We start from the raw sequence: 56605 nt of genomic DNA on the forward strand, positions 1-56605 counted from the left end.
ACCTTCGGCGACGCCTCCGTCTTCAGCCTCTCCAAGCATGTGGGCGCCAAGGCCGGCGGGTTCCTGGCCGTCGCGGACCCGGGCCTGCGCGAGGCTCTGGCGAAGGCGCGCGACGACCTTCTCGATCCGCCGCGGCTCTCCGCCGAACTCGCCTACGCGCTACGGCCGTACGCCGAGGCCACCGTCCGGGGGCTGCGGCTGACCACGGCGGCGCGCGCCACCATGCAGCTGCTGGGCATGCAGGAGCGCGACGGGATACGGATGGAGCTGCGGCCGGACGAGCTGGAGCGGGCGCTCACCGCCGCCCCCGCGCTCGACGCGTTCCACTCCTGGGTACGCGTCGACATGCACGACTACCGGACCGGCGCCGGCCGCCCGCGGCTGCGCCGCATCGAGCGGCTGCTGGGCCGGCTCGACGGCCGGCTGGCCGCCCACCGGGCGGGCACCGGGAAACTCCTCGCCACCGAGTGGGCCCTGCCGTCGCCCGGTCCCGTGCAGCCGCTGTTCCGGGTGCCGCTGCTGGTCGCGGACCGGGACGCGGCCGTCGCGCGGCTCGCCCGGCACCGGATCACCGTGGGCTACCTCTACGACCCGCCGCTGGACGCGTACGCGGGGGCCGCGTTCACCGACCCGTCACCCTCCCCCGCCGAGGCCGCCTGGTTCGCGCGGCACGCCCTGCCCGTCGACCCGCTCCGCGCCGACGAGGTGATCCGGATCCTCGCCGGGACGGACCGCGCGCCCGGGGGGCCCGGCGGTGGGTGACATCCGGACCCGTGAGCCGTCCGGCTCCGGCTCCGGATCCGAGCACCCCCGCCCCGACCCCGGCTCGGCCCCGCCCGAGGACACGCACGCGGACGTGGACGCCGCGGACCCCGGCGGTGCGGAGGACACCGCGCCGGGCGGCGGTGACTCCATGTTCCGCAACGCCTACGCGCTGATGTTGTCCACCGGCGTCTCCGCCGCGCTGGGCCTCGGCTTCTGGCTGGTCGCCGCGCGGTACTACAGCAAGGAGGCGGTGGGCGTCGGCTCCGCCGCCATCGCCGCTCAGCGGCTGCTGGCCTCCCTGACCGCCACCACCATGATCGGCGCGGTGGTGCGCTATGTGCCGCGGGCCGGCCGGGCGACCGGACCGCTGGTGCTGCGTACGTACCTCGTCAGCTCGGTCGTGGTGGCCCTGGCCTGCGGGGTCTTCCTGCTCACCCTGGACCTGTGGGGCCCCACCTACGCGCCGCTGGGCGGCCTCGGGGCCGGGCTTTTCTTCACCGCCTCCTGCGTCGCGTGGGCCGTCCTGACCCTCCAGGACGGGGTGCTGACCGGCCTGCGCCGGGCGGTCTGGGTGCCCGTCGGCAACGCCGGCTTCTCCCTCGGCAAGCTGGTACTGCTCGCGCTCTTCGCGACCGGCATGCCCGTCCTCGGCGTCTTCGTCTCCTGGTCGGTGGCGATCGCGCTGTCCGTCCTCCCGCTGGGCTGGCTGGTCTTCCGCAGGCTCATCCCGCAGCAGGCGGCCGCCGACCGCGACCGGGAGCCGCCCGCGCTGCGCGAGATCGGGCGGTTCCTGGCCGGCGACTCGGTCGGTGCGCTGTTCAGCCTCGCGATGATCAACCTGCTGCCGGTGATGGTGGCGGTCCGCTTCGACGCCGCGCACAACGGCTTCTTCTACATCGCGTACACCGTCGGCGGGACCATGGAGTTCATGGCCATCAACATGGCCTCCTCCCTCACCGCGCACGCCTCCCACAGCCCGGACCGGCTCGCCGACGGGGTGCGCGGCGCGCTGCGCCGGATGGCCGTCCTGCTGGTGCCCGTCGTCCTGGTGCTGGTCGTCTTCGCCCCGCAGATCCTGGCCCCGTTCGGCGCCTCGTACGCCGAGCACGGCACGACCGTACTGCGGCTGCTGGCCGCCGCCGCGCTGCCGCGGGTCGTCGTGGAGCTGTACATCGGCGTGCTGCGGGTGCAGGGGCGTACCGGCATGCTGGCCGCGCTCCAGGGGGCCATGTGCGTGCTGGTGCTGGGCAGTGCCGCGCTGCTGCTGGGCCCGGTGGGGATCTCCGGGGCCGGGCTGGCGATGCTGCTGAGCATGACCGTGATGGCGCTGGTGGCGGCGCCGGGGCTGCGCGCGGCGCTGAGCGGCCGCCCGCCCCGGTGGAGCGCGCGCGGCAGGTGGTGGCCGCGCCGCAAGGGTGACGCGGAGGAGTACGGGACGAACTGGGCGCGCCGGGCGGCGGAGCTGCGCGCGCAGGCGGCGGGGTCGTACGACGGCCGCTGGGCGCAGGACACCGCGTATCTGCGGGGCGCGCACGACAGCGTGACACCCGCGCTCGGCATCCCGGTGCTGTCCGGGTCCGCCCGCACCCGCCGCACGGCCGGCCACCGCACGTCCGTCGACCGTACGGCCGATGCCCCGGACGGCGAGGAGAGCCGGCTGACCGAGGCACTGTGGCTGCTGCTGGGGCTGGCGGCGGGCCTGTTCTGGGTGCCGCTGGTACGGGTGGCCCAGGACGGGCGGGCCTGGCTGCCGGGGGCCGGGCTGACCGACATGCTGCCGCCGGTCAGTGTCACCGCCGGCGTACTGCTGGTGGTGGTCTACAGCGCGGCCGTCTCACTGAACCGGCCCCGCCCGGTCCTGCTGGGGGCCGCGGTGCTGGTCACCACGGCCGCCCTGCACACCGCGCCGCTGTTCCTCGGGGTGCTGCCGGACCGCGTCGCGGGCCCCGGGCACGAGGCGCTCGCCGGGTTCCTGGACGCGGTGGCCGGGGTCGCCGGGGCGGGCGGGCCGCCCGGTGCCGCCGTGGTGGAGCGGGCCCTGCCGGTCGTCCTGCAGCTGCTCTGCCTCGCGCTGGCCGCCCGGACCCTGCGGACGGCGGGCGCGCACTGGCGGATCACTGCGGGGCTGGTGTGGGTGCTGGCCGTGGCCGGCTGGGCGGCGCAGCAGGCGTTCGCCGCGGCGGCGCTGCCCGTCCTCCTCGGCTTCCTCGGGATGTACGCGGCCACGGCGGCGGGCCGGACCGTACGGCGACGGGTCAGCGGGGCGGGACCCGCTGCTTGAACCACTTGTCCTGGCCCGCCTCCCGGTATCCCTCCAGGGCGGAACCGGAGTTGACCGTCAGGTCGCAGTTCTCCCCCGGAACGGCCCGGTTCCACTGCACCAGCGCCTTCACCTTCGGCATGGTCCGTACGGCCTCGGGGACGGCGGCGTACCACTCGCGCTGCCGGTCCGGGTCGGCCGGATCGGGCGCGGTGCCGTACTCGGCGAGCATGACGGGCTTGCTGTCGGAGATGTTCGCGCGCAGCCAGTCGTACGACGGCCGCTGGCTCTTGTCGAAGTCCAGCCAGTTCGGGGACTTGTGGCAGAGGAAGTAGTTGTACTGGTCCATGGCGATCCAGTCGACGTACGCGTCTCCCGGATAGAGCTGCTTCATCAGCCCGGCGTGCTCGAGATACCCGGAGACCGTCCACACCCACACCACGTTGTCCACGCCGAGCTTCTCGAACCGGTCGTGCAGGTGCCGGTAGGCGGCGACGTACTCTGCGGGCGTGCCGGCGTCCTTGACGCGGAAGTCGGCCTCCTGGTCGAAGGAGAAGAAGATCCGCTTGCCGTACGCCTTGATGCGGCGGGCCTGCGGGTCGATGATCTCCTCGTCGTACTTCCCGGAGGCGATGTTCTTCCAGCCCAGCTGGTCCTCGGTCCAGTTGGCGTGGTGGGGCTCCTTCCACACCGTCGACTCCCAGGCCAGCATCAGCAGCCGGTCTTTGCCGAGCTCCTGCTCGTCGGGCGTGAGCAGTTCGCCGTCGAGCTTCCCCCGCGACATGTCGTGGTAGTTGTAGACGAGGTCGAGTCTGCGGCCGATCTTCTTCTCGAAGTCGTACACGGCGTCCTTGAGCGAGCCGTTCGCGGCGTACGGCACATAGGCCCCCCACCACGCCCCGCAGGACGGCTCCAGCTCGGCGTCCGGCGCGCACGGTCCCTCGGACCGGTCCCCGGAGGCCGGGCCCAGTCCGGTGAGCAGTGCCGCCACGGCGGCCAGCACCAGCGTGACGTACGCGATGCCCCGCCGGGAGCCGCCCGCGTGCCGGCCGGTCATCGGCCCCGCCCGGCTTCGGGTGTGGGGCGCTCGGCAGCGCCGCGGGTGGCGGCGGGCAGCGGCAGGCCGGGCAGGGCCGCCGCGAGGGTCGTGAACGCGGCGAGGGAGATCAGGAACGCCTCGGCGGAGAATCCCTCCACCAGGAAGAGCGAGGTCGCCACCAGGGTGGCCAGCGACAGGCTGATCGGCGCGGCGAGCGCGAGGGCCTCCAGCCGGGCCCCGGGGCGCAGCCGGTCGGGCTGCGGGAGGAGCAGGGCGAGGCCCGGCCCGAAAGTGACGAAGAGCAGCACCGGGAGCCAGCGCATCGGTGTTCCGCCCGGCAGCGCGGTCGCAGCGAGCGCCGGCCATCCGGAGAGGGCCAGGGCCGCTCTGAGCTGTGACTGCTTCACGAGTGGTGCTCCCCCTGTCGAGTACGGGACGGGTGCGGGACGGGTACGGCCTTCAGCCGCGCGGCCGGTACTCCAGCACCAGCCCGTGGCGTGACTCCTCGACGATCCGGAACAGCGGTGACCGTTTCAGGTCGTCGCGCAGCTTCGCGAAGCCCCCGGCCGGCAGCAGCCCCTCGCCGATGACCGCGCGCTCCTGGGTGGGCGTGAGGATGACGTACGTCGGACGCCCCGCCGGGATGCCGTCCGTGAGGTAACCGGCGGGGTCCTTCAGCATCCTGAGGTTCTCGGACACTTCCTGTTCGGTGAAGAACCAGCGCTCGTAACGGTCGTAGCGGTGGTACGCGCCGGGGAACGAGCCGGTGGCCGCGAGCACGAGCGCGCCCGCGGGGGCCCGCTCGTAGGCCCGCTCGACGAGCGCGACCTCGGCGGGGGGTGTGTAGTGCATGCCCTCCTTGCCGTAGTACGAGGGCAGGAACCCGGCCAGCAGCACGACCAGGACGACCGGCAGCGCGGCCTTCGAGGCGCGCCGGACCAGCCGTCTGCGCCGGTCCGTGCCGCCGCCGCCCATGGCCGGGATCAGCGCGGCCGCCGCGAAGAAGGCCGTACCGGGCAGGCCGAAGAGGTAAACCCGGAACAGCATCTCGCCGCCGTAGTCGTTGACGGCGAACAGCGGTACGGGGGCCGCGGCCGCCAGCAGCAGGGGCAGCGCGCTGCGCGTGAGCCTGCGGCGGAGCAGGACCGCCGCGCCGGCCAGCAGGCCGAGGGTGACCACCATGAGGATGTTGGCGGTGCCGACCAGTTCGGGTCCCGGGCCGGTCGGCTCACCGGCGTATCCGGCCCGGGAGTTGTTCAGGAGGTCACCCGCGGAGTCGCGGAGGGTGCCGAGCGTCTCCAGGAAGAGCACGCGGCCCATCGTGAGGTCCCAGACCAGCATGATGAGCCCGGCGACGATCAGCAGCCCGGCGTTGCGGTAGCGGCGGGTGAGACTGAGCGCGAACAGGGTGACGCACAGCATCACCGGGGTGAGCTGATGCGAGGCGTTGATGGCGGCGACGAGCGGGGCGATGATCACCACCGCGATCGCGCGCTGCCGGGTGCCGGTGGGCGGTGGGACCATGGCGGCGGCCGGGTCGAGACGGTCCCGCGAGCGCAGCGGGCCGGCCGAGCCCGGCCGCACGAAGTGCCGTACGACCACGGCGAAGACGGTGAGGTAGAGCAGGTACGAGAAGCCCTGCGGGGACAGGTAGTCCTGGCCGACCCAGTTGGCGAGCTGGAAGATCCACACGGCGGTCCACACCAGCCGCCAGTCCTCGCTGAATGTGCGGTAGATCAGGACCAGGACCGGCATGGTCAGCAGGCCGAGGGCGATGGGCGCCCAGTTGATGAAGGACGCGGCGCTCTCGACGCCGAAGGCGCGGACGAGTGCGGCGTCGAGTGAGAAGAAGCCGGGCCACTGGTCGTACGCCGACATGCCGCCGGACAGCTTCTGTTCGGGGTGGACGGTTCCCTCGGTGAGCAGCCGCGCGATGACGGCGTCGTGCTTGGAGGCCCAGGCGTAGCGCACCGAGTCGTACAGCAGGGCGGGGGGCGCCTTGAGCGCGCAGAGCATCGCGACGCTGTAGGCGGCGGGCCACCAGGGGGCGGTCCCGGCGCGGCGCAGGCTGAGCAGGAAGCCGGCGGTCAGGACGAGGAGGGAGAGGTAGAACGCGACGGGGAAGCGGTCGAGGAGGCCGTAGTCACCGATGTCGCGGAAGCCGATCCGGGGCAGTGCGTACGCCCACAGGGCGCCGGCGACCACCAACGGCGACCACGCCAGGGGGCTCTGACCGCGCATCAGTCGACGCGGCAGCGACGCCGGGGCGGGCGCCTCCGGTTCGCTCCCGGTCTCCTGGGCAGGGGGTGGCCCGGTGCTCCCTGCGACCGGCGTGGGCACGCGTTGTTGCACTGTGCGACTCCCCCCACTGATGTGGTCGCGGCCGTCACGCCGCTGTCCCCTTCAGCGAAGTATAGGAACGTGCTTCGCTTTTGTACGGCTCTTCGTGCGGTTCTCCGTGGCTCCAGATCCCGCCTAACCGGCGAACACCGGGCCCCGGACCGCCGCGCGGGCCCGGCGGTAGAGCCGCCAGCCGAGCGTGGGCAGCGAGTCCGGATACGGCGCGACCCGGGCACCCTCGCCGGACATCCAGGCCTCGATGTCGGCGACCGTGTGACCACGGCGCAGGATGAGCCGGGCGATGCGGTACGTCTCGTCGGTCTCCGAGCTGAGCGCGTGCCGGACGGCGACCGCCGAGGTGTAGCCGGCGCGGCGGGCGGCGCGGCGGACGGCCGGGCTGTTGTAGCCGTGCGGATAGGCGAGTTGCGTCACCTCGTGCCCGAGCGTGTCCTCCAGGGCCTTCTTGGACTCGGCCAGTTCGTGACGCAGGGCGTCGGCGCCCAGGGTGTCCAGCTGGGGGTGGGTGACCGTGTGGCCGCCGACCTCCATGCCGTACTGCTCCAGCAGCGGCGCCCGGTCCAGCGTCATCATCGGGGCAGGCGGCAGCAGGCTGCGGCCGCCCGGGGTGATCGCGCCGGTGGTGAGGTACGCGGTGGCGGGCAGGCCGCGGCCGGCCAGCGCCTCGGCGGTGGGCCCGGGCAGATCCGCGAATCCGTCGTCGAAGGTGAGGGCGACCGGGCGGGGCGGCAGGGGCGCGCGGCCCGCGAAGTGGTCCGCGAGCGCGCTTACCGGGACGGGCGTGCGGCCGCTCGCGACGACGGCGTCGAGCTGCGCGGCGAAGTCCCGTGGGGTGACGGTGAATTCGGCGATCCAGTCGGGGGGATCGTCCATCACGGCGTGGTAGAGGAGAACGGGGATCCGGTCGCTCATCTCAGCTCTCCTGCCAGGGCAGCGGGATGCGGCGGACGCGGCGGCGGGCGCGGAGGTAGCCGACCGGGCCGTACAGCATGCCCCGGCGCTCCAGCCGGGAGAGGCCGCGCGGCCAGGGGTACGTCTGCCCGCCGTGCTCACCGGGGGCCCTGTCCGGTGCGCCGCCCGCCTCGCGGTAGGCGGTGATCGCGCGGGCGTGCGCGAGGCCGCGGGGAAGCCGGGCGAGCAGGGCGGGCAGCAGGGCGGGGCGGCGGACCAGGACCGCGGTGAGGTAGGCGGTGAGGCCGGCCCCGTAGCCGTACGCCTGGTTCTCCAGGTCCTGCCAGGTCTCCCGGTGGTGGTGCCAGACCAGCGCCTCGGGCGTGTAGCGCAGCCGGTGGCCGGCGGCGAGGATCCGTACGAAGGCGTACAGGTCGTCGCCGCCCCTGGCGGGCGTGCCGGTGCCGGTGGCCGGGTCGAAGCCGCCGACCGCGCGGAGGGCGTCCGCGCGGAAAGCCATGTTGGCGCCGGAGCCGAAGCTTCCGGCGGTGAACGGGAACAGCGGCTCGTCGGCGGGTGGGCGCCGCGGATCGTACGTACGCGCCGCGAAGCCCTTGGCGAAGCCGCCGTGGCTCTCCAGCAGCACCTGGGCAGGAGTGCGCAGCTGGGCAGGGAGGATCAGGCCGGTGACGCAGCCGAGGCCGGGATCGGCGGCGAAGGGCGCGGTCAGGGCGGTGAGCCAGTGCGGGTCGGCGACGACGTCGTCGTCGGTGAACGCGAGCACCTCGCCGCGCGCGGCGGCGACGCCCCGGTTGTGCGCGGCGGCCAGCCCGGGCACGGGCTCGCGGACGTACCGGACGCGGGAGGCGTAGTCCGTCGCGACGAGGTCCCGGGTGGCGGTGGTGACGGGCGCGTTGTCGACGACGACGATCTCGAAGCCGGGGTGGTCCTGCCGGAGCAACGAATCGAGAGCGCGCCGCAGCTGCGCACTGCGCTCACGGGTCGCAACGACAACACTGACGCGGCCGGCCCCCCGGATGACCGCCCCGCCGCCGGGCGACTCGGCGGCGACCGCGCCGAGACCCTCCGCTGCCGCGCCCGCCCGGACGGGCGGGCCGCCGGCGGACGAGTGCCCGGCGGTGCGACTGGCGGGCGGGCCGCCGGCGCGCGAGCGACCAGACCGCCGGATCCGGGCCGCCATGCCACCAGGCGAGCGGGACTCCGCCCGGCCGGCGGCGCGATCCGACTCGGCCGGCCCGTGGCCGGCGGGCGGCGAGCCTTGGCCTCCCGAGGTCGGCGACGCCCCCTTGGCGGGCGAACGGTCGGCAGACCGGCGCCGGTCCGCCCGGCCGTCGGGCAGGCCGCCCGCCCGCTCGGCGGTGCGACCAGGCTCGGCCGGCCCGTGGCCGGCGGGTGGGGCGAGTCCGTCCCGCGCGCCCCCGCTGGGGCCTGCGGGCGAGCCGTCGGTCCACCGGGACCGGTCCGCCTGGCCAACGGCACAATCCGCCTCGGCTGGGCCCGCGGGCGGGGCGCCATGGCTTTCGGGAGCCGGAGGCGTTCCGACGGTTCCCCCCGCGGGCGAGCGACCGGCCGGCCGCGGCCGGTCCGGCCGGCCGGCGGCAGGATCGGCCTCGGCCGGCCCGGGGCCGGCGGGCGGGGCGAGTGCGTCGCGCGCGCGCCCGCTGGGGGCCGCGGGCGCCGTCAGTTGGGTGCTTGCCGCCTGCGCCAGGAACTTGGCCGCGTCTTCGTCCGGGGGGACATGGGTCAGGATCGTGCCGACCGGGCGGCCGTGCAGGCGGATCAGGGCGTACACCTCGCCCCCCGTCACCGGCGGGCCGCCCGGGGCCGGGCGGAAGGACAGGACGTCGCCCGGCAGGCCGTCCAGGTCCAGTTCGGCGACTGCGATACCCCGGTGCATGCGATTCCCCCGTCTCGCAGGTCACTGGCCGCGCAGGCGGGCGGCCCGGTTCAAGGTCCTCGACGCGAACGCGGCCAGCCGCGGCCGGTCCCGTACGAAATCGTGCGCCCGGCGCGACGGCTCGCGGCTCAGCCAGTACAGGGCCGCGCCAGGACCCGGCCGGACCACCGCGCCTTCGTGGACCCGCAGTTCACCCGTCTTGAGCGCGTCCTTGTACTCCGCCGACCCCCGGCCCAGGTCGAGCATGCCGATGCCCTCCGCCGCGGCCGCCTCGGCCATCCGGAGGTGGAGGATCAGGCCCGGCGAGAACTTCGCGAACTCCGGGTCGTACGCCGGAAACCAGCAGGACAGCACCGTGCGCGAGCGCAGACCGAAGTGGGCGGCCACCGGCCGGTCGCCGACGTACAGGACCGACAGCACGCCGGAGCAGCCCGGTGCGCGGGTGTCCGCGAGCAGCCGCACCAGGCGGCTGATCCAGTCCTGCGCGAAGCGGTCCTTGCGGCCGGTGCGCCGGTACTGCGCGGACTTCCAGCGCATCAGCGTGCGCAGCGCCGCCGGATCGCGCTCGTCGAAGACGAACCGCACCGCGTCCGCCTGCCGGCCGAGCTTGCGCTCCTTCGCCGTGGTGGTACGGAAGAACTTGGGTGACTGCTCGCGCAGCACGGCCTCGTACCGCGCGTATCCCCCGCCGACGTCGATCACGGGGGACGCGAAGCCGCGGGCGGCATGCGGGACGAAGAGCCCCTGGTCCGCCTCGAGATTGTCGAAGTCCCAGGCGGACAGCGCGCACGCGCGCAGCAGTTGCCGGGAGTCCAGCCGCAACCCGGGACGGAGCACCGCGCCCTGGCAGTCCGAGACGCCGAGGCCGATCGCCCGGCCGTGCCCCAACGGGCCGTGCTCGTACGGGAAGAATCCGGCCGGCGCGCCGCCCTCCCGCAGCACCGCCACCCGCGCGGCCGGCCGCACCCGCCCGACGGCCAGGGTGAACTCCGGTTCCATGAACGGATTGGCCGGCGCGTCGGCCTTCGCCCGCAGCTCCCGCCAGGCCTCGGTGTCCGCGGCGTCCAGCTCCCCCGGGCTGACCACACGGATGCGTACCTCGCTCAACTCGACCCCCCGGTCTCCCCCATGAGCACGCTGGAAGGGACGGTACCGGCCGGCCCGACGGCCCGGTAGGGCGCGGCGCGGATCTCGTGACCGTCCTGTGAAGAACGGTGCGGCGGGTGGGGACGGTGTGGCAGGAGGGGCGAGCGTACTTCGTCAGGGTGATAACGCCGCACATTCATGGCGAGCGCCGCACGCCGCTCTTAGCCTGGACGCATGACCACACGAGTCCCCATCCGGCAGTTGCAGCAGCACGCCAGCGAACTGATCGACCGCGTGGCTGCCGGCGAACGCGTGGAAATCACCCGGAACGGCCGCCTGATCGCCGTGCTCGGGCCGCCCGACCCCGAACAGCGGGTCATGGAAGACCTGATCCGGACCGGCACGGTGGATCCCGACAACGCTGCCGGGGCCCGCGGCCTCGGCGACTGGGAGCCGTTGCCCGCCCGCCCCGGCGCCCCCTCGAAACTCTCCGAGGTTCTGCTGCAGATGCGCGAGGAAGAGGACCGTTGATCTATCTCGACTCCTGCGCCCTGCTCAAGCTGGTCCTGCCCGAACCGGAGACCGCAGCCCTGCGCACCTTCCTTTCCGCGCGGGCGTCTGAAGGGCATGTCACCTCCGCGCTGGCACAGACGGAAGTGGCCCGTACCCTCGTCCGCGTCGGCGCCGAGCCGGAAGTCGGCGATGCGGCGGAGGAACTGCTCGACCGCCTTCTGCGCATCCGGATCACCGACCCCGTCCTGCGAGCCGCCGGAATGTTCCCGATCCGGCACCTGAGGACACTCGACGCCATCCACTTGGCGAGTGCCGAGTACCTGGAGCAGGCGCTCACCGCCTTCGTCACCTACGACAAACGGCTGGCTGCAGCCGCCTTGGAACGGGGGCTGCCCGTCGAGGCGCCGGGGGCTTGAGGTCAGGACGTGCGCGTGCCCTGCTGCCAGACCGCCGTCACCAGCGGGACTCCCGGCCGGTAGGCCAGGTGGACGTGGCTCGGGGCGTCGAGCAGGGCCAGGTCCGCGCGGGAGCCGGGGGTGATGGTGCCGATGTCCGTGCGGCGCAGTGCCGCGGCGCCGCCCGCCGTGGCCGACCACAGCGCTTCGTCCGGGGTCATGCCCATGTCCCGTACCGCGAGGGCGATGCAGAAGGGCATCGAGCTGGTGAAGGAGGAGCCCGGATTGCAGTCCGTGGACAGCGCGACGGTGACACCCGCGTCGAGCAGGCGGCGGGCGTCGGGCCACTCGGCGCGGGTGGAGAACTCGGCACCGGGCAGCAGCGTGGCGACCGTGTTGCCGCTCGCCAGCGCGTCGACGTCCTGCTGCGTCAGGTGCGTGCAGTGGTCGGCGGAGGCGGCGTCGAGTTCGACCGCGAGCTGGACGCCGGGGCCGTAGCTCAGCTGGTTGGCGTGGACCCGGGGGGTCAGGCCCTTGGCGCGGCCGGCGGTGAGGATGGCGCGGGCCTGGTCCCCGTCGAAGGCGCCCTTCTCGCAGAAGACGTCCACCCAGCGGGCGTACGGGGCGCAGGCGTCGAGCATCTCGCCGGTGACCAGTGCCACGTACGCGGCCGGGTCGTCGGCGTAGTCGGGGGAGACGATGTGCGCGCCGAGGTAGGTGACCTCGTCGGTGTGGGCGGCGGCGATGCGCAGCGCGCGGGCCTCGTCGGCGACGGTCAGCCCGTACCCGGACTTGGTCTCGAAGGTGGTCGTGCCCTGGCGCCGGGCCTCGTGGAGGTACCGCAGCAGGTTCGCCTCCAGGGCCTCGTCGGACGCGGCGCGGGTGGCGGCGACGGTGGTGCGGATGCCGCCGGCGGAGTAACTGCGTCCGGACATCCTCGCGTTGAACTCCGCCGTGCGGTCACCTGCGAAGACGAGGTGTGAGTGGGAGTCGACGAAGCCGGGGATCAGGGCCCGGCCGGCGGCGTCGACCGCGTTGTCAGTGGCGGGTGCTTTGCTTGATTCACCGACCCAGGCCACGCGGTCGCCGTCGATGACGACGGCCGCGTCCTGGATCAGACCGAGGGGGCCTTCACCGAGGGAGGGGTCGTTGGTGACCAGACTGGCGATGTTGCTGATGGCGGTGGTCGTCATCGCGGGGGCCGCTTTCCTGCTGAGGGGGGCGGGGGGCTTGGGGGCGGGAGGCTCGGGGGCGCCCGGCGCCGCCGGGGCGGGGGCGGGGGACGTCAGGCGCGGACCGCCGCGATCGTCTCGGCCAGGGCGGCGGGGACGTCCGGCAGGAGCTGGTGGACCCCGTCGCGGACAATGTGCCGGCCACCCACGATCGTGTGGCGGACATCCGCCGCGGAGGCGGCGAATACGGCGGTCTCGGCGCCCAGCCGGGGCAGCGGTCCCGCGGTTCTGACCGAATCCAGGGCGATGGTCGTGAGATCGGCGAGCGCACCGCGCTCGATGGTGCCCGCGTCGTCCCAGCCCAGCGCGGCGTGGCCGTCGGCGGTGGCCGCGCGGAGCAGGGCGGCCGCGGTCCAGTGGCCGCGGGTGCGGGTGCGCAGGCGTTCGTCGAGTTCCATCGCGCGCGCCTCTTCGAGCAGGTCGATCACGGCGTGGCTGTCGCTGCCGAGCGACAGCGGGCTGCCGGCCCGCTGGAGGCGGACCGCGGGGCCGATGCCGTCGGCCAGGTCCCGTTCGGTGGTGGGGCACATACAGGTGCCGGTCGTCGTACCGCCGAGCAGGGCGATGTCCTCGTCGGTGAGGTGCGTGTTGTGGACGCCCGTCGTGCGCGGGCCCAGGACGCCGTGGTCGGCGAGCAGCCGGGTGGGGGTGCAGCCGTGGGCGGCCAGGCAGGCGTCGTTCTCGGCGGTCTGCTCGGAGAGGTGGACGTGCAGTGGGGCCCGGCGGGCTTCCGCCCACTGCGTTACGGTGGCGAGCTGCCCGGCCGGCACGGCCCGTACGGAGTGGATCGCCGCGCCGATGCGGGCGTGGTCGCTGTCCTTGAGGGCGGAGGCGCGCTCGGCCCAGGCGTCGGCGGTGCCGTCGGAGAAGCGGAGCTGCTGCTGGTTCGGGGGCTCCCCGCTGTGCTTGTTCCTGATGCCTGCGGAGAGGTAAGCCGTGTCGAGCAGGGTGATCCGGATGCCGGCCTCGCCGGCGGCCGCGATCAGTGCCTCGCCCATCGCGTTGGGGTCGTCGTACGGGGTGCCGCCCGGCGCGTGATGCAGGTAGTGGAACTCGCCGACCGACGTGATCCCGGCCAGCGCCATCTCTGCGTACACCGCTCGGGCGAGCGCGTGGTAGGAGTCCGGGGTGAGCCGCGAGGCCACCTGGTACATGACCTCACGCCAGGTCCAGAAGGTGCCGGAGCCGACCTGGACCGTGCCGCGCAGGGCGCGGTGGAAGGCGTGCGAGTGGGCGTTGGCGAGGCCGGGGAGCGTCAGCCCGCGCAGCACCGTCGCGCCCGGGGGCGGTGCGTCGAGGCCCGTGCGGACGGCGGTGATCCGGCCGCCCGCGACCTCGACGGCCACGCCCGGCTCGACCCGGGTGGCGAGCCAGGCGTGCTCCAGCCAGTACGTCGTGGTCACTGTCACCTGCACGCGAGACCTTCCAGTACGTCGGCGAGGGCGAGGACACCGGCGACGCAGTCGTCCTCGCCGGCGAACTCGGCCGGGGAGTGCGAGACGCCGGTGGGGTTCCGTACGAACAGCATGGCGGTCGGGATGGCGGCGGAGAGGATTCCGGCGTCGTGTCCCGCCCCCGTACCCAGCACCGGGATCCGGCCGCCCATGATCCGGTTCAGTTCGTCGCGCAGCGCGTGCTCGAACTCGATCACGGGGGTGAAGGACTCCCGGGTGATCCGGACGTCGACGCCGTCGCGCTCGCCGCGCTCCATCGCCGCCTTCTCGATACCGGCGATGACGGTGTCGAGCGTGCGCTGGTCGGCGGCGCGGGAGTCCAGCCAGCCGCGGACGAGCGACGGGATGGCGTTGACCCCGTTCGGCTCGACGGAGATCTTGCCGAACGTGGCAAGCGCCCCGGCGAGCCGGGCCTCCTGGCGGGCGGCGAGGACCGTCTCGGCGTACGTGAGCATGGGGTCGCGGCGGTCCTCCAGACGGGTGGTGCCCGCGTGGTTGGCCTCGCCGTGGAAGTCGAACCGCCAGCGGCCGTGCGGCCAGATCGCGGAGGCGATGCCGACCGGGTCGCCCGAGAGATCGAGCGCCCTGCCCTGCTCGACGTGCAGCTCGATGAACGCGCCGATACGGGACAGGCGTTCGGGGTCCGGTCCGATGGCGGCGGGGTCGTATCCGGCCCGCTCCATGGCCTGCGGCAGCGAGATGCCGTCGCCGTCGCGCAACTCGTACGCCTTCTCGGGCGTCAGCTGCCCGGCGGTCAGCCGGGAGCCGACGCAGGCGAGCCCGAACCGCGCGCCCTCCTCGTCACCGAAGTTGGTGAGGGCCAGCGGGCGGGTGAACTCCACTCCCCTGTGGCGGAGTTCATCGAGTGCGGCGAAGGAGGACACGACACCGAGCGGCCCGTCGAAGGCGCCGCCGTCGGGTACGGAGTCCAGGTGCGAGCCGGTGACGACGGCGTCCCCGGCGAGGGGGTCGCCGAGCCAGGCCCACTGGTTGCCGTTGCGGTCGACCTCGTACGTCAGGCCGCGGGCCTCGGCCTGGGCCTTGAACCAGGCCCGGCAGTCGGCGTCGGCGGCGGTCCAGGCGTACCGCCGGTATCCGCCGGTGTCGGCGTTGCGGCCGATGGGGCGGAGCTCTGCCCACATCTCGTGGAAGGAAGGAGTGTGCCCCTGTCCCGCCCTTTCCCCGTTTCCCGGGGCTCCGCCCCCGGCCCCGTCACGGGGTCCGGAGGAGCGTCCCGGGGCTCCGCCCCGGACGGCGGCCCGGGGCCCGTCTCCGACGGCGGCTTCGCCGGCCGCCGCCGGGGTGCCGGTCGCGCCGTCAGTGGGCGAGTTCACTCGCCCTCCCGCATCGGGACGCGGACGCCGCGGTCGGTCGCCACCGACTCGGCGATGTCGTAGCCCGCGTCGACGTGCCGGATGACGCCCATGCCCGGGTCGTTGGTGAGCACCCGGCGGATCTTCTCGCCCGCGAGCTTCGTGCCGTCGGCCACCGAGACCTGGCCGGCGTGGATCGAACGGCCCATGCCGACACCGCCACCGTGGTGGAGGGAGACCCACGACGCACCGGAGGCGACGTTGACCATGGCGTTGAGCAGCGGCCAGTCGGCGATCGCGTCGGACCCGTCAAGCATGGCCTCGGTCTCGCGGTACGGGGAGGCGACCGAGCCGCAGTCGAGGTGGTCGCGGCCGATCGCCAGCGGGGCGGCGAGTTCGCCGGACGCCACCATGTCGTTGAAGCGCTCGCCGGCCTTGTCGCGCTCGCCGTAGCCGAGCCAGCAGATGCGCGCGGGCAGGCCCTGGAAGTGGACGCGCTCGCCGGCCATCTTGATCCAGCGGTGCAGCGATTCGTTCTCCGGGAAGAGTTCAAGCATCGCCCGGTCGGTCTTGTGGATGTCCGACGCCTCGCCGGACAGCGCGGCCCAGCGGAACGGGCCCTTGCCCTCACAGAACAACGGCCGGATGTACGCGGGGACGAAGCCGGGGAAGTCGAACGCCCGGCCGTACCCGGCGAGCTGCGCCTCGCCGCGGATGGAGTTGCCGTAGTCGAAGACCTCCGCTCCGGCGTCCATGAAGCCGACCATGGCCTCCACATGGCGGGCCATCGACTCCCGGGCGCGCTGGGTGAAGTCGGCGGGCTTCTCGGCGGCGTACGAGGCCATGTCGTCGAAGTCGACCCCGAGCGGGAGGTACGAAAGCGGGTCGTGCGCCGAGGTCTGGTCGGTCACGATGTCGATCGGGGCGCCCTCGGCGAGCATGCGCGGAAGCAGCTCGGCGGCGTTGCCCAGCAGGCCGATGGAGAGCGGCTTGCGGGCGTCGCGGGCCTCGGTGGCGAGCTGAAGCGCGTGCTCCAGGGAGTCGGCGCGCACGTCCAGGTAGCGGTGCTCGATCCGGCGCTCGATGGCGCGCGGGTCGCAGTCGATACAGATCGCGACGCCGTCGTTCATCGTGACGGCGAGCGGCTGGGCACCGCCCATGCCGCCGAGACCGGCGGTGAGGGTGATGGTGCCGGCCAGGGTGCCGCCGAACCTCTTCGCGGCCACGGCGGCGAACGTCTCGTAGGTGCCCTGGAGGATGCCCTGCGTGCCGATGTAGATCCAGGACCCGGCGGTCATCTGGCCGTACATGGTCAGGCCCAGCTGCTCCAGGCGGCGGAACTCCTCCCAGTTCGCCCAGTCGCCGACGAGGTTGGAGTTGGCGATCAGCACACGCGGCGCCCACTCGTGCGTCTGCATCACGCCGACCGGGCGGCCGGACTGGACGAGCATCGTCTCGTCCTGCTTCAGCGTCCGCAGCGTGCGCACCATGGCGTCGAAGGAGCGCCAGTCACGGGCGGCCTTGCCGGTGCCGCCGTAGACGACGAGCTTGTCGGGGTGCTCGGCGACCTCGGGGTCGAGGTTGTTCTGCAGCATGCGGAGGGCGGCTTCCTGCTGCCATCCCAGGGCGCTCAGTTCCGTACCGCGCGGCGCCCGTACGGGGCGGGGTCCTGACATGGCGATGCCTCCTCCAGTGGTGGTCCTGCTTTGTTGGTCAATCTATTCACATCCTGACTTGCTGAATAGAAGTAGTCAACAGCTGCGCCGCGACCCACCGGATGATTGGCTGGCAGACATGCCCTCACACGCGCGGACGGACGCACCGGAACGTCGGGACCAGGCCGTGCGAGCGGCGGTGGAGCAGGGCCTCCTCACCGGGGCCGAGCCGGTGGTCTGCCTGCTGGACGTGGCCGGAATCCGCGCCTCCGCCGCCGCGCTGCACGCCGCCTTCGAGGCCGTCACCCCGCCCGGCACCAGGATCCTGCACGCCTTCGCGGTGAAGGCCGCCCCGCTGGTACCCGTCCTGCGGCTTCTCTCGGTGTCCGGCATCGGCTGCGAGGTCGCCAGCGCCGGCGAGCTGGCCCTGGCGCGCGCCGCCGGCGTCGGGCCGTCCCGTACCGTCCTCGACTCGCCCGCCAAGACCCACGGCGAGCTGCGTGAGGCGCTCGCGCTCGGCATCGCCGTCAACGCCGACAACCCGCAGGAGCTGGCCCGCCTGGACGCGCTCCGCGCCACCGCCCCCACCGAGTCGCCGCTCGGCCTGCGGGTCAACCCGCAGATCGGGGCCGGCTCGATCGGCGCGCTCTCCACCGCCACCGCGACCTCCAAGTTCGGGGTGGCCCTGCGCGACGAGGGGGCCCGTGCCCGGGTCGTACGCGCCTACCGCGACCGCCCCTGGCTGACCCGGCTGCACACGCACACCGGTTCCCAAGGCGTACCGCTGGAGCTGATGGCCGAGGGCGTACGCCAGGTGTACGAGCTGGCCGAGGAGATCAACGCGGCCGCCGGCCGCCGGCAGATCGACACCGTCGACATCGGCGGCGGGCTGCCCGTCAACTTCGCCTCCGACACCGAGACCCCGACGTTCGCTCAGTACGCCCGCCTGCTCTCGGACACCGTCCCCGGCCTGTTCGACGGCCGCTACGGGCTGGTCACCGAGTTCGGCCGGGCGCTGCTCGCCAAGCACGGCACCGTCCTCGCCCGCGTCGAGTACGCCAAGAGCTCCGGCGGCCGTCCGATCGCGGTGACCCACGCGGGGGTCCAGCTCGCCACCCGTACCGTCTTCGCGCCCGCCTCCTGGCCGCTGCGGATCGCCGCGTACGACGCGAAGGGACTGCCCAAATCCGGGCCGGCCGTCCCGCAGGACGTGGCGGGCCCGGCCTGTTTCGCGGGCGACCTGCTCGCCGAGAGCCGTCCGCTGCCGCTGCTGGAGCCGGGCGACGTGGTGGCGGTGCTGGACACCGGGGCGTACTACTTCGCCAACCCGTTCGCGTACAACAGCCTCGCGCGGCCCGGCATCCACGGCTTCACCACCTCACCGGACCAGTCCTCACCGGACCAGCCGGGCGGCGGGGTGCGCTTCACGACCGTACGGACCCCGCAGACCCTCGACGAGATCGTCGCCGAGTCGGGTGGGGCGCACCCGGACGCCCTGCTGGACACGGACACCTGAGCGGCCGAACAGCAGGCATCACATCCGCCCCACCGGGCAGAACTTCCTCCACACGCCCCCGGGGGAGGTTCGATGTCCACATCCGACGCACCGGCCGCCGCGCCACCGCAGGAGCCCGGGCTCAAGCGGGCGATCGGCCCCAAGCTGCTGATCCTCTTCGTCATCGGCGACATCCTGGGCACCGGGATCTACGCCACCACCGGCAAGGTCGCGGGAAAGGTCGGCGGCGCGCTGTGGCTGCCGTTCGTGATCGGCTTCGTGGTGGCGCTGCTGACCGCCGCGTCGTACGTCGAGCTCGTCGGCAAGTACCCCAGGGCGGCCGGGGCCGCGCTCTACACCCAGAAGGCGTTCAAGGTCCCGTTCCTGACCTTCATCGTCGCCTTCATGGTGATGGCGTCGGGCCTGTCCTCGGCGAGCGCGGCGGCCCGCGCCTTCAGCGGTGACTACCTGGCCGAGTTCACCGACGTCGTGCCGCCGACCCTGATCGCGATCCTGTTCATCCTCGCCCTCGCCGCGCTCGCCCTGCGCGGCGTCTCCGAGTCCGTGAAGACCAACGTGGTGCTGACGCTGGTCGAGCTGACCGGACTGGTCATCATCCTGACGATCGGCGCCTACGCGGTGCTCACGGGTGGCGGAGAGCCGTCCCGGCTCGGTGAGTTCCAGGCGACCGGCACGGGATACGTGGTGCTCACCAGCGTCCTGGGCGCCACAGCCCTCGGCTTCTTCGCCTTCGTCGGCTTCGAGGACTCGGTCAACATGGCGGAGGAGACGAAGGACCCGGTGCGCACGTTCCCCCGGGCGATCTTCCTCGGCGTCGCGGTCACCGGCACCATCTACGTCCTGGTGGCGCTGGTCTCCTCGCTGCTCGTCGACTACCGCACGCTGGAGAAGTCCAGCGGCCCCCTGCTGGAGGTCGTCAAGGCGGGCGGGCTCGACTTCCCGCCCAAGGTCTTCGCCCTGATCGCACTGTTCGCCGTCACCAACTCCGCGCTGATCAACATCATGATGGCCTCACGGCTCTGCTACGGCATGGCGAACGAGCGCATCCTGCCGAAGGGCATGGCCCGCGTCCTGCCCCGGCGCCGCACCCCCATCGTCGGCATCGTGTTCGTCTCGCTGCTCGCCATCGGTCTGGTGTCGACGGGTGAGATCGCCGGACTGGGCGACACCACGGCGTTCCTGCTGCTGTGCGTGTTCGCGGTGGTCAACGTCGCCGTCCTGGTGCTGCGCCGCGACCCGGTCGACCACGCACACTTCCGTACGCCGACGGCACTGCCCGTGCTCGGCGCGATCACCGCGATCATCCTGGCGAGCCCGCTCGCCGACCGTCCGGCGGACGTCTACATCCGGGCGGGGGTGCTGCTGGCGATCGGGATCGGGCTGTGGGTGGTCAACAAACTGGTACTGAAGGCGCGCGGCGAGGAGTAGGACCGAGCCGAGCAGGAACAGCGACCCCGAGCAGCCCCCGGCGGCGACCGCGCGCTACTCGACGAACAGCCCCCGGGCCGCCGCCTTCGTGTCGAACTCCTCCAGCCGCGCCTGCGCGTCCGGCAGGTCGTCGCACATCGCCTCCAGCAGCACCCGCCCCAGCAGCATCGGCGCGCACGCCGTGTCGAAGGCCAGGCCCGTGCCGACCGCCGCCGGAATCAGCAGGTCCGAGTGCTTGGCGACCGGCGCGAACGCGGAGTCCGCGACCGTGACCACCTTCAGGCCGGCCGACTGCGCGTGCACGAGCGCGTCAACGACCTCCCGCGGATGGCGTGGCAGCGCGAAGCACAGCAGCGCGGTCGCCCCCGCGCGCACCGCCGCGTCGATCCGGTCGGCCAGCATCGAGCCGCCCTCGTCCAGCAGCCGTACGTCCGGGTGGACCTTGCCCGCGAAGTACGCGAAGCCGCGCGCCTGGGACGAGGCGGCCCGCAGGCCGAGTACGGGCAGCGGCCGGGAGGCGGCGAGCAGCCGGCCCGCCTCCTCGACCGGCTCCGGGTCGGCGAGCAGCGAGGCGAGATGCCGCAGGTTCTCGATCTCGGCGTGGACGGCCTGCTGGTACTCGTTGGGCGCGTCGGCGGTGGCGACGGCCGGCTCTGCCGGAGCCACCTCCCGCAGGTGCTTGCGCAGCGCCGGATAGCCGTCGAAGCCGAGCGCGACCGCGAAGCGGGTGACCGAGGGCTGGCTGACGCCCGCCAGCTCCGCGACCTCGACACTCGACAGGAACGGCGCGTCGGCGACGCTGCGCACCATGCAGTGCGCGATCCGCCGCTGGGTCGGGGTGAGCCGGCGGCCCTCGAAGAGCTGCTGCAGACGCGCGGCCGGACTGTCGTTCATGCCATCCCCCTTCGGCGACATCACGCCTCCTATCGGCACCTATTCAGTCGCATTGCTCTCTGCATGACCATATGCAGGCTGCCGCGAGCCGGGCAAGGGCTCCCTGACGGCCCAACCCAAGTGGCAGTCCGATCACGTAACGTCAAAACTCGCCAGCAGAGCGTCAGAGCGCATCAGCTGTCTGCCTTCGACCGCTCGGACCAAGAGGAAGGAAACGCATGAAGAAGCGTCTCGGGCTCGCTGGACTCACCGCCGTGGCCGCCCTCCTGTTGGCCGGCATGGCGCAACCGGAGCCGGCAGTCGCGGCGCCGTCAACCGCCGTTCCGGCGGCGGACACCGAGAATCGAGACACCCGGTGACGGCGGCAGCCCTGCCGGTGTGGCCGCGTTCTCCCGGAACTGGGCCGAGCCCTGGACCCTCTCGTTCATGCCGTCCGGAGATGCGGCGCTGGCGACCGAGCGCTATTCGTACCGCGTCATCCGCCTCGGACGCGACGGCTCCAAGACGCAGCTCGGCAAAGTGCCGCACACGTACGCGGCTACACCACCGTCCTCGGCGGAATCCGGCGGGGCGGCGACCACAACGGCGGCAAGATCGCCTTCGGTCCGGACGGGTACCTCTACGTCTCGACCGGCGACGGCCGGCAGCCCGAACTCGCGCAGGACAAAGGCTCGCTCAACGGAAAGATCCTCCGGATCACCAAGACCGGGGCGCCGGCCCCCGGAAACCCGTTCGGCACCCGCGTCTACAGCTACGGCCACCGCAACCCGCAGGGCCTGGCCTGGGACCGCAACGGCCGACTGTGGTCGACGGAGATCGGCGCGGCCAAGTCCGACGAGCTCAACCTGATCAAGCCGGGCGCCAATTACGGCTGGCCCGCCTGCGAGGGCTACTGCAGCGTCGCGGGCATGACCAATCCGAAGAAGACCTGGACGCCGGAGGAAGGTGTGCCCGCCCAGCTCGCCGTCGTGCGCAACGTCATCTACGTGTCCACACTGCGCGGCCGGCGGCTGTGGCGCGTACCGATCGACCGGGACAGCGAGCGCGTCGGTAAGAAGACGGAGTTCTACAGCGGCGCGTACGGCAGGCTGCGCGCCCTCGCGAAGGTCCCCGGTACGGACGAGCTGTGGCTGGGAACCAGTGCACAGGGGTCCGGCAAAGACCAGATCCTCAAAGTGACCATCAGGTAATCCCCAGGTGGTCCCCCCGAGTGGTTCCCCAACGGAAAGGCAGGTACGACCGATGAACCAGACCATGGAACAGACGGAACTGGTCCAGCAGACCTCCGGCGAGGAGGGCGACGACACCACCTGGCAGACCCCCGGTCACCTGGTCGTCGAGACCGCTCTGGAGGTCACCGCCTACTCCCTCAACTCCCGCTAGTCCCCGCCATGCTGCTGCAGGTGCTCGGCACCGCCGCAGGCGGCGGCATCCCCCAGTGGAACTGCGCGTGCCCCGGGTGCTCCGGGGCACGCGCGCACCCGCACTGGCGCCGCCGTCACGCCTCGCTCGCCGTCCGGGCGGGCGAAGGCCAGTGGTTCGTCGTCAACGCGACACCCGACATCGGCGACCAGATCGAGGCCGAGCCCGCACTTCACCCCGGGCCGGGTCCCCGGCAGACGCCGGTCGCCGGACTGGTCCTGACCGACGCCGAACTCGACCACACGCTGGGCATCGCACGGCTGCGCGAGGCCGACGGCCTCCAGGTGCTCGCGACGGCCCCGGTCCGTCAGGCCCTCCTCGACCGCCTGCACCTCGGCGCGGTGCTGGGCCCGTACACCTCCGTGACCTGGCGGGAACTGGAGGGGCACGGCAGCCAGCCGCTCGGCGGTGCCGCGTCCGCCGTGCGGATCAGCGCGATCCCGGTGTCCGGCAAGCGCCCCCGGTACGCCGCCGACGCCCCGGACGACGAGGCGTGGGTCGTCGCGCTGCGCCTGTACGACCCGGCCACCGGCGCGTCCGCCGTCTACGCCCCCGCCCTGGCCGCCTGGCCCGACCGTCTCCAGCAGGCCGCCGCCGAGGCCGACTGCGTCATCGTCGACGGCACCTTCTGGGACGACGAGGAGCCCCGCCGCACCGGCATCTCCACCCGCACCTCGACCGGCATGGGGCACCTGCCCATCGACGGGCCGGGCGGCACCGCCGAGCTGCTCGCCCCGCTCTCCGCCCGGTGCCTCTACACGCACCTCAACAACACCAACCCCCTCGTGGACCCGGCCGCGCCCCAGCACAAGCGGCTCGCCCGGCTGGGCATCGAGGTGGCGCAGGACGGAATGGTGATCGAGCTGTGACCACGGCACTCGCCCCGCTCGCGGAGCCCTGGAGCCCCGCGGAGTTCGAGGCACGACTGCGCGCGGTGGGGGAAGAGCGGTACCACGACCGCCACACCTTCAACGTCCGTATGCACAGCGGGGACCTCAGCCCGGCGGAGCTGCGCCGCTGGATCGCCAACCGCTTCCACTACCAGCGCCACATCCCCGTCAAGGACGCCCTGATCACCGCCAAGCTGGAGACCTCCGCGCTGCGCCGTTTGTGGCTGCGCCGGATCCAGGACCACGACGGACCGGAGGAGGGCGAGGGCGGCATCGAGCGGTGGCTGCGGCTCGGTGAGGCGGCCGGCCTGGACCGCGAGACGCTGCTCCGGGCCGACACGGTGCTGCCGGGAGTACGGCTGGCGGTCGACGGGTACGTCAACTTCTGCCGCCTGCGTCCACTGCTCGAAGCCGTCGCCGCGTCGCTGACCGAGCTGTCCGCCCCGGACCTGATGCGCACCCGCATCGACGCCTTCGAACGCCACTACAAGTGGATCGAGCCCCACGGTCTCGCCTACTTCCGCTCCCGGATCTCCCAGGGCCGCCGCGACAGCGCCGAGGCGCTCGCCCTCGTCCTGGACCGGGCCCGCACGAGGGACGACCAGGAACGCGCCGTCGCCGCGCTCCGCTTCAAGTGCGACGTCCTGTGGTCGCTGCTCGACGCGGTGGACCACGCGGGTCGCCAGGAGCGGGCGTGAGCGCGACGACCGGGAGCGACTGGCGGCCCGCACTCTCCCCTGTCATCGTGCTGCGGCACGACCCGGTACGCGGCACGGACCTGCTGGTCCTTCCCGAACGCGTCGTCGTCCTGACGGGCAAGGCGGGTACGGTCGTCGGCCTGTGCGACGGCACCCGCAGCGTGCACGGGATCGTCGACGAGCTGGCCGAACGCTTTCCCGGCGCCCCCGTGGCCACCGACGTGCCCGCCTTCCTCGACCGGCTGCGCCAGGAGGGCTGGCTCCGATGACCACCACCGCTCCGACCCCCGCCGGGCCGGCCCCCGCCGCGCAGCAGCCCGCCGCACAACAGCCGACCGCACCGGCCGCGGCGCCCGCCCGCCCCTGGGCCCTGCTGGCGGAACTCACCCACGCCTGCCCGCTGCACTGCCCGTACTGTTCCAACCCCCTGGAACTGACACGCCGCTCGCGCGAGCTGACCACCGATCAGTGGACGGACCTGATGCGTCAGGCCGGCGAGTTCGGCGTCGTCCACACCCACCTCTCCGGCGGCGAGCCGCTGCTGCGCCCGGACCTGGAACAGATCGTCGCCGCCGCCGAAGGCGCCGGGATCTACACCCAGCTGGTCACCAGCGGCACCGGTCTCGACGAGGCCCGGCTGACCGCGCTGGCCGGCGCCGGGCTGCGCAGCGTCCAGCTGTCCGTACAGCACGCCGACCCTGGCTCCTCCGACCGGATCGCCGGCCGCGCGTCCTTCGCCGCGAAGGAGCGGGCCGCGGCCCTCGTCCGGGACCGCGGCCTGCCCCTCGGCCTCAACGTCGTCCTGCACCGCGAGAACCTCGACGCCATCGACGCCATCGTCGAACTGGGCCTGTCCTGGGGCGTGGACCGTATCGAGCTGGCCAACACCCAGTTCTACGGCTGGGGTCTGCTCAACCGCGCCGCGCTGCTCCCCGGCCGCGACCAGCTGGCCCGCGCGCGGGACGCGGTCGAGCGGTGGCGGGAGCGGCTGTCCCCCGGCCTCGACCTGGTCTGGGTGGTGCCCGACTACTTCGACGGCGTGGCGAAGCCGTGCATGGGCGGCTGGGGGGCGGTCTCGCTCACCGTCGCGCCGGACGGGACCGTCCTGCCCTGCCCCGCCGCGGCCTCGCTGCCGGACCTCGACCCGCCGAACATCCGCGACCACGCGCTGGCCTGGATCTGGGACCACTCCACGGCCTTCACCCGCTATCGCGGGACCGGTTGGATGGCCGACCCCTGCCGCACCTGCGCCCGCCGCGACGAGGACTTCGGCGGCTGCCGCTGCCAGGCGTACGCGCTGACCGGGGACGCCGCCCGTACGGACCCGGCATGCGCGCTGTCCCCCGACCACGGACTCATCCGGACGGCTGCTGACGGGGCGGCGGACGGGGTGCGGCCGCCGCCGTACGTGTACCGCAGGCCGGGGGCCGATACTGGGGTTAACCCCACTGTGCGCAGCCCGCGTGGCCCGTAGCGTGGCCGCATGGAAGCCCGTGACCAAGAGCTCAAGAAGGAACTCGACGCCACCTTGCAGGCGCGCCGGGAACTGGGGCCGGAGTACGAGTCCGCGCTCCTCGACTCGTTCCTGGAGAAGGTCGAGCAGCGTGTGGACGGGGCGGTGGACCGGCGGGTGCGCCGCCAGCTCGCCGAGCAGCAGATGGTGGCCGCCCGGGGCGCCCGTTCCCCGCACGCCGTGGACGGGAACTTCGGCGAGCGGTACGGCTTCGGCATCATCAGCATGATCCTCGCCGTCCCGCTGTCGGCGATCGGCGCGGCGCAGGCGGGCCTGGAGGGACTGGTCGTCGCCTGGGCCGGGATCGTCGGAGTCAACGCGGTCCACGCGGCGAAGGGGATGCCCTGGTTCCACCGGCGGAACAGATCCGACTGGGAAGACTGACCTGCGGGTGGGCGGGGACCGCCGCACCCCCGGTTGCCCGGGGGGCGGGACGACGGCGGTCCCCGCGGGACACGGGCCGGGTCAGGGCCGGTCTGCCGCGTCCAGGCGTCCATGGAGGTCCGGGAGCCGCTCCGGAGGTCCTTGGCGCCGTTGGTGGTTGCCGGCGGGTCCTGCTGTGTTCCTGCCTGCCGGCAACCACCAATGTGCCCGACCCGTGTTAAGCGGGTGCTGCCGCGACGTGTCGCGCTCGTACCACTTTCGCGAAGCCGAACGGACCCTGGCCGTCCGCTACTTGGTGCCCTTCGCGAGGAACGCCAGCAGGTCCTGACGGCTCACCACACCGGTCGGCTTGCCCTCGACCAGCACGATCGCCGCGTCCGCCTCGCCCAGTACGGCCATCAGGTCGCCCACCGGCTCGCCGGAACCGACCTGCGGCAGCGGCGCGCTCATGTGCTTCTCCAGCGGGTCGCCCAGCGACGCGCGCTGGGTGAACAGCGCGTCCAGCAGCTCGCGCTCGACGACCGAGCCGATGACCTCCGCCGCCATGACGTCGGGGTGGCCGGCGCCCGGCTTCACGATCGGCATCTGCGAGACGCCGTACTCGCGCAGCACCTCGATCGCCTGGCCGACGGTCTCCTCGGGGTGCATGTGCACCAGCGAGGGCAGCCCGCCCTGCTTGTCGGCGAGCACCTCGCCGATGCGCGCCGACGGTCCGGCCTCCTCCAGGAAGCCGTGGCCCGCCATCCACTCGTCGCTGAAGATCTTGCTGAGGTAGCCGCGGCCGCTGTCCGGCAGCAGGACGACGACCACGTCGTCCGGGCCGAGGCCCTCGGCGACGCGCAGCGCCGCCACGACCGCCATACCGCAGGAACCGCCGACGAGGAGGCCCTCCTCCCTGGCGAGGCGGCGGGTCATCTGGAAGGAGTCCTTGTCGGACACCGCGATGATCTCGTCGGTCACCGTGGGGTCGTAGGCGGTCGGCCAGAAGTCCTCACCGACGCCCTCGACGAGGTACGGACGGCCGGAACCGCCGGAGTACACCGAGCCCTCGGGGTCGGCGCCCACGATCCGTACGCGCCCGCCCGAGACCTCCTTGAGGTAGTTGCCGGTGCCGCTGATCGTGCCGCCGGTGCCGACGCCCGCGACGAAGTGGGTGATCTTCCCGTCCGTCTGCTGCCACAGCTCGGGGCCGGTGGTCTCGTAGTGCGAACGGGGGTTGTTCGGGTTGCTGTACTGGTCGGGCTTCCAGGCCCCCGGCGTCTCGCGGACCAGCCGGTCCGAGACGTTGTAGTACGAGTCGGGGTGCTCGGGGTCGACCGCCGTCGGGCAGACGACGACCTCCGCGCCGTACGCGCGCAGCACATTGATCTTGTCGAGTGACACCTTGTCCGGGCAGACGAAGATGCACTTGTAGCCCTTCTGCTGGGCCACGATCGCGAGTCCGACACCGGTGTTGCCGCTGGTCGGCTCGACGATCGTGCCGCCGGGCTTGAGCGCACCGCTCTCCTCCGCCGCCTCGATCATGCGCACGGCGATACGGTCCTTGACCGAGCCGCCGGGGTTGAAGTACTCGACCTTGGCCAGGACGGTTGCCTGGATCCCTTCGGTCACGCTGTTGAGCCTCACCAGCGGGGTGTCGCCGACGAGGCTGATCATCGAGTCGTGGAATTGCACCTTGTTCTCCAGGGAAGCGGTCTCCGGGGTCTCCGGCTACTCCGTGAGGTGTCGCCAGCGTATGCGGAAAGTGATTGGGCGACCGCCGCTACGGGGCAGTTAGCTCTTGAGCGGTTACGAGTAGCTCACGAGTGGCTACGAGGAGGTGGCGGGGACTGTGTCGAGGGCGAGGGTGGCACGGCGCATCGCTGCGGGTGCGGCGTACGGCGGAGGCGGCATCGGCCTCCTGGGTGCGGCGGCAGTCGGACTGGTTCTGGCCGAGGTGCAGCTGGCTAAGCGGACGGTCGGCAACGGGCACAACGCGGACCCGCCCAGCGCCGACGGGCTGTACGGAACGGTCTTCGGCCGGGCCCGGCGGCCGCTGCGGCTGGGCATGCTGGGCGACTCGACGGCGGCCGGGCAGGGTGTGCACCGGGTCCGCCAGACGCCGGGGGCGCTGCTCGCCTCGGGGCTGGCGGCGGTGGCGGAGCGTCAGGTGGAGCTGCGCAACGTGGCGCTGCCGGGAGCCATGTCCGACGACCTGGACCGCCAGGTCATGCTGATGCTGGCGGACCCGACGCGGCGCCCCGACGTCTGCGTGATCATGGTCGGTGCCAACGATGTCACTCACCGGATGCCGCCCACCCAGTCCGTCCGGCATCTCGCCGCCGCCGTGCGCCGGCTGCGTACCGCGGGTGCCGAGGTCGTCGTCGGTACCTGCCCCGACCTGGGCACGATCGAGCCGGTGTACCAGCCGCTGCGCTGGCTGGCGCGGCGGGTGAGCCGGCAGCTGGCCGCGGCGCAGACGATCGGCGTGGTCGAGCAGGGCGGCCGCACGGTCTCACTCGGCGACCTGCTCGGCCCGGAGTTCGCGGCGAACCCGCGGGAGCTGTTCGGGCCGGACAACTACCACCCGTCGGCCGAGGGGTACGCGACCGCGGCCATGGCGATGCTGCCGACCCTGTGCGCCTCGCTCGGCCTGTGGCCGGAGACGGACCAGCTGGACGCGTCGCGCGACGAGGGCATGCTGACGGTCGCGAAGGCGGCGTCGGCCGCCGCGTCGGAGGCCGGTACCGAGGTCACCGGCGCTCGGGCCCCCTGGGCACTGCTCAAGCACCGGCGCCGGCGCCGTCTGCCTGCGGTGACGGACCCGGCGGCGGCCCTGGACCGGTCGGGGGCGAGTGGCGCATCATTGGACTGAGCAAGCGCTTAGAAAAGAGTCCCTCATCACACGGTCACCCCGGTGACCTGAGCGATACGTAGGGGTAACTTCCCACTCAGTCCTGCCCCTTCTCCCTCTCCCTTTCTGGAGCCCCTCATGCCCGAAGCCGTGATCGTCTCTGCCGCCCGCTCCCCCATCGGTCGCGCTTTCAAGGGGTCCTTGAAGGACGTACGGCCGGACGACCTGACCGCGGAGATCATCAAGGCCGCACTCGCCAAGGTGCCCGAGCTCGACCCGCGCGACATCGACGACCTGATGCTCGGCTGCGGCCTGCCCGGCGGCGAGCAGGGCCACAACCTCGGCCGCATCGTGGCCGTACAGATGGGCATGGACCACCTGCCCAGCTGCACCATCACCCGGTACTGCTCCTCGTCGCTGCAGACCTCGCGCATGGCGCTGCACGCCATCAAGGCCGGCGAGGGCGACGTCTTCATCTCGGCCGGTGTCGAGACGGTCTCCCGCAGCGTCAAGGGCAACTCCGACAGCCTCCCGGACACCCACAACCCCCTCTTCGCCGAGGCCCAGGCGCGCACCGCCGCCGTCGCCCAGACCGAGGGCGCGGACTGGCACGACCCGCGCGAGGACGGGCTGGTCCCGGACGCGTACATCGCCATGGGCCAGACCGCCGAGAACCTGGCGCGCCTGAAGGGCGTGACCCGCCGGGACATGGACGAGTTCGGCGTGCGGTCGCAGAACCTCGCCGAGGAAGCCATCAAGAACGGCTTCTGGGAGCGCGAGATCACCCCGGTCACGACCCCGGACGGCACGGTCGTGTCCAAGGACGACGGCCCGCGCGCCGGCGTGACCCTGGAGGGCGTGGAGGGCCTCAAGCCCGTCTTCCGCCCCGACGGCCTGGTCACGGCCGCCAACTGCTGCCCGCTCAACGACGGCGCCGCGGCGCTGGTCATCATGAGCGACACCAAGGCGCGCGAGCTCGGCCTGACGCCGCTGGCGCGGATCGTCTCCACCGGCGTCTCCGGCCTCTCGCCCGAGATCATGGGCTACGGCCCGGTCGAGGCGTCGAAGCAGGCGCTGAGCCGCGCGGGGCTGGGCATCGGCGACATCGACCTGGTCGAGATCAACGAGGCGTTCGCCGCCCAGGTGATCCCGTCGTACCGGGACCTCGGCGTCGACCTGGACAAGCTGAACGTCAACGGCGGGGCGATCGCCGTCGGCCACCCCTTCGGCATGACCGGCGCGCGCATCACCGGCACGCTGATCAACAGCCTCCAGTTCCACGACAAGCAGTTCGGCCTGGAGACCATGTGCGTGGGCGGCGGCCAGGGCATGGCGATGGTCATCGAGCGGCTGAGCTGAGCCGCAGCGGAGGGTGGGGGACGCCTGAGGAACGAAGGCGTCACCCGCCCGCAGCGGAGGCGAAGCGGAACGCGACCATGAGCGGCGAGCGGCTGAGCTGAGCCGCTCAGCGGGCGGCTGGGCCGAACCTGAAGTGATGGTCATCGGGGCGCCCGGCGAACCCCCTCGCACCTGACCCGTGACCGAATCTCCCCCAGGATGTGACCTTTCTCCTGGGGGAGAATCGTTCCCGCAGGTCACAGCCGTTGTGGGGTTAAACGCCGGGTTGAAAGACCTGTCCAATTCGTGACGTAATGCACTGACAACCATTCCCAGACCACGACACTCTGATGTAGGAAGTCCGGGGGATCGACAACACCGGGAGAACGTCAGTGAGCGCCATGTCTTTTGCCCTGCTGCTGACCACGGCCGCTGCCACCGCCGTGGGCGGCGCCGCCCTGCACGCTGCTCACGGGCTGCGCAAGCAGGTCACCGCCCTGCGCGGCGAGCTCGCCGCGCAGAGCCAGGGCCGGGGTCCCGTCGTACCCGCCGCCCGCAGCGCCCTGGACACGCCGGCCGAGATACGCGCCGCCGTGGCCGAGGCCCTCGCCGAGGAGCGCGAGCGTGAGCTCGCCGAGGCGCGTGCGTTCTGGGCCGCTCAGGAGGCCCGCGACGCCGCGGACGCCCCCTCGCTGCTGGGCGGGCTGCACGGGCTGGGCGAGGACGCCCCGCTCTTCCTGCCCCGCCAGGCCGACCTGGTGGGTCTGGAGCCGCTGCTGGAGCTCGACGACGAGCCCGTCACCGAGTTCGCGGAGGACTCCCCCGAGCTCGCGGCGGCCCGCCGTCGCCACCCCTCGCACCCCGACTTCGTACCGGTACAGCCGTCTCCGCTGGGTGACCACGAGCGCACGGTGAGCCGTCTTGAGGAGCTCGCCGAGTCCCGTACCGCCCTCGCGGACGTCCGGCCGGGCCCGCTGGGCACGCTCGACGTGTACGTCTTCTCCGACGGCACCACGCTCTGTATGACGCCGGGCCACCGCGAGACCGCCGAGCGCCTGGCCGCGGCCCTGCGGGACGGCAGCGCGCCGGTCCTGCTGGGCGGCTCGGGCGTCTCGGGCGCTTACGCGCTGACGTTCGCGTGCGGCGAGGAAAGCATCTACATCCTGGCGGACCGCGTCATCGCGTCGCTCTGACCCTGACCCCGGCGCCCGGCGGCCCGCCGCCCGGCCTATTCCAGGGCCCGCGCCGCGGCCGCCTCGACCAGCCTCACGGCCTCGTCCACGTCACCCGAAGTTGACGCCGGCGGGGCCGTTCTCAGTGCCTCCGCCAAATCATGACCCGCGACCGCGACTTGGTCCGCCACCACGAACATCCCGTCGTCCGGCATGATCCGCGGTTCCCGCCCGGGGACCTCCAGACGCTGGGCCCGTACGGCGAGTTCCCTGGCCAGGGCCAGGCCCTCGGCCGCCGCCCCGCGCTGCAGCCGGCTCTGCGGTGCGGCCCTGAGCCGGTCGGCGAATCGGTCCACGGCGGCGGTCAGAGGTGTTGTATCGAGCACGCCGCGACCCTACGCGCCCGTGCGGGACTGTTGCCAACGGGCCAACGCTCAGGCACGGTGGCGTGAAGGACCAGACACGCGCAATGCGTCCGGAGGCGCCGATGTCCCAAGTCTTCTCCGAGGAAACCCACCGGAACATGCTCTCCCGTATCCCACATTGCACCGGTCGTGAAGTCGCCGACTGGATTCGCACCGTCGACGAAGGCCCCGCCCTCTTCCGTTTCGAGGAGAAGGTCAGCTGGCTCCGCAGCGAACACGATCTGGCCTATGGCCATGCCAAAGCGATCATCCATGAGTACGACCTGAGGCGGGCCGCGCGCAAACTGCGCTGACCGCGTCCGACCACGACGAAGGGCCCGCGGATTTCCGCGGGCCCTTCTGTGTTGCCTTACGCCTGCGGGTCAGTCGTCACCCTGCAGGATCGAGAACAGCCGCAGCATCTCCAGGTAGATCCACACCAGGGTCAGGGTGAGGCCGAAGGCCGCCAGCCAGGACTCCTCGCGCGGAGCGCCGTACGCCAGACCGTCCTCGACCTGCTTGAAGTCGAGAGCGAGGAAGCACGCGCCAAGGATGATGCCGATGACACCGAACAGAATGCCGAGGCCGCCGCTGCGGAAGCCGAGGCCGTCACCGCCGCCGAAGACGGCGAACAGCAGGTTGACCGCCATCAGCAGGATGAAGCCCATGGCCGCGGCCATCACGAAGCCGTAGAAACGGCGGGTGACCCGGATCCAGCGCATCTTGTACGCGATGAGCACACCGGCGAAGACCGCCATCGTGCCGAGCACCGCCTGCGCCACCACGCCGTCCGCGATGTACGTGGAGACGGCGCTGCTGATCACTCCGAGGAACACACCCTCGAAGGCGGCGTACGAAAGGATCAGCGCGGGCGACGCCTTGCGCTTGAACGACTGGACCAGCGCCAGCACCAGCGCGACCAGGGCGGCGCCGATGGCGATGCCGTAGGACGTGCCGAGGTTGGCCGGGTCGACGGGGAGAAGGACCCAGGACAGCACGGCGGTCACTACGACCGTGCCGAGCGTCATGGCCGTACGGGCCACGACGTCGTCGATCGTCATGACGTCGGCGCGCGCGGGCGCCTGCGGGGCACCGGTCTGCAGGTCCTGCTGGGCGTACGGGTTCGTCGCGTACGGGTTGGTCGCGGTCCCCTGGGCGTACGGGTTGCCCTGGGTGCCCACAGCGGGGCCCCCGGCCTGCGGCTGCTGCGCGTTGAAGCCCGCGTAGCCGTTGTCGCGGCTGAACCCCCGTCGCGAGAAGACCGGGTTGCTGCTCCTCATTTCACTCCTCCATGGCCACACTGCGCGGCCTTGCCACAAGAGTAATGCGTAAGCAAAGGAAGCACCCTAGTGCTCCGGGAGGATCTTTACCTCGATCGTCACGAGGTGTCACCCCTCCCAAAGGGAGTGTGCCCGGTTCCCCGGGAGGTGTGCACGTTCGATTCGCTCTGCAGGCGGACGCCCGCCAGTGGCCCCGAGACGTCGACCAGCCGGAGCCGGCATGGAACAGGAAGGTCGTGGAGACCGAGGCCGAGAAGTGGCGGGAGCTCGCGAAGCCGGGGCGGCTCCCTTCCCGGTAACACCCTCACGTCCCCAACGAGAGGTGAGGTGTGTGCCCGGAGCCGGACTTGAACCGGCACGGCCCCGAGGGGCCAGCGAGGTTTAAGCTCGCCGTGTCTGCATTCCACCATCCGGGCAGGGCGTGCGGCTCCGTAAAGCGCGGGTTGAGCCTATCGGGACACATCGCCCGAACAGCCGAGCTACTTCCCGATGTTGTCTTATTTTATTGGCGCTTGAGGGTGCGTCAGACCTTCGGAGGCACTGTCGGCACCCGCCGCGCCGCCCGCCGGGGGTGCCGGGCGCGGGCGCGGGAATGACGGGATTTCGACGCCCCGCGACCGGCCGGTCTCAGGGGCGGCGTCATACCCAGGGAGGAGAGGCGGGCCTTCCGGTCAGACTCCAGGGGGCCCCGGGAACGGTCATGCGGACGGATCCCCCGGCCTCGGCGGGCCGACAGGATGGAGTACGTCCCCAGAGATTCGCCGTTCCGACAGGAGCTCCTTCGTGACCACGACCCCCCTCGCCCACCGCGCCACCACCGTGGCGGCTCGCGCCACCGAACTGTCCAAGGTGTACGGACAGGGCGAGACCCAGGTGGTCGCCCTGGACCGGGTCACCGTGGAGTTCCCGCAGGGCGAGTTCACCGCGATCATGGGCCCGTCCGGATCCGGCAAGTCGACGCTGATGCACTGCGTGGCCGGCCTGGACAGCTTCAGCAGCGGCTCCGTACGGATCGGTGACACCGAGCTCGGCGCGCTCAAGGACAAGCAGCTCACTCAGCTGCGCCGGGACAAGATCGGCTTCATCTTCCAGGCCTTCAACCTGCTGCCGACGCTGACGGCCGCGGAGAACATCACCCTGCCGATGGACATCGCGGGCCGCAAGCCCGACAAGGAGTGGCTGGAGAACGTGATCCGCATGGTGGGCCTGTCGGACCGGCTCAGCCACCGGCCGACCCAGCTCTCCGGCGGTCAGCAGCAGCGCGTCGCCGTGGCCCGCGCGCTGGCGAGCCGCCCCGAGATCATCTTCGGTGACGAGCCGACCGGAAACCTCGACTCCCGGTCCGGCGCCGAGGTGCTCGGCTTCCTGCGCAACTCGGTGCGCGAGCTGGGCCAGACCGTCGTCATGGTGACGCACGACCCGGTGGCCGCCTCGTACGCGGACCGCGTGATCTTCCTCGCCGACGGCCGCATCGTCGACGAGATGCTGCGCCCCACCGCCGACGGCGTGCTGGACCGCATGAAGGCCTTCGACGCCAAGGGCCGTACGAGCTGACCGACTGGCTCGAACCGGCGCGAACCGACTCGAACCGGCTCGACCGATCGACCTACTCGACCGACCCCGCTGATCGACCGCTCCGGTCCACCCCTCACACCAGGACTTCCCCATGTTCCGTACCGCCCTGCGCAATGTGCTCGCGCACAAGGCCAGGCTGCTCATGACCGTACTCGCCGTGATGCTCGGCGTGGCCTTCGTCTCCGGCACCCTGGTCTTCACCGACACCCTCGGCAACGCCTACCGCAACCAGTCGGCGAAGAGCTACGACAACGTCGCCGTCTCCGTCACCTCCTACGCCGACCCCACCGCCCGGAACTCGGGCGGCGAGGACGGCAAGGACGGCAAGGAGGAGCCCGGGATCAGCGCGAAGACGCTCGCGAAGATCGAGGGTCTCGACGGCGTCACCTCTGCCACCGGCCGCGTCGACGGCTTCGCCGGCGTCGCCGACCCCGACGGCAAGCTGATCGGCAACGGCTGGTCCAACAAGGGCGGCAACTTCGCCCCCGGCAAGGACAGCCGGGACGGCAAAGACCCTGCCTACACCTTCACCGACGGCACCGGCCCGGTCGAGGCCGACCAGATCGCGCTCGACAAGGACTCCGCCGCCCAGGGCGAGTACCAGGTCGGGGACAAGGTACGGGTCGCCACCAACGGCCCGGTGAAGGAGTACACCCTCTCCGGTGTCTTCACCACCGAGGACGGCGCGGTCAACGCCGGCGGCAGCCTGGTCCTCTTCGACACCGCCGTCGCCCAGCAGCTCTACCTCGAGCCGGGCTACTACAAGGACGTGACCGTCGCCGCCGCCTCCGGCATCTCCGCCCAGCGGATCCTCGACGAGGTCGAGCCGCTGATCCCGGACAACGCCGAGGCGCAGACCGGCAAGCAGCTCGCGGACGACCAGGCCGAGCAGATCGAGCAGGGCCTGTCCGGCCTCAACCAGACGCTGCTCGCCTTCGCCGCCATCGCCCTCTTCGTCGGGGTCTTCCTGATCTCCAACACCTTCTCGATGCTGGTCGCCCAGCGCACCAAGGAACTCGCGCTGCTGCGCGCCGTCGGCGCCTCCCGCAAGCAGGTCAGCCGCTCGGTGCTGAGCGAGGCCCTGGTGGTCGGCGCGGTCGCCTCGGTGATCGGTTTCGTACTCGGCATCGGACTGGCGACCGGGCTGCGCTCCGCGATGAGCTCCTTCGGTGCCAAGGTGCCGGACGGCTCGCTGGTCGTCGCGCCCACCACCATCGCCGCCGCGCTCGGTGTCGGCGTGCTGATCACGATGTTCGCCGCCTGGCTGCCCGCCCGCCGGGCCGCGAAGATCCCGCCGGTCGCGGCCATGGGCAGCGCCCACCTGCCGGCGACCACCAAGTCCCTGGTGCTGCGGAACTCCATCGGCGCCGTACTGACCCTCCTCGGCGCCGCCGCGATCGTCGCGGGGGCGGCGGCCGGCAAGGACGGCAAGATGATCATCGGGGCCGGGGCGTTCCTGGCGCTGATCGGTGTGATCGTGCTGATCCCGCTGCTCTCGCGGCCGGTCATCGCTCTCGTACGGCCGCTGCTGCGGCGCCTGTTCGGGGTGTCCGGCAACCTGGCCAGCCGCAACGCGGTCCGCAACCCGCGGCGCACCGGCGCCACCGCCTCCGCGCTGGCCATCGGGCTCACCCTGGTCACCGGGCTGTCGGTGCTTGGCGTCACGATGGGCCGGGCCGTCGACAAGATGACCACGGACAACATCAAGGCCGACTACATGGTCACGATGGCCAGCGGCGGCGGCCTGGACAAGTCCGTCGTCAGCGCGCTGGAGAAGGCGCCGGGCGTGCGGGCCGTCTCCCCGCAGCAGGCCTCGTACCTCACGATCAAGGGCAGCGGCCAGTCCGTCTCCGGTGTGGTCCCCGGTGACATCGAGAAGGTCATCAACATCCAGACCGTCTCCGGCTCCCTGGACACCCTCGGCAAGGGCGGGATCGCGGTCGCGGAGAAGACGGCGAAGTCCAACGGCTGGAAGCCCGGCGACACGGTCGCGGTCGAGTACGACGACGGCGCGAAGGCGCAGCTGACGGTCGGCGCGACGTACAAGGACAACGAGTTCCTCTCGCCGGTGCTCATCTCCACCGCGCTGCTGGCCCCGCACGAGGAGCAGCCGTACATCCCCGAGGTCTGGGTCACGACGGACGGCGGCGCGAGCAAGACCGCCGAGGAGGCCGTCGTCCACGCCCTCGGTGACAACCCGGCCATGAGCGTGATGGACCAGCAGGACATCCGGAACACCTTCGGCGGCATGATCAACACCGTGCTGAACATCATGTACGGACTGCTGGCGATGGCCCTGCTCATCGCGGTCCTGGGTGTCGTCAACACGCTGGCCATGTCGGTCTTCGAGCGCCAGCAGGAGATCGGCATGCTGCGGGCGATCGGTCTCGACCGCCGCCGGGTGAAGCGGATGATCCGGCTGGAGGCCGTGGTGATCTCGCTGTTCGGCGCGGTGATCGGCGTCGGTCTCGGCACCTTCCTGGGCTGGGCGATCGGCCAGACGGTCAAGAGCTCGGTGCCGGGCTACGCCCTGGTCATCCCGTGGGACCGGATCGGCCTCTTCCTGGCGCTGGCCGCGCTGGTGGGCGTGCTGGCGGCGATGTGGCCGGCACGCAGCGCGGCGAAGCTGAACATGCTGACCGCCATCAAGACCGATTGACCTCCTCGCCCTCATAGGTGAGGGCGATTCTCTCCCTGCCCTCCGTGGCGAACGGTTGGGCTTGAGGTGGGTTCCTGTTTCTACGCGCGCGCCCTGATTGCCGACCAGGGTCTTACCGTGCTCCACAGACGTTTACCTGGAGTGCTTGCTCTCCGGGGCCCCCGGTCCGGGGGTGGGTGGTCTCTGGGCTGCTGCGAAGATGCGGCGGCCCTCGTGTCGGATGTTCTTTCCCGCGTTCCAGTCGCGGTCGTGGATGGTGTCGCAGTTCGGGCAGGTCCAGGTGCGGACGTTGAGCGGCTTGGGGCCGTCGCGGAATCCGCAGGCAGAGCAGACCTGTGAGGAGGGGAAGAACCGGTCCACTTTGGTGAAGGTGCGTCCGCGCCGGGTGGACTTGTATTCGCACAACTTTAGGAATTGGGACCACCCGGCGTCGTGGACGCCCTTGGAGTGGAGTCCGCGCGCCAGTCCACGCACGTTCAGGTCCTCGGCATAGACAGCTTGGTTTTCGCTGGTCAGCTTGTGAGACCACTGGTGGTGGAAGTTGCGGCGCGCGTCAGCAACCTTGGCGTGAGCGCGGGCAACTTTGATGCGGGCCTTGTCCCGGCTCTTGCTGCCCTTCTGCTTCCGCGACAGTTCCCGCTGCCGCTTCTTCAGCTTCTTCGGCGAGTGGATGTGCGTGCCGTCCGCGAGGACGGCGAAGCGGGTCAGACCGAGGTCGATTCCCTGGTCCGAGTCGGTGGGCGGGAAAATGTCAACGGCCGGGTCTGTCTCCACCACGAACGAGGCGAAGTACCTGCCCGACGCGTCCTTGATGACCGTCACGGTGGATGGCGTGGAGGGAAGCGGACGGGACCAGCGCACCTTCACCGGTCCGATCTTGGGAAGGTTCAGCTTCCCGTCCTGGGTGATCGACCACCGGGCGTTGGCGGTGAAGCGGATCGACTGCCGGTCGTCCTTGCGGGACTTGAACCGGGGCTCGGCGATCTTTGGCCCCTTGCGGGTGCCCTTCATCGACGCGAAGAAGTTGGAGTACGCGGTGTCCAGGTCCCGCAACGACTGCTGGAGTACGACGGCTGAAGTGTCGGCCAGCCATGCACGGGCCTCGGTTTTCTTCGCCTCGGTGATGACCTGCTTGGACAAGTCCCCGATCTTCGGATACGGCCTGCTCTGCTCATGGGCCTCCTTCCGGGCACGAAGGGCGTCGTTGAAGACCACCCTCGCGCAGCCGAACGACCGGGTCAGCGCGATGCACTGACCGGGCGTCGGCTCGATCCGGAATGAGTACCTGAGCTGCATGAGGATCACCATACATACTTGGGTTATGGCTGACATGCAGAACATCAGGACTGGTCGACACTGTGCTTTCGCCCTCCACGCCCACTTGGTTTTCGTGACGAAGTACCGGCATAAGGTGTTCACCGACGCGCACCTCAAGAGGATGGAAGAGATCATGCGCGCGGTATGCGCCGACTTCGAGTGCGAGCTGATCGAGTTCAACGGCGAGGACAGCCATGTGCACCTGCTCGTGAACTTCCCGCCCAAGGTTGCTCTGTCCAAGCTGGTCAACTCCCTCAAGGGCGTCTCCTCCCGCAGGCTCCGCCAGGAGTACCCCGAACTGGTCCGGCACTACTGGCGCGCACAGCGCCTGTGGTCCGGTTCCTACTTCGCCGGATCGGTCGGCGGGGCTCCGCTGTCAATAGTCCGTCAGTACATCGAGCAGCAGAATCGTCCGCTGTGACCTGCCAGTCAGAGCACGTCTCAGAATCGCTTCACCACCGGGCTCGAGCCCGATCCACTGCGATTAGTCCCGGCAGGTCCGGCAGCTACTCCGAAGGACCCCGCGGCCGTCCCTCGGAGACGATCGCCGGGCCCTTCGGCCGTACGCCCTGCGGCCTTGCGCCTATGACCCTTCGCAGTAGGTCATCAGCTGGTCGTGGTTGGCCTTGAACTGGTCGTACAGCGCGGGATTGTCGATCTTCAGCAGCGTCTCGTCGTTCGCTCGCAGCGCCGGGTAGGTGTAGTTGTGGCTGCCCGCGAAGACCAGCTTCTTTCCGGCGGCACCGTCGTACGTGCCGTTGACCAGCAGGTACTTGGAGTGCAGTCCGGCCTTCGCGGTGCCCGCGCCGCGGCCCTCGTAGCACTCCACGCGCTTGGTGAGCTTGCCAGAGATGGTGGACTCCACGACCGTGCCCATCGAGCCGGGGGCACCGTCGTGCGCCAGGGTGACGGAGCATCCGGCGCTCTTGAGTGCCACCAGCCGTTGTGCGACAGCGTTACGGGTGAAGAGGTTGGCGGCCATCCGCACCTGGGTGCCGCCGCCGCAGCTGACGTTGTCGAGGATCAGCTTGACGGTGTCGGTGGACGGGTCGTCGTTGAACTCGCTGCCCGCGGCCTCTTGGCGCGGGAAGAAGTACGCCTTGTACGCGCCGCTCGACGGGGTCTTGTAGTAGTGACTCAGCCCGGACTCGGTGCCGTACTTCAGCAGATCGGCGAAGTACGCCTGGTAGATGTCGTAGAGACCACCGTCGACGATCGTCACCGCGTTGTTGAAGAGGTCGGTGCGCTGCAGGTTGGTCATATTGGCCGAGGACTGTACGACGACCTTTTCCGCGCCTCCCACCTGGGAGAATAGGAAGAACTTGTTGTGGTTGATGGTGCCGTCGGTATCGCCCGCGAGCACCCGGCTGCCGATGCAGGCGCGCTGGACCGGGCAGGCCAGTACCCAGGAGGACTTGGTCCGGTCGGTGCCGAGGCCCTCGGCGAGGTTGTCGTACTCACCGCCGTTCATCGTCGCCGAGGTGCGGTCGAGGATCACCTTGACCGAGACGCCCCGGCCCTTGGCGGCGATCAGTGCGTCGCGGACGGTGTCCTCGGTGAAGGTGTACATCGAGACGGTGATCGAGGTACCCGGCTGGGTGTCGTTGATCAGGGCGACGACATGGTCGCGGACCCGGTTCTGCTCGGTCGCGGTCCCGCCGGGGTGGTTGAACGTGGCGGTCGTGGTGACGGCGAGCGCTTCGGGTCCCGCGGACGCGGTGGCGGCGGCGAGGGTGACGACGGATATGAGCGCAGCAGCGAGGCTCAGCAGCCACGTGGTGGGGCGGCGCAAAGGGACTCCTTCATCCTGACGATTATTGGCAGATTCATGACAAATCGGGAATCGCACTTCCGACGCACAAAAAAGGGGAGGCGAGGTCGCAGGGCCTTCTCGGCCTCAGCGAACCCGCCTCCCGTCCGAGCCCGAAGATTCGAACGTATCAACGTCGCACATATGAACGCCAGTTTGCCGCGGGGGCGGCCGGGCCACGCAGCGGCCCGCCCGCTCAGCCCCGCCCGACCGACCCCACCTGGTCACCCCTCCGGATCAACGCCCCGTCAGCCCCCCGCGTTCCAGGTGCGTGAGCGCAGCGGCACGCCCGAGCCGCCCCCCGCCCCCGAGCGGACCGCCAGCACCTGGTTGACCCCGATCCGGTTGCGCTCGAAGGCCAGGGCCGAGGCCGCCATGTAGAGCCGCCAGATACGGGCCCGGCCCGGCGAGGTGGACCGGACGGCGTCCCGCCAGTGCACCTCCAGGTTCGCGACCCAGGCCCGCAGGGTCCGCGCGTAGTGCTCCCGGATCGACTCGACGTCACGTACCTCGAAGCCGGCCTCCTCCAGCGTCCCGACCGTACGGCCGAGCGGCGCCAGCTCCCCGTCGGGGAAGACGTACGCGTCGATGAACTCGTCCACCCGGTAGGCGGACTCGTTCCGCTCGGGGCGCCGCGCGATCTGGTGGTTGAGCAGCCGGCCGCCGGGCTTCAGGAGACGGAAGAGGACGTCCGCGTACTCGCGGTAGCGCACCGAGCCCACGTGCTCGGCCATCCCGATCGACGAGATCGCGTCGAACGGCCCGTCCTTGACGTCCCGGTAGTCCTGGACGCGGATCTCGATCCGGTCGGTGAGCCCCTCCTCCGCGATGCGCTTACGGGCGTACGCGGCCTGCTCGCGCGACAGCGTGATGCCGGTGACGCTCACGCCGTACTCCCGCGCCGCGTGAATCGCCATCGAGCCCCAGCCGCAGCCGACGTCCAGCAGCCGGTCGCCCTCCTTCAGGGCCAGCTTCCGGCAGATCAGGTCCAGCTTGTCGCGCTGGGCCTCCTCCAGCGTGGAGTTCTCGTCCCAGTAGGCGCAGGAGTACACCATGGACGGGCCCAGCACCCGTTCGTAGAAGTCGTTGCCGACGTCGTAGTGGTGGCTGATGGCCTGCCGGTCGCGGTGCTTGGTGTGCAGCGGACCGCTGCGGCGCCGGATCTCCTCGGCGGGCGGGGCCGGCGGCAGCCAGGGCCCGGCCAGTGTGACCAACTCCCTTACGGCGGCGCGTCGTTCCGGGTCGCGTGCGGCGTCCCGTACGGCTTCCCGTACGGACTGAAGGGTACTGCGCTCGTCACGGCCGCGCTCCCACAGCAGCCCGGCCATCCGCTCCAGCAGCGCGTACAGGTCACCCTCGACGTCGAGCTCGCCGGCCACCCAGGCGCGGGCCAGGCCCAGTTCCCCCGGCCGCCACATCAGCCTGCGCAGCGCGCGGCGGTGGCGGAGGACGAGCGTCGGCGCGCCGGGCGGACCCGACTCACTTCCGTCCCAGGCCCGGATGCGGACCGGGAGCGGAGTCCCGAGCAGCTCGTCGGCGAGAGCGGTCAGCCGCAGCGCGGCATCGGCCATGGCACACACCTCCGTGACGGTGAATCCCAGCGATGGCGAAAGAGCCCAGCACAACGGTAAACACCAGCGGGGCCGGAATGCAGTCCTACGCACGGGAAACGCCGAAGGACGCCCGCACCACGGATGGCGGGCGCCCTTCGGCGTCTTGTGCGTAGGTCCGGCCCCGGAAGGCCCGGCCCTAGGAGGCCTTGGCCCGCTCCGCCTTGTCGGCGGCCGGGGCCGCGGCCACCGGCGCCGGCCTGGCGGCCTCGTAGAACTCCTCGCGGGGAGTCTCCATGGCACCGAGGGAGACGACCTCGCGCTTGAGGAACATCGCCAGGGTCCAGTCGGCCAGGACGCGGATCTTGCGGTTCCAGGTCGGCACGGCCAGACCGTGGTAGCCACGGTGCATGTACCAGGCGAGCCGGCCCTTGAGCTTGATCTTCATCTTGCCCATGACGATCATCGCGACGCCCTTGTGCAGGCCGAGACCGGCCACCGCACCCTTGTTGGCGTGGCTGTACTCGCTCTGCGGGAAGCCGCGCATGCCCGAGATGACGTTGTCGCCGAGGACCTTCGCCTGGCGCAGCGCGTGCTGGGCGTTCGGCGGGCACCAGGCGTTCTCCACGCCGGCCTTGCGGGCGGCGAGGTCCGGGACCTGGGCGTTGTCGCCGCCGGCCCAGATGTAGTCGGTGCCCTGGACCTGGAGGGTCGCGGCGGTGTCCACGTGGCCGCGCGGGCCGAGCGGCAGGCCGTAGCGGGCCAGCACCGGGTTGGGCTTCACACCGGCGGTCCACACGATGGTGCTGGAGTCGACCTCCAGGCCGTTGTTCAGCACCACGCGGCCGTCCACGCAGGAGTCCATGCCGGTCTTGAGGTAGATCTCGACGCCACGGGCCTCGAGGTGCTCCTTGCCCCACTTGCCGAGCTGCGGCCCGACCTCGGGAAGGATCTTGTCAGCCACGTCGACCAGGATGAAGCGCATGTCCTCGCGCTTCACGTTCGTGTAGTACTTCGCAGCGTCGCGGGCCATGTCCTCGACCTCGCCGATGGTCTCCGCGCCGGCGAAGCCGCCGCCCACGAAGACGAACGTGAGCGCCTTGCGGCGGACGTTCTCGTCGGTGGTCGAGTCGGCCTTGTCGAGCTGCTCGAGGACGTGGTTGCGCAGGCCTATGGCCTCCTCGACGCCCTTCATACCGATGCCCTGCTCGGCGAGGCCGGGGATCGGGAAGGTGCGGGAGACCGCGCCGAGCGCGACGACCAGGTAGTCGAAGGGCAGCTCATAGGCCGCGCCGACGAGCGGCGTGACCATGGCGACCTTGCGGTCCTGATCGATGTTCGTGACCCGGCCGGTGAGTACCTCGGCCTTGGGCAGCACGCGTCGCAGCGGGACGACGACGTGCCGAGGCGAGATGCTGCCGGCGGCGGCTTCGGGGAGGAAGGGCTGGTACGTCATGTACGAGCGCGGGTCCACGACCGTGACGGTCGCTTCGCCGTACCGCATCTTCTTCAGAATGCGGCGTGCCGCGTACAGGCCTACGTACCCACCGCCTACAACGAGGATCCTGGGACGCTCCGTGGTGCTCATGATTCGAGTATCCAGCACCCCCAGGGGGGTCGCTCGTGAGCCCCTTCACAAGCTCCTCCCGCCCCTCTGCTACACTCCGCCGCCCACGTGACCGGGGTCATGGCGCGGCAGGGGAACCAGGGTGTACGGGGGGACGTTGTGCACCCCCGCTGAACTGGCCCTCCGTCAGCCTCCCGGCACTGGACCACCCGGCCGTTCGGCCCGTACGCCACCCGCGGGGAAGTGTCCGGTAGGGGCATGAAGGGGGGCTGTGGGTCGCTTATCCGGGCCATACGGCACGGATGGGCGACTCACAGGCCCCTTTTCCTTGTGAAGAACTTCACGAACTTTCTCGCGGCGGCCCTCGCCAGGGCTCCCGAGCGGGCCGTCAGGCGACCGACCAGGCGATGCCGTCGAGGATGTCGTGCTCGCTAACGACGACCTCCCGGGCGCCCGTCCGCTCCATGATCTCCAGCAGGACCAGCGCGCCCGCGCCGATCACGTCCACCCGGCCCGGGTGCATCACGGGGATCGCGGCACGCTCGTCGTGGGTCGAGGCGAGCAGCGTGCCGGTGATCTCGGCGACCTTCGCCACGGGGATCCGGGTGTGGTGGATCGCGGCGGAGTCGTACGCGCTCAGGCCCAGCGCGATCGCGGCGACCGTGGTGACCGAGCCGGCCAGCCCGACCAGCGTCCTGGCCTCGCCGAGCGGGACGGTCTCCTCCGCCAGGTCGAGGGCGGCCCGGATGTCCTCGCGTATGGCGGCGATCTGCCCGGCCGTCGGCGGGTCGGACACCACGCCCTCCCGTACGAGATGGCGCTCGGTCATCCGCACACAGCCGACGTCGACCGACCGGGCGGCGCGGACGTGGTCGTCGCCGACCACGAACTCCGTCGAACCGCCCCCGATGTCCACCACCAGGAACGGCCTCGCCAGGTCGGCACGGCCGGTCAGCTCCTTGGTGGCACCGGTGAAGGAGAACTCGGCCTCCTGGTCGCCGGTGATCACCTCGGGCTCGACGCCGAGGATGTCCAGCACCCCGCGTACGAAGTCGTCGCGGTTCTCGGCGTCGCGGGAGGCCGAGGTGGCCACGAATCGGATGCGTTCGGCGCTCAGGGCCCGGATGACACCGGCGTACTCGCGGCACGCCGCGAACGTCCGCTCCAGCGCCTCGGGCGCCAGCCGCCCGGTGCGGTCGACGCCCTGGCCGAGCCGGACGATCGTCATCCGCCGGTCGAGCTCCTTCAGTTCGCCCGTGGCCGGGTCGGCGTCCGCGACCAGCAGGCGGATCGAGTTGGTACCGCAGTCGATGGCGGCGACGCGCGTCACTGGTCGTCCCCTTCAAGTGGCTTGACGGCGAACCAGCCCGAGCCGTCCTCCGAGCGGCCGACCTCCCATCCGTCACCGGCGGGGGGCCCGCACGGGGTGACGCAGGGGCCCTTGGCCCACCACTCGGGCAGCATCGCCAGGGCCTCGTCGCCCAGCGGGTTCACGCCGGGGCCGGCCGCCAGCGAGTGGCCGACCAGGACGTGCAGGCACTTCACCCGGTCCGGCATGCCGCCGGCACTGGGGAAGCCCTGGAGCACCTCGATCGCATCGCGGCGCGCGATGTAGTCCTCGTGCGCGACGCGGTACGCCGCCGCCAGTTCGGGGTCCTCGGCGAGGCGGGCCTGCATCTCCTTCATGACGCCCCCGCCCTCCAGGGTGCCGATCGCACCGGCGGCCCGCGGGCACGTCAGGTAGTACAGCGTCGGGAACGGCGTGCCGTCCTCCAGGCGCGGGGCCGTCTCGACCACGTCCGGCTGCCCGCAGGGGCAGCGGTGGGCGATGGCGCGCAGCCCGCGGGGCGGGCGGCCGAGCTGCTCCTTGAACGCGGCGATGTCCGCGTCCGTGGGCTCGGTCCGGTCGGTCTGGGGCGGGGGCGTGTCCATGCCTGGGAGAGTCTCTTCGTTCGCTGGTCGGTCTGGTCTTGGGGGTTGTTCGGGGTCTACCGGTCCGGGCGGTCGGCCTTGTCCACGCCGTCCCAGACGTTGGAGTACCAGGGCCGGTCCGCGCTGCCCTGGTCGCTGTGGTCCAGGTCCTCGGCCTCGGGGTCGATCATGGTGAAGCCGGTCTCCCCGGGACGTACGAAGTGCAGGTGCTCGCGCGCCTGCTGCTCCACGAACGCGGGGTCCTGCCAGCGGGCCTTCTGGTCGCGCAGCTCTTCCAGCCCGGCCCGGGCCCGGTCCGCCTCCCGCTGCTGCTCGGCGATCTCCGAGCGCTGGGAGACGTACTGGCGCATCGGATACGCGAGAGCCACGACCAGCGTGCAGAGCACCAGCGCGAGCAGCGCGGCCCGGCCGGTGAGCCGGCTGCGGCGGATCTGCCGCCGGGTCTGGGAGCGGTAGACGCGGGCGGCGGTCCGCTCGCCGAGCAGCCGAATCCTGGTCGCGGTGGAGAACCGGTCGCGGTCCTTTCCGGCCATGTCTCCCGCCTCCCCTGCCGTTACGCGCGTACGTCCCCGGACACGGTACGGGACCGCGGCCGGGGACGTACGTACGACTGGCTGTGCTGTTACGCCTTGCCGCTATGCGGTACGGAACCGCGGGAACGCGCTGCGGCCCGCGTACACCGCCGCGTCGTCGAGGATCTCCTCGATGCGCAGCAGCTGGTTGTACTTGGCGACGCGCTCGGAGCGGGCCGGGGCACCGGTCTTGATCTGGCCGCAGTTGGTGGCGACGGCCAGGTCGGCGATGGTGACGTCCTCGGTCTCGCCGGAGCGGTGCGACATCATGCACTTGAAGCCGCTGCGCTGGGCCAGCTCGACGGCGTCCAGGGTCTCGGTCAGCGAACCGATCTGGTTGACCTTGACGAGCAGGGCGTTCGCGGAGCCCTCCTCGATACCGCGGGCGAGGCGCTCCGGGTTGGTGACGAACAGGTCGTCGCCGACCAGCTGGACCTTGCTGCCGAGCTTGTCGGTGATGACCTTCCAGCCGGCCCAGTCGTCCTCGAACAGCGGGTCCTCGATGGAGACCAGCGGGTACGCGGAGACGAGCTCCTCGTAGTACTCGGTCATCTCGGCGGCCGAGCGGGACTTGCCCTCGAACTCGTACGAGCCGTCCTTGTAGAACTCGGAGGCCGCGCAATCGAGCGCGAGCGCGATGTCCTTGCCGGGCGCGTAGCCGGCCTGCTTGATGGCCTCGAGGATGAGGTCGAGCGCCTCGCGGTTGGAGCCGAGGTTCGGCGCGAAGCCGCCCTCGTCGCCGAGACCGGTGGAGAGCCCCTTCTCCTTCAGGACCTTCTTCAGGGTGTGGTAAACCTCGGTGCCCCAGCGCAGGGCCTCGGAGAAGGACTCGGCGCCGATCGGCGCGATCATGAACTCCTGGATGTCCACGTTGGAGTCGGCGTGCGAGCCGCCGTTCAGGATGTTCATCATCGGGACGGGCAGCAGGTGCGCGTTCGGGCCGCCGAGGTAGCGGAAGAGCGGCAGGTCGGACGCCTCGGAGGCGGCGTGCGCGACGGCGAGGGAGACGCCGAGGATGGCGTTGGCGCCGAGCGAGGACTTGTCCGGGGTGGCGTCCAGGTCGAACATCGCCTGGTCGATCAGGCGCTGCTCGGTGGCGTCGTACCCGACCAGCTCGGGGCCGATCTGCTCGATGACGGCGAGGACGGCCTTCTCGACGCCCTTGCCCTGGTAGCGGTTCGGGTCACCGTCGCGGAGCTCGAGGGCCTCGAACGCACCGGTGGATGCACCGGACGGAACTGCAGCACGACCCGTGCTGCCGTCGTCGAGGCCGACCTCGACCTCGACCGTGGGGTTGCCTCGGGAGTCCAGGATTTCCCGGGCTACGACGACGTCGATGGACGGCACGAGCATCTCCTTCTGGGATGTGACGCTATGGGTGCAGGGTCTCTTTGGCCTTGCGGCAAGAGCCTAACCGGCTGCGGGGCATCCACCGGCCTACCGCCCGGACCCTGGGACGAAAACAGGCCCGAATACCCGCGGGCCGGGACATAAGCACCGCGCGGTACTGGACGGTAATCGCGACGGCAGAAAGCCCCGGCCCGGCGCGCACGGGGGAGAGCGCGCCGGGCCGGGGCGGTTTCGGGGGGACCGGCTTCCGCCGAGGCCGGTCCCGGGCAGGCCCTAAGGCCGCGGGGCCGGGGTCAGCGGAGGTGGAGCTGCTGGCCCGGGTAGATGACGTCGGCGTCCTCGACGACGTCCTTGTTCAGCTCGAACAGCTTCTGCCAGCCGCCCTTGACCTTCTCGGTCTCAGCGATCTTGGCGAGGGTGTCGCCGGCCTTCACCTTGTACTCGCCGTCGCCCTTCTTGAAGGACTTGGCGGCCTTGGGGGCCTCGGCACGCGCCTCGGACCGGCTGGCCTTGGCAGGCTCGGTGCGCTTCTCGGCCTTCTTCGCGGCCTTCGGCTGGGCGGCCTTCGGCTTCTCGGCCGGCTTGGCGGCGGAGCCGGTGTCGACGCCCGGGTCGACACCGTCGTTGGTCAGGTTGCCGGCGCCGGCGCAGGCCCAGGCACCCGGACCCTGCATGTCGAGGAGTACCTCGGCGGTGGCGATCTGCTGGCTCTTGCTGGCCAGGTCGGCACGGGGGGCGTACTTCGTACCGCCGGCGGCCGCCCAGCTGGACTGCGAGAACTGCAGGCCGCCGTAGTAGCCGTTGCCGGTGTTGATGGACCAGTTGCCGCCGGACTCGCACTGGGCGACCTTGTCCCAGGTCGCGACGGAGGCGGCGGACGCCGAGGTGGCGCCCATCAGCGGCACGGCGACGGCCGCACCCGTGACACCGGCGAGCGTGGCGATGCGGGTGGCCTTGGACGGGCGGCGGTGTTTGCCCTTGCCGGAAAGCAGCATGGAGTGATCCCCTCACCGACGCCTACGAGGTGAGCTGTCGGGTTCGGGCCAAGTGAGTTGCCCGGCCGCGCGTCGTGGCGCGCGACTTCACCCCAGCCGGTCGGCTGCCGTTGTCTCAACGGCCGCGCCCGGCACTTACCTTGGGTCCCCCGCTCCTGCCAACGGCGCTTACGCGACGACTACTTCCTTCGCCCGTCGGCAGGATTCGGCGTGACGGTCGAAAGGAGCCCGCGGTGCGAGCGGTTCAGACCGTAGACACAGGCCTCCCCGATGTTCAATGCCGAACATCGGGGAGAAAACGCCCATACCCTCCCCCGCGAATCCGTCATTTCCGCAGGTGAGAGGCAAAAGTGCGGGACCGGGCGGACGAGACGGGCCAGTTGGGCGGAAGAGATTCATGTCTCACTTGAGCAAACTAGGACATTAAGTCCCGAACTACCCCTACTTTTGCCCCAGATCGAGGCTCTGGCCGGGGAGGATGAGGTCCGGCTCGACACCGATGACCTGCTCGTTGGCCTCGTAGATCGCGGACCATCCGCCCGCTACGTTCTGCTTGTCCGCGATGTCCCACAGGTTGTCGCCCGGACGGACGGTGTACGCACCCGCTTCCGCCGCAGCACCGTCGCGCGCCGCGTCGTCGCCGCGCGAGGCGTGCCGCCCAGTCTCGCGGTCGGCCGCGGGCGTGCCCGGCTCGGCCGCCTCGGCGCTCTCCGCCGTCTCGCCGGGGGCCGGTTCGCCCCGGTGCTTGCCGGCGCCGGGAGTTGCCGCGGCGTCCGCAGGGGCGGACGCGGCGGGTGACGCGGTGTCCGACTGGCCCGACTGGCCCGGCTTGTCCGCCTTGGGGGCGTTCGTTCCCGCGGGAGCCGTCGGCGTCGCGGGGGCGGCGGGTGCGGCGGGTGCGGTGGGCAGCAGGGAGGGGGTGTCCACCGGAGTGGACTCGGAGGGCCGCACCGGGGCGGGGCCGACCGACATGTCCCCCGTCGGCAGACCCGGGTCGACATCGGCGATCAGGCCGCCCTTGGCCAGTCCCGCGGGGCCGGCGCAGCTCGGCCAGGCCTGCGGGCCCTGCGCGGCGAGCACCTTCTCCGCGACGGCGATCTGCTGGGAGCGGCTGGCGAGGTCCGCCTGCGGCGCGTACGACAGCCCGCCGAACTGCTCCCAGGTCTCCTGGCTGAACTGAAGCCCGCCGTAGTACCCGTTGCCCAGGTCCGCGCTCCAAGTGCCGCCGCTCTCGCACTCAGCGACGCGGTCCCAGGTGGAGGCTTCCGCCGCGCTGGCACCGGTGGCGCCGAGCAGCGGGATCGCGATGGCGGAGCCGGTGACTCCGGCCGCGACGACAAGAGCGGGGGCTTGGCGGGGGCGCCGGTGGCGGCCGTTCCCGGAGCGCATGCGGTGGCCTTCCGTGTGACGGGTGAGACGACGGTGAACGTAGCGGTACTCGAACGCTTGTCACAAGTCGATGCAGCGGAGATCACGTGAAGGTCACGCGCGTGACCGTGTGTCACCTTGCGGAGGGGGTGAACTCCACCGGCAGGGTGCGCAGTCCGCGCATGATGAGCCCGCCCCGCCACCGCAAATCGGCAGGATCCGCCGCGAGCCGCAGGTCAGGAAGGCGGCGCAGCAGCGTCGCGAGGGCCGTCCGCCCCTCCAGCCGGGCCAGCGGCGCGCCCAGGCAGTAGTGGATGCCGTGTCCGTATCCGAGATGCGGATTGTCACGCCGGGTGAGGTCCAGCACATCGGGCTGCTCGAACCGCTCGGGGTCCCGGTCCGCCGCCGCGAGTACGACCAGTACGGGGTCCCCAGCAGCCACCGCCTGCCCGCCGAGCGTCAGCGGCTCGGTCGCGAAACGCCAGGTCGCCAGCTCCACCGGCCCGTCGTAGCGCAGCAGTTCCTCGACACCGGTGGCCAGCAGCCCCGTCTCGCCGGCGGCCAGGGAGATCTGGAGCCGCTCGCGCTGCTCCGGGTGCCGCAACAGGGCGTAAACCCCGTTCCCGATCAGATTGACCGTCGTCTCGAAACCGGCGAAGAGCAGGATGAAAGCCATCGCGGCGGCCTCGTTCTCGGTGAGGTGCTCGCCGTGGTCGCTCGCCCGGATCAGACCCGAAATCAGATCCTCGCCCGGCTCCTCCCGTTTGCGGTGAATCAGCTCGGCGAGATAGTTCCGCATCTGCTTCACGGACCGTGCCACCCCGCCCCGCGGCCCGCCGCCGTGTCGGATCATCATTCCCGCCCAGTCGCGGAAGTCGTCCTGGTCCTCGCGCGGTACGCCCAACATGTCGCAGATGGCGTAGATGGGCAGCGGGAAGGCGAACTCGTGGATGAGGTCCGCGGAACCCTTGCCTACGAAATCGTCAATCAGTCGGTCCGTCAGTTCCTGGACCCGCGGCGCGAACTCCGCCACCCGGCCCGGCGTGAACGCCTTCGACACCAGCCGCCGCAGCCGGGTGTGGTCCGGCGGGTCGATGTTCAGCAGATGCGTCATCAGCTCGGCCTTGCGCTCCCCGGGGATCCCCGTCCTGCCCTTGGCATGCGCGGGCCCCGCGTGGTGCACCGGGTTCTTGCTGAGCCGCTGGTCGGCGAGCGCCTGCCGGGCATCCGCGTACCGGGTCACCAGCCAGGCCTCGACCCCGCTGGGCAGCGCGGTCCGGTGGACGGGCGCGTGCTCGCGCAGCCACGCGTACGCCGGATAGGGGTCGGTCGCGAACTCCCAGCTGAACAGGGCGGGTGTGGGGCCGGCGGCGGTCTCGTCATGCACGGCCTCGACAGTATCTTCGGCACTGTGGATGTGAAGAATTTGAGAAGTAATTTCGCGGCCGTGGAGCGACGGGCCGAGTTCGCCGTCACGTACTTCTACTCGCATCTGTTCTGGCACAACCCGGGCGTCCGCCCGCTGTTCCCGGACGACATCGAGGGCATGGAACGGCAGCGGGACCGGCTGTTCGCCGCTCTCACCCATGTCGTCACGCACATCGAGGACGCGTCGCTCCCCCGCTATCTGAGGGACCTCGGGCGCGACCACCGCAAGTTCCTCCCCGCACCCGAGCACTACGCCGCCGTCGGGGACAGTCTGCTCGCCGCCCTCGCCAAGGCGGCCGGCTCCGCCTGGACACCCGAGGCGGAGAAGGCGTGGGCCGAGGCGTACGCGATGATCGCCGACGCGATGATGGCGGGCGCCGAGGAGGCCGAGCGGGCCGGCGAGCCGCCCTGGTGGGACGCCGAGGTGATCCGGCACCTGCGCTACGACGACGACATCGCCGTACTCACCCTCCGCCCCGAGGTGCCGCTGCCGTACACGCCCGGCCAGTACGTGAGCGTCAGCAGCGCGCGGGTGCCGACGACCTGGCGGACGTACTCGATAGCCAACGCACCGCGCGCGGACCTCACCCTCGATCTGCACATCAGCCGGGTGGAGGGCGGCCGGCTCAGCCCGGTCCTCGTGCGGGAGCTGCGCGAGGGCGAGGTGCTACGGCTCGGGGCGGCGGGCGGAGCGATGACCCTGCGGACGGATCCGGTGCGCCCGGTCACCCTCATCGCGGCCGGCACCGGCTGGTCGCCCGTCAGGGCCATGATCGAGGAGCTCGCGCGCCGGCCCACCCAGCCGGAGGTGCGGCTCTTCGCCGTCGCCCGTGACGCCGCGTACCTCTACGACCGGCCGGCGATCGACGCCTTCCACCAGGAGTGCCCCTGGCTGAGCGTCAGCTACATCACCCCCGCGCCGGGCCGTCCCGGGAGCGAGGCCACCGGTCGGCTGGCGACCGCCCTGGCCACCCGCGTGAACTGGGCGGCACAGGACGTCTACCTCAGCGGCCCGGCCGGCTTCATCGACGAGATCGCCGAGGTCCTGGCCGGGCTGGGCGCCGACGAGGCCCGGATCTTCCACGACTCGGTGCCCGCCACGGGCGAGGAGCCGAACCGGCCGCTGGGCACCGGCGGCTGGTTCCTGGCCCGCCGGGACCCCCTCTGGCACAACCCCGCGGGCCGCGCGCCCGCCGACTCCTGAGCCCTGGGGGGTTACCGCCCGGTGTCCTGCGACCAGGGGTCCTACGACTCGGTCTCCCGCGACTCGGGCCGGGCCGCCTCCGCCGTGCGGATCGCGTCCCGGTAGACCCGGGCCGCGGCGCGCAGGGCCGTCTCCGGGTCGGTGCCCCGGCTTTCCGCCCGTACGGCCATGGCCAGCAGCTCGTAACCGATGCCCTCCCCCACCGGGAGGTCCATCTCGATACCGGCGGTCCGCACCCGGGACGCCAGCTTGGCGGCGAGCGCGAGGCCCGGCTGGCCGAGCGGAATGCCCTCGGTCACCGAACTGCGCTGCTTCTCCACCGCCTTGGTGCGCAGCCAGTGCTCCTTGACGTCCTCCGGGGTCTCGGCGGTGTCGTCGCCGAAAACGTGCGGGTGGCGGTGGATCAGCTTCTCGACGATCGTGGCCGCGACGTCGTCGACCGAGAACGGCTCGTCCGGATCGTCCTGCGCGATCCGCGCGTGGAAGATGACCTGGAGCAGTACGTCGCCCAGCTCCTCGCGCAGCTCGTCGCGGTCGCCGTCCTCGATGGCCTCGACGAGTTCGTACGCCTCCTCGATGCCGTACTTGGCCAGCCCCTGGTGGGTCTGGACCGACGACCACGGGCACTCGGCCCTGATCCGGTCCATGACCTGGACGAGGTCGAGCAGGCGGGCGCCGGGCAGGTCGTAGGAGGCGGGCAGCAGCTCCAGATCAGGCATCCGCACGCGCCCCGAGCCGGCCAGCCGGGCGAGCCCGTCGGTCAGCCGCTGGTCGCCCTCGCCGGACGGGACGACCACGATCGTGCGGCCTCCCGCGCAGGCGTCCACCAGCTCCTGGGCGTCCGGCGCGGTCCGCTCGACCGTGATCCCGGCCTCGCGCAGATACGGCAGCTGCGGGTGGCCGGGGTCAGCGCACAGCACCCGGTCGGCGGCGCGCAGCGTCTGCCAGGCGGACCAGGACAGCAGTCCGGGTGCCACGCGGTGGCTGGTGGTGAGGAGGACGATGCGGCCGGTGGACGGGTCGGGCGCGGGGACATCGGCGGGCGTTTGTTCGGTCACCTCTCGAACGTACCCCGACCGCCCCGCCTCCCGGTCACGCGCCCGCGGGAGGCTCCTGCTTGGTCACCTGGGTGATCCACGGCGTCTTGGACCCGGTGAGCTGGATCTTCTGGTCGTCCCATGAGCCGTAGCGCGGGTTGACGTCGACGCCCATGGCCTGGGAGGTGCCGGCCAGCGACTGGACGAGCTTCGCCTGGCCCTCGGGCGTACCGAGGTCGGCGCCCATGGCGGCGGCGAGCTTGGTCACCAGCACGTCCTCGCGCAGCGCCTCGTCGATCTGGTCCGGGGCCACCCCACGCTGCTGGAGCATCAGCTGTCGCAGCAGTTCGGCGCCGCCGGCCTGCTGCTCCGCCTCCGCGCGCGCCTTCTGCAGGTCCTTGGGGCTGACCTCCACACCGGCGTCCTCGGCGGCCCGCTCCAGGATCCGGTCGAGGATCATGGAGTTGAGCTTGGCCTGCGGCAGCCGGCCGGTGTTCTGGATGAGCTGCTCGGCCTGCGGGGAGCCGTTCTGCGCTTCCCGTACGTCCTTCACCTGGGCCTGGAGCGCGGACACCGCGATGCGTTCACCGCCCACCACGGCCGCCGTGCCCGGCCGGGCGTCGCCGCCACAGGCGGTCAGCAGCGGGACGGCGCCGAGGAGCGCGGCGGAGACGGTGAGCGCGGTGCGACGGCGGCGGTGCAAAGGAGCCTCCCGGCGGCGAGATTGTGCGTCGGTGCACAAGGACCTGCGGTGATCGATGGTAGGCAGTCGGTGTGGCTTCGGCCACTGATTCGACCAACGATTCGGCAGGGTTTCCGGATGCGCGCCCGGCCCGGCCGGTCAGCCGCGCACCTGGCCGAGCCAGTGCAGGGTGCGGCGGACCTCCCCCGGGAAGGGGTGGTTCGGTCCGTGCAGCCGCTCGGCGTCGAACAGCAGCCGGGCCAGCGTGTCGTGGGCGGCCGGCCGGTCGCCGAGGGCCAGCAGCAGGTGTCCGATCCGGCGGCGGACCTCCAGCGGGAGTTCCAGGTCGCTGTTGGCGTACCGGTTCTCGAAGTACGGCAGCAGGGCCCGGTACTCGGCGAGCGCGGCGGCCGGCTCGCCCAGCTGCTCCAGGCACTGGGCGGCCTCGTAGCGGAAGCGGAGCGAGGCGGGGTCGGCGGCGCCGGACTCGGCGGCGCGTTCGTCGGCGAGCCGGCGCAGCTCCGGCAGGGCGCGGCGGTACTGGCCGTCGTCCATGAGCGTCGCCGCGTACTGCTTGCGCAGCGTCCGGACGACGGGCGAGTGCTCGCCGTGCTTGGCGGCGGCGGCCGGGAGGATGCCGCCGAGGATGTCGACGGCCTGGGTGATGCGTCCCTCGCCGAGGAGCCGCTTGACCTCGTCGACGGCCTGGGCGACGTCGGGCTGCGCGGCCGGGGGCTGCACCACCTGGGCGGGCGGGGTGGCGGCGCGGTCCGGCCAGGGGGCGTGCGGGCGCAGGAAGGGGCGGGTGGGATCGAGCGGGCCGGACGGCATACCGCGGGCCGGCAGCAGCGGGGCCAGCGACTCGTACACCTCCTGCGCGGTGGCGGGGCGGTGCTGCGGGTCCTTGGAGAGCAGGCGCAGGACGATCGCCTCCAGCTGCTCCGGCACCTCGGGGCGCAGCTGGCGGACCGGCAGCGGCGGCTCGTACAGATGGCGGTGCAGGACGCCGAGCGCGGTGGACCCGGCGAACGGCACGTTCCCGCTCAGCAGCTCGTGCAGCAGCACGCCGAGGGCGTACAGGTCGGTGTACGGGCCGACGGCGCCGCCCATCGCCTGCTCGGGCGCCATGTAGGCGGGGCTGCCGATCGGTGAACCGGTGTGCGTGAGGCGGGTGGTGTCGGTGTCCAGGACGGATGCGACGCCGAGGTCGAGGACGGTGACCGTGCCGTCCGGCTTGACCATCACGTTCCGCGGCTTGAGGTCGCGGTGGACGATCGGCACGGCGTGCACGGCGGAGAGCACCGCGCACAGCTGCGCGGCGACGGCGACGGACCACTGCCAGGGGTACGGGTCGTGCTCGGCGAGGTGGTCGGCGAGGTCGGCGCCCTCGACGTACTGCATGACGAGGTAGAGGTCGTCCTCCTCGCTGCCCGCGTCGTGCACCGTGACCAGACCCGGGTGGTCGACCTGGGCGGTGACCCGGCACTCGCGTACGAACCTGCGGCGCATCTCGTCGGCGTCGTCGGCGCCCGCCATCCGGTCGGGGCGCAGCAGTTTCACGGCGACCCGGCGGTCCAGACGCTGGTCGTACGCCGTCCAGACCTGACCCATGCCGCCTTGGCCGATGACCGTGGCGAGCTGGTAGCGGCCGGCGACGATCCGTCCCGTCACCGTCCTTCCTCACGGCGGAGGTAGTCGCTGAGCTCGTCGAGTTCGGCGCGCACCTGGTCGATGCGCGGGGGCGCCGGCTGCTGCGGCTGGGGCTGAGGCTGGGGCGGTATCGGGCCCGGCGCGGGCGTGTGGGTGGGCGCGGGCGTGTGGCCGGGCACCGGGGTGCCCGTGTGCTGGTGCGGGTATCCGTACCCGGGCTGCGGCGGAGCCGACGGCGGGTAGTAGCCGGGATACACCGGCGCGGGCGGGCTGTAGTGACGGAAGTCCGCGTAGAGGAAGTACGCGATGGAAGCGGCACCGGTCGACAGCATGCCGATCATGCCGGCGTTCCCCTGCGGGCTGCTGAAGTCGTCGGTGTTGTCCATGGCCAGCAGGACGAGCCAGATGAGGTTGAGCGCGATGTTGCCGCAGAACAGGCCCCAGTTCAGCCTGGTGCGGGTCACGATCGCGACCCGCAGCGTCGCCGCCCAGGCGAGGAACCCGCAGGACAGAAGCGGCAGCGCCACGAAGACCACGCGCAGGACGGCGAGCGTCCCGGGCGACGGGCGTTGAGGCTGCGGCGGGTGCGCATAGCCGTGGCCGTGCATGCTGCTCCTGATGGGCCAGGTGGAAGACGTCTGCGGATGCAGATTCGAGCGTATACACCGACACCGACAACTGGTCCCGGGTTGTACGGATCCGCTGTCGGATTGATCACTCGGGCGGGATCGCTCGGGCGGGTTCACTCCGGCGGGATCACTCGGGCGTGACCGTACCGTCCGTCAGTCCGTCGTACAGACCCTGCACGAGCTGCTCGCCGAGCCGGCCCGCGCGGCGCAGCGCGTCCTCGAACTCGGCCAGGGTGCGGAAGCGTTCGCCGTACCGGCGCTGGTCGTCCAGCGGCAGACGCGGCAGTTGGACCCGGCGGACATCGAGCCGCGTCGCGGTGGACGCGTAGCTGCTGGCCTGGCGATTGTTGGCGGTGCCGCGCAGGAACCCGGCCAGGAACCACGGGTCCAGGGCGGCCGGATCGGGGCGCAGCAGGTGGAGGTTGCGGCCGAGGGCCGCGCCCGCGGTGGCCTCGTCGACGACCCGGGCGACCGTACCGCCGCCGAGGACCGGGACGACGACGTCACCGGGCTCGGTGAGCACGGGCTCCTCGCCGGGTGCGCCCTCGGGCAGCGCGCCCGAGGGCGGGTGGCCGCCGAGCACGTCCTGCTCGGTGAGTACGGGCGCGGACCCGGCTCCCGTACCGCCG

The 56605-nt window shown here is 71.7% G+C and carries 52 protein-coding genes, 1 tRNA gene and 1 riboswitch (2 of these 54 running past the window's edge); of the genes, 22 read left to right on the top strand and 31 right to left on the bottom strand.

Annotated elements, in window-relative coordinates; all coding sequences use genetic code 11:
* Window positions 1-762, top strand: partial view of a DegT/DnrJ/EryC1/StrS family aminotransferase gene (locus ACWV17_RS07180; protein WP_455358953.1) — the 3' portion only. 438 nt of this gene lie to the left of the window's left edge; only the last 762 of its 1200 coding nucleotides appear in the window; the start codon falls outside the window, past its left edge; the stop codon is at window positions 760-762.
* On the top strand, window positions 755-3046 hold the full coding sequence (locus tag ACWV17_RS07185) for a lipopolysaccharide biosynthesis protein (protein WP_455358954.1): 2292 nt from the start codon (window positions 755-757) through the stop codon (window positions 3044-3046). Before ACWV17_RS07180 ends, ACWV17_RS07185 begins: the two co-directional genes overlap by 8 nt.
* On the opposite strand, the gene ACWV17_RS07190 is transcribed toward ACWV17_RS07185, so the two are convergent.
* The 6 genes from ACWV17_RS07190 to ACWV17_RS07215 form a co-directional block, all read right to left on the bottom strand.
* Window positions 3021-4082, bottom strand: coding sequence for a glycoside hydrolase family 26 protein (locus ACWV17_RS07190; protein WP_455358955.1), 1062 nt, complete (start codon window positions 4080-4082; stop codon window positions 3021-3023). The genes ACWV17_RS07185 and ACWV17_RS07190 overlap by 26 nt on opposite strands.
* Window positions 4079-4471 (bottom strand): hypothetical protein, encoded by a 393-nt coding sequence (locus ACWV17_RS07195; RefSeq protein ID WP_455358956.1) that lies wholly within the window; start codon window positions 4469-4471, stop codon window positions 4079-4081. The genes ACWV17_RS07190 and ACWV17_RS07195 overlap by 4 nt, the downstream gene beginning before the upstream one ends.
* Before the next feature lie 52 nt (window positions 4472-4523).
* Window positions 4524-6305, bottom strand: coding sequence for a hypothetical protein (locus ACWV17_RS07200; protein WP_455358957.1), 1782 nt, complete (start codon window positions 6303-6305; stop codon window positions 4524-4526).
* Window positions 6306-6539: 234 nt separating this feature from the next.
* Window positions 6540-7334 carry a polysaccharide deacetylase family protein gene (locus tag ACWV17_RS07205; protein ID WP_455358958.1) on the bottom strand — a complete coding sequence of 265 codons (795 nt, stop codon included), beginning with the start codon at window positions 7332-7334 and terminating at the stop codon, window positions 6540-6542.
* A 1-nt stretch (window position 7335) separates the two neighbouring features.
* Window positions 7336-8514, bottom strand: coding sequence for a glycosyltransferase (locus tag ACWV17_RS07210; protein ID WP_455359073.1), 1179 nt, complete (start codon window positions 8512-8514; stop codon window positions 7336-7338).
* A gap of 738 nt (window positions 8515-9252) precedes the next feature.
* The gene (locus ACWV17_RS07215) at window positions 9253-10338 is read right to left on the bottom strand and encodes a GNAT family N-acetyltransferase (protein ID WP_455358959.1); all 1086 of its coding nucleotides are present in this window, start codon (window positions 10336-10338) and stop codon (window positions 9253-9255) included.
* A 213-nt stretch (window positions 10339-10551) separates the two neighbouring features.
* Between ACWV17_RS07215 and ACWV17_RS07220 the strand changes: the two genes are divergently transcribed.
* Window positions 10552-10848, top strand: coding sequence for a type II toxin-antitoxin system Phd/YefM family antitoxin (locus tag ACWV17_RS07220; protein ID WP_455351414.1), 297 nt, complete (start codon window positions 10552-10554; stop codon window positions 10846-10848).
* The gene (locus ACWV17_RS07225; protein ID WP_455351413.1) at window positions 10845-11246 is read left to right on the top strand and encodes a type II toxin-antitoxin system VapC family toxin; all 402 of its coding nucleotides are present in this window, start codon (window positions 10845-10847) and stop codon (window positions 11244-11246) included. The genes ACWV17_RS07220 and ACWV17_RS07225 overlap by 4 nt, the downstream gene beginning before the upstream one ends.
* A 2-nt stretch (window positions 11247-11248) precedes the next feature.
* On the opposite strand, the gene hutI is transcribed toward ACWV17_RS07225, so the two are convergent.
* The 4 genes from hutI to hutU all read right to left on the bottom strand — a co-directional run bounded on the left by hutI (window position 11249) and on the right by hutU (window position 16900).
* The gene (gene hutI, locus ACWV17_RS07230; RefSeq protein WP_455358960.1) at window positions 11249-12418 is read right to left on the bottom strand and encodes an imidazolonepropionase; all 1170 of its coding nucleotides are present in this window, start codon (window positions 12416-12418) and stop codon (window positions 11249-11251) included.
* 92 nt (window positions 12419-12510) lie between these two features.
* Window positions 12511-13866, bottom strand: a complete 1356-nt coding sequence (locus tag ACWV17_RS07235) for a formimidoylglutamate deiminase (protein WP_455358961.1) — start codon at window positions 13864-13866, stop codon at window positions 12511-12513.
* Window positions 13863-15053 carry an allantoate amidohydrolase gene (locus ACWV17_RS07240; RefSeq protein ID WP_455358962.1) on the bottom strand — a complete coding sequence of 397 codons (1191 nt, stop codon included), beginning with the start codon at window positions 15051-15053 and terminating at the stop codon, window positions 13863-13865. Before ACWV17_RS07240 ends, ACWV17_RS07235 begins: the two co-directional genes overlap by 4 nt.
* A gap of 188 nt (window positions 15054-15241) precedes the next feature.
* Window positions 15242-16900 (bottom strand): urocanate hydratase, encoded by a 1659-nt coding sequence (gene hutU / locus ACWV17_RS07245; protein ID WP_455358963.1) that lies wholly within the window; start codon window positions 16898-16900, stop codon window positions 15242-15244.
* A gap of 118 nt (window positions 16901-17018) precedes the next feature.
* Between hutU and ACWV17_RS07250 the strand changes: the two genes are divergently transcribed.
* Both ACWV17_RS07250 and ACWV17_RS07255 read left to right on the top strand, forming a co-directional pair.
* A complete protein-coding gene (locus ACWV17_RS07250; RefSeq protein WP_455358964.1) occupies window positions 17019-18395 on the top strand; it encodes a diaminopimelate decarboxylase in 1377 nt (458 codons plus the stop codon).
* A gap of 72 nt (window positions 18396-18467) precedes the next feature.
* Window positions 18468-19823, top strand: a complete 1356-nt coding sequence (locus ACWV17_RS07255) for an APC family permease (protein WP_455358965.1) — start codon at window positions 18468-18470, stop codon at window positions 19821-19823.
* A 54-nt stretch (window positions 19824-19877) separates the two neighbouring features.
* Here the strand turns inward: ACWV17_RS07255 and ACWV17_RS07260 are convergent, their stop codons facing one another.
* Window positions 19878-20717: a MurR/RpiR family transcriptional regulator gene (locus ACWV17_RS07260; protein WP_455358966.1), complete on the bottom strand. Its 840-nt coding sequence runs from the start codon at window positions 20715-20717 to the stop codon at window positions 19878-19880.
* 218 nt (window positions 20718-20935) lie between these two features.
* Between ACWV17_RS07260 and ACWV17_RS07265 the strand changes: the two genes are divergently transcribed.
* The 8 genes from ACWV17_RS07265 (at window position 20936) to ACWV17_RS07300 (ending at window position 25624) form a co-directional block, all read left to right on the top strand.
* Window positions 20936-21076, top strand: a complete 141-nt coding sequence (locus ACWV17_RS07265) for a hypothetical protein (protein WP_455358967.1) — start codon at window positions 20936-20938, stop codon at window positions 21074-21076.
* Window positions 21077-21310: 234 nt separating this feature from the next.
* Complete coding sequence (locus tag ACWV17_RS07270; RefSeq protein WP_455359074.1) at window positions 21311-21907, top strand: PQQ-dependent sugar dehydrogenase; 597 nt, start codon at window positions 21311-21313, stop codon at window positions 21905-21907.
* A gap of 52 nt (window positions 21908-21959) precedes the next feature.
* A complete protein-coding gene (locus tag ACWV17_RS07275; protein WP_455351404.1) occupies window positions 21960-22100 on the top strand; it encodes a pyrroloquinoline quinone precursor peptide PqqA in 141 nt (46 codons plus the stop codon).
* An 8-nt stretch (window positions 22101-22108) separates the two neighbouring features.
* Complete coding sequence (gene pqqB / locus ACWV17_RS07280; protein WP_455358968.1) at window positions 22109-23008, top strand: pyrroloquinoline quinone biosynthesis protein PqqB; 900 nt, start codon at window positions 22109-22111, stop codon at window positions 23006-23008.
* Complete coding sequence (pqqC, locus tag ACWV17_RS07285; RefSeq protein ID WP_455358969.1) at window positions 23005-23727, top strand: pyrroloquinoline-quinone synthase PqqC; 723 nt, start codon at window positions 23005-23007, stop codon at window positions 23725-23727. The genes pqqB and pqqC overlap by 4 nt, the downstream gene beginning before the upstream one ends.
* A complete protein-coding gene (pqqD, locus tag ACWV17_RS07290) occupies window positions 23724-23996 on the top strand; it encodes a pyrroloquinoline quinone biosynthesis peptide chaperone PqqD (protein ID WP_455351401.1) in 273 nt (90 codons plus the stop codon). The genes pqqC and pqqD overlap by 4 nt, the downstream gene beginning before the upstream one ends.
* Entirely contained in the window at window positions 23993-25201 is a 1209-nt protein-coding gene (gene pqqE, locus ACWV17_RS07295) for a pyrroloquinoline quinone biosynthesis protein PqqE (protein WP_455358970.1), read from the top strand. Before pqqD ends, pqqE begins: the two co-directional genes overlap by 4 nt.
* A 9-nt stretch (window positions 25202-25210) precedes the next feature.
* Window positions 25211-25624, top strand: coding sequence for a hypothetical protein (locus tag ACWV17_RS07300; RefSeq protein WP_455351399.1), 414 nt, complete (start codon window positions 25211-25213; stop codon window positions 25622-25624).
* Window positions 25625-25912: 288 nt separating this feature from the next.
* Here ACWV17_RS07300 and ACWV17_RS07305 read toward each other — a convergent pair whose 3' ends face one another.
* The gene (locus ACWV17_RS07305; RefSeq protein WP_455351398.1) at window positions 25913-27298 is read right to left on the bottom strand and encodes a cystathionine beta-synthase; all 1386 of its coding nucleotides are present in this window, start codon (window positions 27296-27298) and stop codon (window positions 25913-25915) included.
* A gap of 172 nt (window positions 27299-27470) precedes the next feature.
* On the opposite strand from ACWV17_RS07305, the gene ACWV17_RS07310 reads away from it, so the two are divergent.
* From ACWV17_RS07310 to ACWV17_RS07320, 3 genes are all read left to right on the top strand, one after another.
* A complete protein-coding gene (locus tag ACWV17_RS07310; RefSeq protein ID WP_455351496.1) occupies window positions 27471-28478 on the top strand; it encodes an SGNH/GDSL hydrolase family protein in 1008 nt (335 codons plus the stop codon).
* 117 nt (window positions 28479-28595) lie between these two features.
* Complete coding sequence (locus tag ACWV17_RS07315; RefSeq protein WP_455358971.1) at window positions 28596-29816, top strand: acetyl-CoA C-acetyltransferase; 1221 nt, start codon at window positions 28596-28598, stop codon at window positions 29814-29816.
* Between the two features lie 380 nt (window positions 29817-30196).
* Window positions 30197-30988 carry a hypothetical protein gene (locus ACWV17_RS07320; RefSeq protein ID WP_455359075.1) on the top strand — a complete coding sequence of 264 codons (792 nt, stop codon included), beginning with the start codon at window positions 30197-30199 and terminating at the stop codon, window positions 30986-30988.
* A gap of 35 nt (window positions 30989-31023) precedes the next feature.
* On the opposite strand, the gene ACWV17_RS07325 is transcribed toward ACWV17_RS07320, so the two are convergent.
* Window positions 31024-31353: a hypothetical protein gene (locus ACWV17_RS07325; protein ID WP_455358972.1), complete on the bottom strand. Its 330-nt coding sequence runs from the start codon at window positions 31351-31353 to the stop codon at window positions 31024-31026.
* Between the two features lie 101 nt (window positions 31354-31454).
* Here ACWV17_RS07325 and ACWV17_RS07330 point away from each other — a divergent pair, with 101 nt between their 5' ends.
* Entirely contained in the window at window positions 31455-31685 is a 231-nt protein-coding gene (locus ACWV17_RS07330; RefSeq protein WP_455351494.1) for a DUF4287 domain-containing protein, read from the top strand.
* Between the two features lie 69 nt (window positions 31686-31754).
* Here ACWV17_RS07330 and ACWV17_RS07335 read toward each other — a convergent pair whose 3' ends face one another.
* Window positions 31755-32651: a Bax inhibitor-1/YccA family protein gene (locus ACWV17_RS07335; protein ID WP_455351395.1), complete on the bottom strand. Its 897-nt coding sequence runs from the start codon at window positions 32649-32651 to the stop codon at window positions 31755-31757.
* 332 nt (window positions 32652-32983) lie between these two features.
* Window positions 32984-33067 (bottom strand) — tRNA-Leu (locus ACWV17_RS07340).
* A 367-nt stretch (window positions 33068-33434) separates the two neighbouring features.
* On the opposite strand from ACWV17_RS07340, the gene ACWV17_RS07345 reads away from it, so the two are divergent.
* Together ACWV17_RS07345 and ACWV17_RS07350 are read left to right on the top strand one after the other, a co-directional pair.
* Window positions 33435-34205 carry an ABC transporter ATP-binding protein gene (locus ACWV17_RS07345; RefSeq protein WP_455358973.1) on the top strand — a complete coding sequence of 257 codons (771 nt, stop codon included), beginning with the start codon at window positions 33435-33437 and terminating at the stop codon, window positions 34203-34205.
* 112 nt (window positions 34206-34317) lie between these two features.
* Window positions 34318-36885 (top strand): ABC transporter permease, encoded by a 2568-nt coding sequence (locus ACWV17_RS07350; RefSeq protein ID WP_455358974.1) that lies wholly within the window; start codon window positions 34318-34320, stop codon window positions 36883-36885.
* Between the two features lie 132 nt (window positions 36886-37017).
* On the opposite strand, the gene ACWV17_RS07355 is transcribed toward ACWV17_RS07350, so the two are convergent.
* Window positions 37018-38181, bottom strand: a complete 1164-nt coding sequence (locus ACWV17_RS07355; RefSeq protein WP_455358975.1) for an RNA-guided endonuclease InsQ/TnpB family protein — start codon at window positions 38179-38181, stop codon at window positions 37018-37020.
* Window positions 38182-38206: 25 nt separating this feature from the next.
* On the opposite strand from ACWV17_RS07355, the gene tnpA reads away from it, so the two are divergent.
* A complete protein-coding gene (tnpA, locus tag ACWV17_RS07360; protein ID WP_455351385.1) occupies window positions 38207-38623 on the top strand; it encodes an IS200/IS605 family transposase in 417 nt (138 codons plus the stop codon).
* A gap of 162 nt (window positions 38624-38785) precedes the next feature.
* Here tnpA and ACWV17_RS07365 read toward each other — a convergent pair whose 3' ends face one another.
* The 10 genes from ACWV17_RS07365 to ACWV17_RS07410 all read right to left on the bottom strand — a co-directional run bounded on the left by ACWV17_RS07365 (window position 38786) and on the right by ACWV17_RS07410 (window position 50733).
* The gene (locus ACWV17_RS07365) at window positions 38786-39994 is read right to left on the bottom strand and encodes a phospholipase D-like domain-containing protein (protein ID WP_455351384.1); all 1209 of its coding nucleotides are present in this window, start codon (window positions 39992-39994) and stop codon (window positions 38786-38788) included.
* Window positions 39995-40260: 266 nt separating this feature from the next.
* Entirely contained in the window at window positions 40261-41583 is a 1323-nt protein-coding gene (locus ACWV17_RS07370; protein ID WP_455358976.1) for a class I SAM-dependent methyltransferase, read from the bottom strand.
* Window positions 41584-41761: 178 nt separating this feature from the next.
* Window positions 41762-43150 carry an NAD(P)/FAD-dependent oxidoreductase gene (locus tag ACWV17_RS07375; RefSeq protein ID WP_455358977.1) on the bottom strand — a complete coding sequence of 463 codons (1389 nt, stop codon included), beginning with the start codon at window positions 43148-43150 and terminating at the stop codon, window positions 41762-41764.
* A 367-nt stretch (window positions 43151-43517) separates the two neighbouring features.
* Window positions 43518-44459, bottom strand: a complete 942-nt coding sequence (locus ACWV17_RS07380) for a Ppx/GppA phosphatase family protein (RefSeq protein WP_455358978.1) — start codon at window positions 44457-44459, stop codon at window positions 43518-43520.
* On the bottom strand, window positions 44456-45061 hold the full coding sequence (locus ACWV17_RS07385) for a DUF501 domain-containing protein (RefSeq protein WP_455358979.1): 606 nt from the start codon (window positions 45059-45061) through the stop codon (window positions 44456-44458). The genes ACWV17_RS07380 and ACWV17_RS07385 overlap by 4 nt, the downstream gene beginning before the upstream one ends.
* Before the next feature lie 56 nt (window positions 45062-45117).
* Window positions 45118-45594 (bottom strand): FtsB family cell division protein, encoded by a 477-nt coding sequence (locus ACWV17_RS07390; RefSeq protein ID WP_455358980.1) that lies wholly within the window; start codon window positions 45592-45594, stop codon window positions 45118-45120.
* Between the two features lie 102 nt (window positions 45595-45696).
* Complete coding sequence (gene eno / locus ACWV17_RS07395) at window positions 45697-46980, bottom strand: phosphopyruvate hydratase (protein WP_455351378.1); 1284 nt, start codon at window positions 46978-46980, stop codon at window positions 45697-45699.
* Window positions 46981-47276: 296 nt separating this feature from the next.
* Window positions 47277-47978 (bottom strand): transglycosylase family protein, encoded by a 702-nt coding sequence (locus tag ACWV17_RS07400; RefSeq protein ID WP_455358981.1) that lies wholly within the window; start codon window positions 47976-47978, stop codon window positions 47277-47279.
* A 4-nt stretch (window positions 47979-47982) separates the two neighbouring features.
* Window positions 47983-48163: riboswitch (cyclic di-AMP (ydaO/yuaA leader) on the bottom strand.
* A gap of 256 nt (window positions 48164-48419) precedes the next feature.
* Window positions 48420-49367 (bottom strand): transglycosylase family protein, encoded by a 948-nt coding sequence (locus ACWV17_RS07405; protein WP_455358982.1) that lies wholly within the window; start codon window positions 49365-49367, stop codon window positions 48420-48422.
* A gap of 112 nt (window positions 49368-49479) precedes the next feature.
* A complete protein-coding gene (locus tag ACWV17_RS07410) occupies window positions 49480-50733 on the bottom strand; it encodes a cytochrome P450 family protein (protein ID WP_455358983.1) in 1254 nt (417 codons plus the stop codon).
* A 60-nt stretch (window positions 50734-50793) separates the two neighbouring features.
* Between ACWV17_RS07410 and ACWV17_RS07415 the strand changes: the two genes are divergently transcribed.
* Window positions 50794-51978, top strand: a complete 1185-nt coding sequence (locus ACWV17_RS07415; protein ID WP_455358984.1) for a globin domain-containing protein — start codon at window positions 50794-50796, stop codon at window positions 51976-51978.
* 41 nt (window positions 51979-52019) lie between these two features.
* On the opposite strand, the gene ACWV17_RS07420 is transcribed toward ACWV17_RS07415, so the two are convergent.
* The 5 genes from ACWV17_RS07420 to ACWV17_RS07440 all read right to left on the bottom strand — a co-directional run.
* Window positions 52020-53036 carry a nucleoside triphosphate pyrophosphohydrolase gene (locus ACWV17_RS07420; RefSeq protein ID WP_455358985.1) on the bottom strand — a complete coding sequence of 339 codons (1017 nt, stop codon included), beginning with the start codon at window positions 53034-53036 and terminating at the stop codon, window positions 52020-52022.
* Between the two features lie 34 nt (window positions 53037-53070).
* Window positions 53071-53718, bottom strand: coding sequence for a SurA N-terminal domain-containing protein (locus ACWV17_RS07425; protein ID WP_455351372.1), 648 nt, complete (start codon window positions 53716-53718; stop codon window positions 53071-53073).
* A gap of 138 nt (window positions 53719-53856) precedes the next feature.
* Entirely contained in the window at window positions 53857-55368 is a 1512-nt protein-coding gene (locus tag ACWV17_RS07430) for a protein kinase domain-containing protein (RefSeq protein WP_455351371.1), read from the bottom strand.
* Window positions 55365-55955, bottom strand: coding sequence for a hypothetical protein (locus ACWV17_RS07435; RefSeq protein WP_455358986.1), 591 nt, complete (start codon window positions 55953-55955; stop codon window positions 55365-55367). Before ACWV17_RS07435 ends, ACWV17_RS07430 begins: the two co-directional genes overlap by 4 nt.
* 148 nt (window positions 55956-56103) lie before the next feature.
* Window positions 56104-56605, bottom strand: partial view of an N-6 DNA methylase gene (locus ACWV17_RS07440; RefSeq protein ID WP_455358987.1) — the 3' end only. Its footprint extends 1649 nt past the window's final position; only the last 502 of its 2151 coding nucleotides appear in the window; the start codon falls outside the window, past its right edge — the gene reads right to left on this strand; its stop codon occupies window positions 56104-56106.

Source organism: Streptomyces mabaensis, from assembly GCF_053763515.1.

What these genes read in the sequence shown, in the direction of transcription:
- ACWV17_RS07190 (WP_455358955.1), bottom strand. Translation starts at nt 4,082, where the DNA reads ATGACCGGCCGGCACGCGGGCGGCTCCCGGCGGGGCATCGCGTACGTC.
- ACWV17_RS07200 (WP_455358957.1), bottom strand. Translation starts at nt 6,305, where the DNA reads ATGCGCGGTCAGAGCCCCCTGGCGTGGTCGCCGTTGGTGGTCGCCGGC.
- ACWV17_RS07205 (WP_455358958.1), bottom strand. Translation starts at nt 7,334, where the DNA reads ATGAGCGACCGGATCCCCGTTCTCCTCTACCACGCCGTGATGGACGAT.
- ACWV17_RS07210 (WP_455359073.1), bottom strand. Translation starts at nt 8,514, where the DNA reads ATGGCGGCCCGGATCCGGCGGTCTGGTCGCTCGCGCGCCGGCGGCCCG.
- ACWV17_RS07220 (WP_455351414.1), top strand. Translation starts at nt 10,552, where the DNA reads ATGACCACACGAGTCCCCATCCGGCAGTTGCAGCAGCACGCCAGCGAA.
- hutI (WP_455358960.1), bottom strand. Translation starts at nt 12,418, where the DNA reads ATGACGACCACCGCCATCAGCAACATCGCCAGTCTGGTCACCAACGAC.
- ACWV17_RS07240 (WP_455358962.1), bottom strand. Translation starts at nt 15,053, where the DNA reads ATGTGGGCAGAGCTCCGCCCCATCGGCCGCAACGCCGACACCGGCGGA.
- hutU (WP_455358963.1), bottom strand. Translation starts at nt 16,900, where the DNA reads ATGTCAGGACCCCGCCCCGTACGGGCGCCGCGCGGTACGGAACTGAGC.
- ACWV17_RS07250 (WP_455358964.1), top strand. Translation starts at nt 17,019, where the DNA reads ATGCCCTCACACGCGCGGACGGACGCACCGGAACGTCGGGACCAGGCC.
- ACWV17_RS07255 (WP_455358965.1), top strand. Translation starts at nt 18,468, where the DNA reads ATGTCCACATCCGACGCACCGGCCGCCGCGCCACCGCAGGAGCCCGGG.
- ACWV17_RS07260 (WP_455358966.1), bottom strand. Translation starts at nt 20,717, where the DNA reads ATGAACGACAGTCCGGCCGCGCGTCTGCAGCAGCTCTTCGAGGGCCGC.
- ACWV17_RS07265 (WP_455358967.1), top strand. Translation starts at nt 20,936, where the DNA reads ATGAAGAAGCGTCTCGGGCTCGCTGGACTCACCGCCGTGGCCGCCCTC.
- ACWV17_RS07275 (WP_455351404.1), top strand. Translation starts at nt 21,960, where the DNA reads ATGAACCAGACCATGGAACAGACGGAACTGGTCCAGCAGACCTCCGGC.
- pqqB (WP_455358968.1), top strand. Translation starts at nt 22,109, where the DNA reads ATGCTGCTGCAGGTGCTCGGCACCGCCGCAGGCGGCGGCATCCCCCAG.
- pqqE (WP_455358970.1), top strand. Translation starts at nt 23,993, where the DNA reads ATGACCACCACCGCTCCGACCCCCGCCGGGCCGGCCCCCGCCGCGCAG.
- ACWV17_RS07300 (WP_455351399.1), top strand. Translation starts at nt 25,211, where the DNA reads ATGGAAGCCCGTGACCAAGAGCTCAAGAAGGAACTCGACGCCACCTTG.
- ACWV17_RS07315 (WP_455358971.1), top strand. Translation starts at nt 28,596, where the DNA reads ATGCCCGAAGCCGTGATCGTCTCTGCCGCCCGCTCCCCCATCGGTCGC.
- ACWV17_RS07320 (WP_455359075.1), top strand. Translation starts at nt 30,197, where the DNA reads ATGTCTTTTGCCCTGCTGCTGACCACGGCCGCTGCCACCGCCGTGGGC.
- ACWV17_RS07330 (WP_455351494.1), top strand. Translation starts at nt 31,455, where the DNA reads ATGTCCCAAGTCTTCTCCGAGGAAACCCACCGGAACATGCTCTCCCGT.
- ACWV17_RS07335 (WP_455351395.1), bottom strand. Translation starts at nt 32,651, where the DNA reads ATGAGGAGCAGCAACCCGGTCTTCTCGCGACGGGGGTTCAGCCGCGAC.
- ACWV17_RS07350 (WP_455358974.1), top strand. Translation starts at nt 34,318, where the DNA reads ATGTTCCGTACCGCCCTGCGCAATGTGCTCGCGCACAAGGCCAGGCTG.
- ACWV17_RS07355 (WP_455358975.1), bottom strand. Translation starts at nt 38,181, where the DNA reads ATGCAGCTCAGGTACTCATTCCGGATCGAGCCGACGCCCGGTCAGTGC.
- tnpA (WP_455351385.1), top strand. Translation starts at nt 38,207, where the DNA reads ATGGCTGACATGCAGAACATCAGGACTGGTCGACACTGTGCTTTCGCC.
- ACWV17_RS07370 (WP_455358976.1), bottom strand. Translation starts at nt 41,583, where the DNA reads ATGGCCGATGCCGCGCTGCGGCTGACCGCTCTCGCCGACGAGCTGCTC.
- ACWV17_RS07375 (WP_455358977.1), bottom strand. Translation starts at nt 43,150, where the DNA reads ATGAGCACCACGGAGCGTCCCAGGATCCTCGTTGTAGGCGGTGGGTAC.
- ACWV17_RS07385 (WP_455358979.1), bottom strand. Translation starts at nt 45,061, where the DNA reads ATGGACACGCCCCCGCCCCAGACCGACCGGACCGAGCCCACGGACGCG.
- ACWV17_RS07390 (WP_455358980.1), bottom strand. Translation starts at nt 45,594, where the DNA reads ATGGCCGGAAAGGACCGCGACCGGTTCTCCACCGCGACCAGGATTCGG.
- ACWV17_RS07400 (WP_455358981.1), bottom strand. Translation starts at nt 47,978, where the DNA reads ATGCTGCTTTCCGGCAAGGGCAAACACCGCCGCCCGTCCAAGGCCACC.
- ACWV17_RS07405 (WP_455358982.1), bottom strand. Translation starts at nt 49,367, where the DNA reads ATGCGCTCCGGGAACGGCCGCCACCGGCGCCCCCGCCAAGCCCCCGCT.
- ACWV17_RS07435 (WP_455358986.1), bottom strand. Translation starts at nt 55,955, where the DNA reads ATGCACGGCCACGGCTATGCGCACCCGCCGCAGCCTCAACGCCCGTCG.